This window comes from Tetragenococcus solitarius NBRC 100494, assembly GCF_001544195.1.
GTDB lineage: Bacteria > Bacillota > Bacilli > Lactobacillales > Enterococcaceae > Tetragenococcus > Tetragenococcus solitarius.
This window is the reverse complement of the sequence record NZ_BCPY01000018.1, coordinates 1-45263: the sequence shown is the minus strand read 5'-3', so window position 1 is coordinate 45263 and position 45263 is coordinate 1. Positions and strand designations below refer to the sequence as shown.

Annotated in this window: 50 protein-coding genes and 1 other annotated feature; of the genes, 34 read left to right on the top strand and 16 right to left on the bottom strand. The window is 35.4% G+C overall.

Translation table 11 applies throughout. From position 1 onward, the window contains the following. Positions 1-397 precede the first annotated feature (397 nt). From TS1_RS06820 to TS1_RS06780, 10 genes are all read left to right on the top strand, one after another. Positions 398-1330: an ABC transporter ATP-binding protein gene (locus TS1_RS06820; RefSeq protein ID WP_068709130.1), complete on the top strand. Its 933-nt coding sequence runs from the start codon at positions 398-400 to the stop codon at positions 1328-1330. A gap of 15 nt (positions 1331-1345) precedes the next feature. Then, the gene (locus TS1_RS06815; protein ID WP_068709128.1) at positions 1346-2614 is read left to right on the top strand and encodes an ABC transporter permease; all 1269 of its coding nucleotides are present in this window, start codon (positions 1346-1348) and stop codon (positions 2612-2614) included. Next, a complete protein-coding gene (locus TS1_RS06810; RefSeq protein WP_068709126.1) occupies positions 2615-3697 on the top strand; it encodes an ABC transporter permease in 1083 nt (360 codons plus the stop codon). Positions 3698-4044: 347 nt separating this feature from the next. Beyond that, the gene (locus TS1_RS06805) at positions 4045-4701 is read left to right on the top strand and encodes a TetR/AcrR family transcriptional regulator (protein WP_083498259.1); all 657 of its coding nucleotides are present in this window, start codon (positions 4045-4047) and stop codon (positions 4699-4701) included. Between the two features lie 95 nt (positions 4702-4796). Further along, positions 4797-4919, top strand: a complete 123-nt coding sequence (locus TS1_RS12810) for a hypothetical protein (protein ID WP_281177364.1) — start codon at positions 4797-4799, stop codon at positions 4917-4919. Between the two features lie 33 nt (positions 4920-4952). Further along, positions 4953-5144, top strand: coding sequence for a hypothetical protein (locus TS1_RS06800; protein ID WP_068709123.1), 192 nt, complete (start codon positions 4953-4955; stop codon positions 5142-5144). 357 nt (positions 5145-5501) lie between these two features. Further along, entirely contained in the window at positions 5502-6122 is a 621-nt protein-coding gene (locus TS1_RS12390) for an aggregation-promoting factor C-terminal-like domain-containing protein (protein ID WP_083498258.1), read from the top strand. 192 nt (positions 6123-6314) lie between these two features. Beyond that, entirely contained in the window at positions 6315-6953 is a 639-nt protein-coding gene (locus TS1_RS06790) for a uracil-DNA glycosylase (protein ID WP_068709121.1), read from the top strand. 12 nt (positions 6954-6965) lie between these two features. Continuing rightward, entirely contained in the window at positions 6966-7394 is a 429-nt protein-coding gene (locus TS1_RS06785; RefSeq protein ID WP_068709119.1) for a GNAT family N-acetyltransferase, read from the top strand. A gap of 202 nt (positions 7395-7596) precedes the next feature. Next, on the top strand, positions 7597-8088 hold the full coding sequence (locus TS1_RS06780; protein ID WP_068709117.1) for a CvpA family protein: 492 nt from the start codon (positions 7597-7599) through the stop codon (positions 8086-8088). A 160-nt stretch (positions 8089-8248) separates the two neighbouring features. On the opposite strand, the gene TS1_RS06775 is transcribed toward TS1_RS06780, so the two are convergent. Next, a complete protein-coding gene (locus tag TS1_RS06775) occupies positions 8249-9184 on the bottom strand; it encodes a helix-turn-helix transcriptional regulator (RefSeq protein WP_068709115.1) in 936 nt (311 codons plus the stop codon). Between the two features lie 76 nt (positions 9185-9260). On the opposite strand from TS1_RS06775, the gene TS1_RS06770 reads away from it, so the two are divergent. Further along, positions 9261-9734, top strand: a complete 474-nt coding sequence (locus TS1_RS06770; protein WP_068709112.1) for a VOC family protein — start codon at positions 9261-9263, stop codon at positions 9732-9734. Then, positions 9731-10240 carry a ClbS/DfsB family four-helix bundle protein gene (locus TS1_RS06765; protein ID WP_068709110.1) on the top strand — a complete coding sequence of 170 codons (510 nt, stop codon included), beginning with the start codon at positions 9731-9733 and terminating at the stop codon, positions 10238-10240. Before TS1_RS06770 ends, TS1_RS06765 begins: the two co-directional genes overlap by 4 nt. A 54-nt stretch (positions 10241-10294) precedes the next feature. Here the strand turns inward: TS1_RS06765 and TS1_RS06760 are convergent, their stop codons facing one another. Continuing rightward, entirely contained in the window at positions 10295-11059 is a 765-nt protein-coding gene (locus TS1_RS06760) for a MerR family transcriptional regulator (RefSeq protein ID WP_068709108.1), read from the bottom strand. Between the two features lie 270 nt (positions 11060-11329). Here TS1_RS06760 and TS1_RS06755 point away from each other — a divergent pair, with 270 nt between their 5' ends. After that, complete coding sequence (locus TS1_RS06755; RefSeq protein ID WP_068709106.1) at positions 11330-11791, top strand: helix-turn-helix domain-containing protein; 462 nt, start codon at positions 11330-11332, stop codon at positions 11789-11791. Between the two features lie 61 nt (positions 11792-11852). Continuing rightward, the gene (locus tag TS1_RS06750; protein WP_245610111.1) at positions 11853-12953 is read left to right on the top strand and encodes an alpha/beta fold hydrolase; all 1101 of its coding nucleotides are present in this window, start codon (positions 11853-11855) and stop codon (positions 12951-12953) included. Positions 12954-12993: 40 nt separating this feature from the next. Here the strand turns inward: TS1_RS06750 and TS1_RS06745 are convergent, their stop codons facing one another. The 3 genes from TS1_RS06745 to TS1_RS06735 form a co-directional block, all read right to left on the bottom strand. Then, positions 12994-13536, bottom strand: coding sequence for a DUF2812 domain-containing protein (locus TS1_RS06745; protein ID WP_068709104.1), 543 nt, complete (start codon positions 13534-13536; stop codon positions 12994-12996). Then, a complete protein-coding gene (locus TS1_RS06740) occupies positions 13533-13853 on the bottom strand; it encodes a PadR family transcriptional regulator (protein ID WP_068709102.1) in 321 nt (106 codons plus the stop codon). The genes TS1_RS06745 and TS1_RS06740 overlap by 4 nt, the downstream gene beginning before the upstream one ends. A gap of 441 nt (positions 13854-14294) precedes the next feature. Then, positions 14295-14993: a MerR family transcriptional regulator gene (locus tag TS1_RS06735; protein WP_068709101.1), complete on the bottom strand. Its 699-nt coding sequence runs from the start codon at positions 14991-14993 to the stop codon at positions 14295-14297. 136 nt (positions 14994-15129) lie between these two features. Between TS1_RS06735 and TS1_RS06730 the strand changes: the two genes are divergently transcribed. Both TS1_RS06730 and TS1_RS06725 read left to right on the top strand, forming a co-directional pair. After that, positions 15130-16584 carry an excinuclease ABC subunit UvrA gene (locus tag TS1_RS06730; protein ID WP_068709099.1) on the top strand — a complete coding sequence of 485 codons (1455 nt, stop codon included), beginning with the start codon at positions 15130-15132 and terminating at the stop codon, positions 16582-16584. Positions 16585-16590: 6 nt separating this feature from the next. Further along, a complete protein-coding gene (locus TS1_RS06725; protein ID WP_068709097.1) occupies positions 16591-17562 on the top strand; it encodes an ATP-binding cassette domain-containing protein in 972 nt (323 codons plus the stop codon). Positions 17563-17769: 207 nt separating this feature from the next. On the opposite strand, the gene TS1_RS12660 is transcribed toward TS1_RS06725, so the two are convergent. The 4 genes from TS1_RS12660 to TS1_RS06705 form a co-directional block, all read right to left on the bottom strand. Then, positions 17770-18678: an IS3 family transposase gene (locus TS1_RS12660; RefSeq protein WP_217994585.1), complete on the bottom strand. Its 909-nt coding sequence runs from the start codon at positions 18676-18678 to the stop codon at positions 17770-17772. Then, positions 18669-19352, bottom strand: a complete 684-nt coding sequence (locus tag TS1_RS12655; RefSeq protein ID WP_217994584.1) for a helix-turn-helix domain-containing protein — start codon at positions 19350-19352, stop codon at positions 18669-18671. The genes TS1_RS12660 and TS1_RS12655 overlap by 10 nt, the downstream gene beginning before the upstream one ends. Before the next feature lie 103 nt (positions 19353-19455). Next, the gene (locus tag TS1_RS06710) at positions 19456-19986 is read right to left on the bottom strand and encodes a type 1 glutamine amidotransferase domain-containing protein (RefSeq protein ID WP_068709095.1); all 531 of its coding nucleotides are present in this window, start codon (positions 19984-19986) and stop codon (positions 19456-19458) included. 182 nt (positions 19987-20168) lie between these two features. Continuing rightward, complete coding sequence (locus tag TS1_RS06705; RefSeq protein WP_068709093.1) at positions 20169-21272, bottom strand: 5-methyltetrahydropteroyltriglutamate--homocysteine S-methyltransferase; 1104 nt, start codon at positions 21270-21272, stop codon at positions 20169-20171. A gap of 289 nt (positions 21273-21561) precedes the next feature. Between TS1_RS06705 and yghU the strand changes: the two genes are divergently transcribed. From yghU to TS1_RS06680, 4 genes are all read left to right on the top strand, one after another. After that, positions 21562-22350 (top strand): glutathione-dependent disulfide-bond oxidoreductase, encoded by a 789-nt coding sequence (gene yghU / locus TS1_RS06695; RefSeq protein WP_068709089.1) that lies wholly within the window; start codon positions 21562-21564, stop codon positions 22348-22350. A 198-nt stretch (positions 22351-22548) separates the two neighbouring features. After that, positions 22549-24054, top strand: a complete 1506-nt coding sequence (locus TS1_RS06690; RefSeq protein WP_068709087.1) for an ABC transporter substrate-binding protein/permease — start codon at positions 22549-22551, stop codon at positions 24052-24054. A 12-nt stretch (positions 24055-24066) separates the two neighbouring features. Continuing rightward, positions 24067-24801, top strand: a complete 735-nt coding sequence (locus TS1_RS06685; protein ID WP_157061646.1) for an amino acid ABC transporter ATP-binding protein — start codon at positions 24067-24069, stop codon at positions 24799-24801. Positions 24802-24825: 24 nt separating this feature from the next. After that, the gene (locus tag TS1_RS06680; RefSeq protein ID WP_068709085.1) at positions 24826-25959 is read left to right on the top strand and encodes an aminotransferase class I/II-fold pyridoxal phosphate-dependent enzyme; all 1134 of its coding nucleotides are present in this window, start codon (positions 24826-24828) and stop codon (positions 25957-25959) included. 254 nt (positions 25960-26213) lie between these two features. Here TS1_RS06680 and TS1_RS06675 read toward each other — a convergent pair whose 3' ends face one another. After that, positions 26214-27092 (bottom strand): AraC family transcriptional regulator, encoded by an 879-nt coding sequence (locus TS1_RS06675; protein WP_068709083.1) that lies wholly within the window; start codon positions 27090-27092, stop codon positions 26214-26216. 108 nt (positions 27093-27200) lie between these two features. Here TS1_RS06675 and TS1_RS06670 point away from each other — a divergent pair, with 108 nt between their 5' ends. From TS1_RS06670 to TS1_RS06655, 4 genes are all read left to right on the top strand, one after another. Next, positions 27201-28013: an HAD family hydrolase gene (locus tag TS1_RS06670; RefSeq protein WP_068709081.1), complete on the top strand. Its 813-nt coding sequence runs from the start codon at positions 27201-27203 to the stop codon at positions 28011-28013. Continuing rightward, positions 28003-28611, top strand: a complete 609-nt coding sequence (locus tag TS1_RS06665; protein ID WP_068709079.1) for a sugar O-acetyltransferase — start codon at positions 28003-28005, stop codon at positions 28609-28611. The genes TS1_RS06670 and TS1_RS06665 overlap by 11 nt, the downstream gene beginning before the upstream one ends. 163 nt (positions 28612-28774) lie before the next feature. After that, the gene (locus TS1_RS06660; RefSeq protein WP_068709077.1) at positions 28775-29455 is read left to right on the top strand and encodes an HXXEE domain-containing protein; all 681 of its coding nucleotides are present in this window, start codon (positions 28775-28777) and stop codon (positions 29453-29455) included. A 151-nt stretch (positions 29456-29606) separates the two neighbouring features. Next, entirely contained in the window at positions 29607-30443 is an 837-nt protein-coding gene (locus TS1_RS06655) for an HAD family hydrolase (RefSeq protein ID WP_068709075.1), read from the top strand. A 132-nt stretch (positions 30444-30575) separates the two neighbouring features. Here TS1_RS06655 and TS1_RS06650 read toward each other — a convergent pair whose 3' ends face one another. Next, positions 30576-31382, bottom strand: a complete 807-nt coding sequence (locus TS1_RS06650; RefSeq protein WP_068709073.1) for a DUF1129 domain-containing protein — start codon at positions 31380-31382, stop codon at positions 30576-30578. Next, the gene (locus TS1_RS06645) at positions 31369-31716 is read right to left on the bottom strand and encodes a PadR family transcriptional regulator (protein ID WP_068709071.1); all 348 of its coding nucleotides are present in this window, start codon (positions 31714-31716) and stop codon (positions 31369-31371) included. The genes TS1_RS06650 and TS1_RS06645 overlap by 14 nt, the downstream gene beginning before the upstream one ends. Before the next feature lie 177 nt (positions 31717-31893). Between TS1_RS06645 and TS1_RS06640 the strand changes: the two genes are divergently transcribed. From TS1_RS06640 to TS1_RS06630, 3 genes are all read left to right on the top strand, one after another. Further along, positions 31894-33609: an ABC-ATPase domain-containing protein gene (locus TS1_RS06640; protein ID WP_068709070.1), complete on the top strand. Its 1716-nt coding sequence runs from the start codon at positions 31894-31896 to the stop codon at positions 33607-33609. Positions 33610-33778: 169 nt separating this feature from the next. Next, entirely contained in the window at positions 33779-35029 is a 1251-nt protein-coding gene (locus TS1_RS06635; protein WP_068709068.1) for an AI-2E family transporter, read from the top strand. Between the two features lie 89 nt (positions 35030-35118). Beyond that, complete coding sequence (locus TS1_RS06630) at positions 35119-35946, top strand: exodeoxyribonuclease III (protein WP_068709066.1); 828 nt, start codon at positions 35119-35121, stop codon at positions 35944-35946. A gap of 157 nt (positions 35947-36103) precedes the next feature. On the opposite strand, the gene TS1_RS06625 is transcribed toward TS1_RS06630, so the two are convergent. Both TS1_RS06625 and TS1_RS06620 read right to left on the bottom strand, forming a co-directional pair. Continuing rightward, positions 36104-36424 (bottom strand): hypothetical protein, encoded by a 321-nt coding sequence (locus TS1_RS06625; RefSeq protein ID WP_157061645.1) that lies wholly within the window; start codon positions 36422-36424, stop codon positions 36104-36106. 111 nt (positions 36425-36535) lie between these two features. Then, positions 36536-37144, bottom strand: a complete 609-nt coding sequence (locus TS1_RS06620) for a TetR/AcrR family transcriptional regulator (protein ID WP_174519332.1) — start codon at positions 37142-37144, stop codon at positions 36536-36538. Between the two features lie 200 nt (positions 37145-37344). Continuing rightward, positions 37345-37577: a binding site (T-box leader), on the top strand. A gap of 104 nt (positions 37578-37681) precedes the next feature. Between TS1_RS06620 and TS1_RS06610 the strand changes: the two genes are divergently transcribed. From TS1_RS06610 to TS1_RS06590, 5 genes are all read left to right on the top strand, one after another. Next, the gene (locus tag TS1_RS06610; protein WP_068709058.1) at positions 37682-38545 is read left to right on the top strand and encodes a MetQ/NlpA family ABC transporter substrate-binding protein; all 864 of its coding nucleotides are present in this window, start codon (positions 37682-37684) and stop codon (positions 38543-38545) included. Between the two features lies 1 nt (position 38546). Further along, complete coding sequence (gene mtnN / locus TS1_RS06605; protein WP_068709056.1) at positions 38547-39233, top strand: 5'-methylthioadenosine/S-adenosylhomocysteine nucleosidase; 687 nt, start codon at positions 38547-38549, stop codon at positions 39231-39233. A gap of 72 nt (positions 39234-39305) precedes the next feature. Next, positions 39306-39743 carry a GNAT family N-acetyltransferase gene (locus tag TS1_RS06600; protein ID WP_068709054.1) on the top strand — a complete coding sequence of 146 codons (438 nt, stop codon included), beginning with the start codon at positions 39306-39308 and terminating at the stop codon, positions 39741-39743. Positions 39744-39868: 125 nt separating this feature from the next. Beyond that, positions 39869-40150 (top strand): autorepressor SdpR family transcription factor, encoded by a 282-nt coding sequence (locus TS1_RS06595; RefSeq protein ID WP_068709052.1) that lies wholly within the window; start codon positions 39869-39871, stop codon positions 40148-40150. Continuing rightward, positions 40134-40772: an SdpI family protein gene (locus TS1_RS06590; protein WP_068709050.1), complete on the top strand. Its 639-nt coding sequence runs from the start codon at positions 40134-40136 to the stop codon at positions 40770-40772. The genes TS1_RS06595 and TS1_RS06590 overlap by 17 nt, the downstream gene beginning before the upstream one ends. A gap of 156 nt (positions 40773-40928) precedes the next feature. Here the strand turns inward: TS1_RS06590 and TS1_RS06585 are convergent, their stop codons facing one another. Next, positions 40929-41960, bottom strand: a complete 1032-nt coding sequence (locus TS1_RS06585; RefSeq protein WP_083498255.1) for a D-alanine--D-alanine ligase family protein — start codon at positions 41958-41960, stop codon at positions 40929-40931. Positions 41961-42401: 441 nt separating this feature from the next. On the opposite strand from TS1_RS06585, the gene selD reads away from it, so the two are divergent. Together selD and mnmH are read left to right on the top strand one after the other, a co-directional pair. Then, positions 42402-43454, top strand: coding sequence for a selenide, water dikinase SelD (gene selD, locus TS1_RS06580; RefSeq protein ID WP_068709048.1), 1053 nt, complete (start codon positions 42402-42404; stop codon positions 43452-43454). A 23-nt stretch (positions 43455-43477) separates the two neighbouring features. After that, positions 43478-44515, top strand: coding sequence for a tRNA 2-selenouridine(34) synthase MnmH (gene mnmH, locus TS1_RS06575; RefSeq protein WP_068709046.1), 1038 nt, complete (start codon positions 43478-43480; stop codon positions 44513-44515). Positions 44516-44619: 104 nt separating this feature from the next. Here mnmH and TS1_RS06570 read toward each other — a convergent pair whose 3' ends face one another. After that, the gene (locus tag TS1_RS06570; RefSeq protein ID WP_068709044.1) at positions 44620-45174 is read right to left on the bottom strand and encodes a ClbS/DfsB family four-helix bundle protein; all 555 of its coding nucleotides are present in this window, start codon (positions 45172-45174) and stop codon (positions 44620-44622) included. Positions 45175-45263: the final 89 nt, after the last annotated feature.

Genomic DNA, 45263 nt, shown 5'->3' with positions numbered 1-45263 from the left:
ATTTAGATAAAACGACAGAAAGTAATAATATACGCCGTGCTTTGGATGTTGTATTAAGTAAGCCGGAAAACTTTACTCACGATTTGAAAGGAACAGCATCCACAAGTCAATTTACCCAAGCAGTCATCAAACAAGTGCAGCAACAATCGTTTCATTAAGTTTGATGTAAAAATCGAATAATGTGACAAAAGTCATGTTGATAAATGACCAGAGACAGTATTCAAGCTGTCTCTGTTTTTTTATAATAAAAATAGAATTTAAGAACAAGTAACTTGAGTATATATGATAATTTGGAAAATTTTTTTAGAAATGGTTCTGGTAGATTAAAAAAATGTTGCACCTATTCTTGCAAATAGTAGATACAGCTAAAGACAATAATTAGAAGGAGCACATGAAAATGATAGAAGTACAAAATTTGACAAAGAAATTTAAGAAAAAAGTGGCAGTAGAAGATATGAATTTCTATTTGGAAGACGGCGAATCAGTAGGTTTGCTCGGACCTAATGGGGCGGGTAAGTCGACCACTATTTCCATGATATCGACCTTGATGCCGCCTACCCAAGGGTCGATTAAGTACAATGGAAAAGATGTATTAAAAAAGCCGAATGAATTGCGGAAAGACTTAGGAGTTGTTCCACAAGAGATTGCCTTATACGAAGAACTATCTGCTTATGAAAATATGAAATTCTTTGGAAAAGTTTACGGGCTATCAGGAAAGATGTTAGAAAATAAAATTCAAGAAATCTTGGAGCTAGTCGGGCTGACAAATAGACAAAAAGAAGCGGTGGAAACTTACTCAGGGGGGATGAAACGACGCATCAATTTGGCGGTTGCATTGATGCATAACCCTAAAACATTGATCATGGATGAGCCGACAGTAGGCATCGACCCACAATCTAGAAACTATATATTAGATATGGTAAGGAAATTAAATCGTGAAGAAGGGCTTACTATTTTGTATACCAGTCATTATATGGAAGAAGTCGAAAAACTGTGTGACCGAGTATACATTATGGACGAGGGACATGTGATCGCTTCTGGGACGAAAAACGAGCTAAAAAGTATTCTATCTAATGAAGAAACGATCAATATTCAAGTGGAAGAAGCCAAAGTTGAGTTTGCGGATTTATTATCCTCTTTACAAGGAATAAATCAAGTAATGGAAGATGATTTAGGGTATAACTTGATTGCATCAAAAGGAGAACAGCTACTCGGAGAAATATTTGATTATGCTAGGCAAACTGAAGTTAAAATTTTAGGCGTTCATGTTCAGACACCTACGTTAGAAGATGTATTCCTACACCTAACGGGACGTAAACTGAGAGATTAGGAGGGATGGTAAACGATGTTTAATTTAATCAAAAAAGATTTTTTATCGCTTTCCAAAAGTAAAAGTGACCTTATTGAACTTTTGCTTATGCCTCTTATTTTGATTGTCATCTTAGGATTTACTTTGGGTGATATTCTAATGGGTGATTTTAACGTATCTACTTTTAATGTAGGAGTCGTAAACAACCAAAACTTTGCAGCAGATTTAAACCGTCTGGAAGACGACCTTTTAGAAGAGGGGATGTCAGAAGAGGCAGTTGGTGAACTTATAGCAAGCACTAAAGAAACTGATCCAGCCAGTATGCTAATAGACCTACTGACAGGTGAAGAATTTAAAGATCTTATGGTGGTTCAGGGATTTGAAGATGCTCAATCAGCTCAAAAAATGATGGAAGAAGATGAACTAGCTGGATACATCACTATTCCAGAAGAGTTCAGTTATGAAGTATGGCAGTCCATTTATTTTGATGAAGATCCATCAGCTACCTTAGAAGTAACAGGTCAAGGTGAAGGTGTGGTTTCTTCTAGTATTCTTCAAAGTGTAGTGCATAGTTTTAGCGACGAGTATAATTTAGAAGCTTCTATTGCTCTTGCAACTGATGGCGAAGCTGAAGTAGAAGAAGATGAAAGAGACTACGGAAAGATAACACAACTTTCTGTGGAAGAACCAGTAGATGCTTTCCAATATTACACAATTGGGATGGGCGTAATGTTTGCCCTTTCGACAGCTTCAGCGTTAGCGAGCAGAGCATTTAGAGAAAAAGAACAACATGTTTTTGGCCGAATCATGCTGTCTGGCACAAAACCATTGACTTATTTGAGTAGTAAAATGATATCTGGCACGTTAATTACGTTTGTTCAGCTAAGTGTTTTGTTTACTTTTTCAACTATATTTTTTGGAATATTTGATGGCAAGAGTACTGAGTTTTGGATGAATATAACTTATGTAACGGCTTTATATTCGCTAGTTATAGGAAGCATAACAAGCTTACTTACCTCTATCTCTTTATATGCAAATGATAACAGTACAGTAGGATTTTTTTCTTCCTTTGTTTCTGTGTTTGCTTTTATAGGTGGCAGTTTAACACCAGTCGACCAATTTTCGGAGACTTTACAGCGAATGGGAAATTGGTTGCCTAATGGCGCTGCAATGACGTCTTATTTGCAGATTTTTCAAGGATTTGATTTTCAAGACGTACTTCCTTTAATGATACGGGTTATTGGCGTTACGCTTGTTTGTCTGGTCATTGCCGTTATTATTTTTCCTAAAAGGAGGCTAGATTAAATGTTTAATGTATTTTTGCTCCAGTGGAAAAGGCTGATGAAGCGACCATTTTTAATCCTGATGTTTACAGGACTGACATTTTTATTTGTTTTTTTCATGGGTGGTATTCAAATTGCTACTTCTGTGGAGGTGCCAGTGTATAGTAATAACTTAACGAATGCTGGATTAACTGAATGGGTCGATCGTTTAAACAAAGAAGAAGCGATGGTTTTTGAAGAAACTGATTATGAAAATGCACAAGAAGATATTCGTATGAATAATATTCCCTTTGCTCTTGAAGTAGGCGAAGAAAATTATCGTTTTTTAGTAGGTCACGAAAGTGAAAATTTACGAGCTGTTGATCAACATGTTCGTCAAGTATTTAGTGAATATAATCGCTTAGAAGAAGTAAAAGAGGAGTTTCCGCACAATGACATTGAAGTTAAAGAGCTCATAACAGTTGAAGAATCTTTAGGCAGTGGATTCGATAGAGCTTATACAGAATTTCAATTAACTGTACTCATTGGAATGGTGTTTTACTTTTCCGTTTTCACTATTTTATTTTTACAAATAAAACTTTTAGAAGAAAAACGAACTGGGACATGGGACCGCTTGATCATGACTCCACTTAAGAAAACACAGATTTATTTAGGGAATTTATTCCATTATTTTTTAGTCGGACTACTGCAGATCATACTTTCTTTTTTCATTCTAACCAATATGTTAGGAATCGATGTGGGCACCAATTATCTGCCTATGATAGCTATTGTCTTGTCGTTCACGTTTGCGATTGTTTCATTGGGGATCTTTTTGATAAGTGTAGTACCATCACCACAATCGTTACAAGTGGTTATTCCACTTATAGCGACTTCTATGGCCATGTTGAGTGGCGCTTTTTGGTCAATTGATTTAGTAGAAAATCGATTTATATTATTTTTAGGCGAATTAATGCCTCTTAAACATGCAATTCAGAGTATGATCGATGTTATTATAAATGGTTATACTTTGTCAGATGTTATCCAACCTGTTGGCATTTTATTACTGATGGGTACTTTATTTATGGGCGTTGGTATCAACTTGATGGAACGCTCAACACATGCTTAGGTAAAAAGACATCTCTATTTGATAGAGGTGCTTTTTAATTTTAATTGGCGATCAATACAAACAGCTATAGTTTTTGAAGAGTTCAGGCTTAACTTTATGGGAAGAAAAGTATAAAATAGAACAAAATTAAATGGAATATTTATAAATGATCTTGTATTCATTGCTTACTAAAGAGGTGTTTATAATTAATAAGTTAATGAAGAAAGCGGACCATCAAGTATTGAATTATTTAACCGTGGCCGCTACTTTTTTGATGGGATTTATTGACGCGTACTTGTTGGTTTTGCTTTAGGTGCCTTTTTGGGTGAAGCGGTCATCCAAAAAATTAAACAACCAATACTTAAGCAATATCAAGCGTTCCTCTTAATACAAGGGATTATATTATTTTTCGTGGCTATTTTCCAAAGCAGTCTTTCAGATTCTCTGATGGTCTTTTTATTGGGGCTAGTTTTAGTGCTGCTCGAAGTCTTTTTCTAAAGAAAGGGTTTAAAAAGATCAATGTTGCAGCAATCACGAAGCAAGCAAACATAGCTGTGGGTACCTTTTATAAGTATTATTCTTCTAAGGAAGAAATTTTTTATGAAGTTTATCAAGCAGAAAATGAAGTAGCCAAGCGTAAAATTGTTACGCAGGTTGACACTAATCAATCACCTAAAGAAACAATTAAGCAATTTATCACAACGATCATTCAAACAAGTAAACAAAGTCCAATTTTAGCAGAATGGTATCAAAATACCGAAGTTAGCCAATTAATTAGAGATTACGATAAAAACGAAGATGACTGGCAAAATAGCTTTGTGTATAGCTTTTTGGTTAAAAATGTCCAACGCTGGCAAGAGATCGGTGAATTTCGTCAGGATATTGATATGGAAACAACCTTAGCCCTTTTCAATTCTTTGGTTGTTGTTGATAACCACAAAGAAGAAATGAGGGCCAATAATTACCCGCATGTATTAGAATTGTTAGCAGATATGATTGTGGACGGACTTAGCGTAAAAGAATAAACGCCACTAAATGTAGTGGCGAATTATTTTAAAATTTAATGAATGAATATTTTTTATATTCATTCAAAAAGAACTAGTTAAAGGAGGAACATAGGATGAATTTAAAAACGAAAGGAGCGAATACAATGGGGCTACAAATCTTGGGCTGGTCTATAGTGATTATTGGATTAATTCTGGTTGTTTGGGGATTTTTTGAACTTCCAGTAAGTAAGTCATGAACGCAAGACTTTTTGAGCCTGGCAGTGAGCGGTATGGTACTAGTAGCTGGCGGCTTAGCTATTCTTAAAGCTCCGGCATGGCTCATTATAGCAGCTATTATTATTGCAACTGTCCTATTGGCGATATATATTTGGAATTTCAACATGAGTCTAGCTAATACGCTGATTAGTTATGTTGTCACTCTAGCTTTTGTCGGCTGGTTGACTAGTTTGATGATAAAATAATATTTTGAAAAAATAATAAAAGGTGAGAACTCGCTAAACTGTTATTTCGTTTTAGCGAGTTCTCATCTGTCTATTTTTAGAGAAGAAAAAAACAAAATGTCCGTCTTTTTGGAAAAACAAAAAAGTTTTCCAGAAAAGCTTTCATTTTTTTGCTACTTAAAAAATTGACTAAATAAGTTAATAGCTAGTAAAAACTAGTGTAATAAGCTTTTGTCTATTGAATATTTCATTTTGTTTTCATTTCGTTATAAATGTAATGAAATGTTATATACGCTTAACATACAAAACACTATTTTATGGTAAATTAATGGGCGTGGAAAGACCACATAGTTAAAAAAATCTCGGAGGTACTTATTCATGAAACTTAAGAAATTATTACTAGGAACTGCACTAACAGCAGGAACGATTTTCGCGGTTAGCACGACTACTGCAAATGCAGATGAAATTTATACAATCCAATCGAATGATTCATTATCAAAGATTTCAACTAAATATGTTGGAGACAAGAGCTTGGTTGGTCCAATCGTTAAAGCCAATCATATTGAAGATGAAAATATGATTTATGTAGGTGAACAGTTAACGATCCCAACTGATGGAAAAGATACTAAAGCACAACAAGCTCCAGTACAAGAACAAACAGCATCTGCATCTGCTCCAAAACAACAAGTAGAACAACAACCAGCAGCTGAACAACAACCAGCACAAGAAACTTCGAGTTCTAATGGTGGTTCGACTAAGGCTCAGTTCTTAGCCGCAGGTGGTACTGAAGAAATGTGGAATACCATCGTTATGCCAGAGTCTGGCGGAAATCCTAACGCAGTGAATCCTCTAGGATACCGTGGCCTTGGACAAACAAAAGAGTCATGGGGAACTGGTAGTGTAGAAGAACAAACAAAAGGCATGATTAATTATGCGAATAGTCGTTATGGTTCTGTTGCAAATGCATTAAGCTTTAGAAGTGCAAACAACTGGTGGTAATTATTTACCTATAAATATATTGTAAAGTCCTTGTCTATATTAGATGGGGACTTTTTATTTTAACTACATAAATAGGCAAGAGAAAATATTATTCAGCGTGCTTAATGGATTTATTTTGTACAATAGAGGGAATTATGATAGCCTTTTCTTATAAAAAGCTTTGAATTGCATGGTAAAAAGGAGCGAACAAGAGTGGATTATCCAAACAATTTAAAAAAAGAAATTATAAATCAAAGCAAAAAATTTCAATTAGAGGGATTTTTGCCAGGCAGAGGAGCAGAGAATGCTATGGTGATGCTTGTAGCTGAAGCTCCTGGACAGACAGAAATTAAAACACAAATTCCTTTTAGTGGCCAAGCGGGAAAGGGGTTGGATGCAGCGCTTGAAAGAATTCGTCTCCAAAGAAAAGATATCTATATGACAAGTGTAGTTAAAAGTCGACCTTATAGCGTAAAGAAAAAGGGAGAAAAAAGAAGCTATCCTAATCGTACGCCTAATAAATCAGAAGTCCGTCTTTTTGCTCCACTTTTTGATTATGAAATAAAAACTGTTCAACCCCAAATTATTGTTGCTTTGGGAAATAGTGCTCTAAAACGAATATTGGGAAATCAGTACACGGTTTCTAAATATCATGGGAAAAAATTGGAACAGCCTATTTATCAGCTATCAAACGATAACAAAAATTATGAGGAAACCGAAAAGAAGTACTTTATTTATCCTATGTATCATCCTGCTGCAATTCTTTATAATCGTAATTTGAAAGAAACGATAAACAAAGACTGGGATCATTTGTCTACAGTCATTGAAAAGGTGACAAATACCAAAAAGTAAGGAGAGAATTGTATGATTCGGACAATGGAGTTAAAAGATGCTTCGGCTATTCAAAACATTAATAAGGAAAGTTTACGGTATGATTTCCCCATACAAGATACCTTAGAAAAACTAAAAATAATTCAAAATTTACCGAATAACCAAATCTATGTTTACGAAAAAGAGGAGCAAGTTATTGGCTACATTCATCTTGCAGATTATGAAAATACCTATCATAAAAGTCTAAAAAATATTTTGACATTAGCAGTGCTTCCAAAAAAACAAGGACAAGGGGTAGCTTCGCAATTATTAGAAGCAGGTCAAAATTGGGCCAAAAAACAAGGAAGCGCGGGAATCCGTTTAGTCTCAGGTTTTGAAAGAAAGTCAGCCCAAAAATTTTATGAAGCAAAAGGTTTTAGGAAACGCAAAGATCAAATAAACTACATTAAGTGGTGGGGATGAGTTTTTTGTAGCACGTAGAAGGTAACTGCAGATGTATAACAGTAACAACTGTATTAAATTATAAAAATTATAAAAATGAGAAAAGTTTAACATAAAGTCCACATTAATAGGTAGAATACAGTTAGTAGAAAAGACGTAGTTGGAATTTAACGGTTTTAGGTTTGTTACAGACAGAAAAAATAGACGAAAGGAAGAAATGACAATGTTACTTACATTGCTTATTGTACTTTTTCTAGCTGGTGGATTCTTTATGGGACTCAAAAGAGGCTTAGTTCTTCAAGTCGTTGGTTTAACCGGCTTTATTGTTGCACTTGCTGCTGCTTATCTTTATTCAGGTGCTTTGGCCTCTTATCTAAGATGGATCCCTTCACCAGATGCTGTGAGCGGTATAACAGAAGGTTTTTACTACCAAGCCATTGCTTTTGTACTTTTATTCATTGGCATAAGAATTTTGTGGAACATTTTAGGTTCTTCACTAGAATTTTTGGCTAGTTTGCCTTTATTAAACATTGCAAATCGTTGGCTTGGGGGAGCTTTTGGTGTTGTAAAAGTATATGTGGCGATTTTCTTGTTATTAAATCTTATTGCATTTGTACCACATGCTGCTGCACAACAAACGGTTTCGGATTCAACATTAGCTCAATCCATTGTAGAAGGTACCCCCGTTCTTTCGGAAAAAATGGCAGAATTATGAGTATGATAGATTTATAAAACGAAAAAAGACTTGATAACTTTCTATCAAGTCTTTTTTATTCTGGAAAACTTAAAAAAGAAAACCTGTTTTAACAATTGATTGGTAGCTTAATAAGTTGTTTTGACTGAAAAAACTTTGTTGTTAAATACGGTTGCTTCGTTTATTTGTTTTGATCGAACATACGCACAAGTAAACAAAGGTATTCTTCTTTTAATGCAATAGGTTTTAAAATTTGTATTTGATCGCCAAAAGCAAGTAGGTAATTTGCAAGAAAGTTCAATTCGCTTTTGTTGATTTTTCCTATGATATAAGTATCGGAAGTTGTTTTGGCTAACTGCATATTCGAGAATGGATGCTTTAAAAAATATTCTTTACCAAGCGAAGTGGTTTTTACTTTAAACTCGATATTTCTATAGCTTTCTTGTTGGGCTAAAAGCGAAGCTTGTATTTCTTCGTTAGTTAACTTAAGGGTATTATTTTTTGTTACCTCTAGGATTTCAATAAATTCGCAGCGATAGGTGCGCCATGCGTTTTTATCTAAATCTAACCCACTACAATACCAAAAGCCATCGATGATAACCAAGCGAATAGGTAAGATGTTTTTTTGGTCCTTTTCATAACGCGTATAATTAAATGTGACGATTTGGTTGTTTAAAATACTACTAAATAATGTTTCTAGATTGTTCGTTGCAGCAATTTGTTTAATACCCTCATAGCGAACGCTTTCCATTGCCTGGATGATTTGTTGTTGTTTTTTATCATTAAATGTTTGTAAAAGTTTTTTTCTAATCTGTTCGTAGGAATGTTCAAATGGAGAGTCAATAATTGAATGTAGCAATTGTAAAGAAAAAAAGATGGCAAAAATTTCGTTTTCTTTAAAGTAAACCGGGGGTAAAAGGGAGTTATCCAACACTTTATACCCGCCATAACGACCATTATCTACGTATAGAGGGACTCCTAAACGTTCAAGTTCTTCAATGTCACGGAGCGCTGTACTTTTAGAAATATGAAACGTATTTATTAGGTCTGCTAGATTAAATTTTTTATGTTCTTTAAAAAAGAAAAGTTCTTGATTGATTCGTTCAGATTTTTTCATTATATCCTCCAACGGTTTCAAGTATTGACATCTTTAAATGCTACAATCATTGTAACAAAAAGAGAGGATGAATAGCATGAAAGAATTAGAATTTGCGATATTTTTATCGTTGAATGGTCAAGCAGAAGAAGCGATCTCGTTTTATCAAAGGGTTTTTGAGGGGAGAGTGTTATTTAAAATCAGTAATAAAGAATTTAAAGAACAATTGAACTCGGCAATGAAGCTGCCAAAAGGTCAGGAAAATTTTATTTCTCATTCGATTGTACAAATTGGAGCATTACAGTTACAAATTGCAGATAATCCGATTTATGAGCAAATGAACTTTACGCAGGGAAACCAGGTTTCCTTTAGTATTTTGCCACAAGATTTAACGACGGCTAAAAGACTTTATGAAAAAGCCGTACAAGAAGAGAAAGTCAAAGTCATTCAAGCACCTTTGGAAAACGAATTTGCTGACTTTTATGCGATTATTCAAGATCCGTTTGGTACAATAATTCAGCTTACCAAAGAAAAAGAAGTTGATCCAAGTAAGAAGGGAGAACCTAGATGAAACAATATAAGAATAAGCAAGAATTGATAGACACGATTTGTGACAAATATAAAAAATATATTGCCGAATTTGAAGATATACCAGAAGAGTTACGAAACAAACGAATTAAGGAGGTTGATAAAACACCATCGGAAAATTTGTCTTATCAATTAGGTTGGATTAATTTGTTATTAAATTGGGATAAAAAAGAACAAGCAGGATTAGATGTGCAGACACCTGCGGAAGGGTACAAATGGAATAATCTAGGAGGACTGTACCAATCTTTTTATATTACCTATGGAAAGTATACTTTAAAAGAGCAGCTTGAACAGTTAAGTGTGGCTGTTAACAAACTAGATACGTGGCTGAATACACTGACCAACCAAGAATTATTTGATCCCAGACAAAGAAATTGGGCAATGAACAAGTCTGAGTGGCCGGTATGGAAATGGGTTCATATCAATACAGTAGCTCCATTTACAAACTTTCGAACGAAAATTCGTAAATGGAAAAAAATAACGCTTTAAAATAAACCATCATAAACAACCTTGTTCTGTAGTTGTTTGTGATGGTTTTATTTTTTATTCGTCTTCAGCATATTTCATAACCACGTCATGCAAAAGTGAAACGACCTCTTTTTCTGCACGTTCATTATAGTATTTGGCAAAACGGTCGTCTGCTAGATACATTTGTACTAATCCTCGGTGTGCTTTAGCTGAATAGTTTGGCCAAGTATAGGACAACCATTGTTTATGAAGTCTATAAACTTCTTTTGCCGCCTGACTTTCTAGATCCTTGCTTTGGGCTAATTGGTCTAGACGAACAAATAATTCGTTTTCTGCTTCTTGCATCTTTTGAAAATCTTCCTGGCTAAGATTCATAAATTTTTTGTTTGATTTCTCGATGGTTTCTTTGCCATATTTTTCTCGAATCTCTTTACCGTATAGTTTTTCATTTTCATTTAAACGTTCTTTTTTAAATCCTTCAAATTTTTCTTCGGCACTCATTTTAATTTCTCCTTTCTTCGATTGGATGGTCTTTTTCACGGTGATTAACAATTGCTCAATTTTTTCTTTTTCTGCTTCTAGATTTTGCTGATGTTCTTCTAAAGCGGTCAATGCATGAAATCTTGGATTGTCCAGTATAGATTGAATTTGTTTTAACTGCATTCCTAACGAACGATAAAGTAGAATTTGCTGCAATCGATCGATTTCATCATCACTATAAATACGGTAACCTGCCTCAGAAATAGACGCGGGCTTTAGTAAAGCAATTTGGTCATAATAACGCAGAGTGCGTGTACTAATGCCAGCGATATCAGCGACTTGTTTGATCGTATATTCCATTGGGTTTCCTCCTTTCATTTTTTACTATAAAGGTTTACCCAACGTAAAGGTCAAGTCATTATTTAATAAATAATATGAAAATAATTTTACAGATAGAAGAGAAGGGATTAAATAACAAAAATCCGATGATTTGCGAACGTTTCACGGAGATTTTTTATTAAGATGCTAAAAGTATTCACTGGTAACCATCTTTAACATTATTTGTTAAAAGCGGTTGGTTGCTTTGTACCTATTATAGGGTAAACTGAACGTATGAAAGAAGTGAAAAATATGACTGAACAGACAAATAAATCAATAACGATGCATAAAAACCTAGCCTTTTTGCGGAAAAGCCATCATTTAACGATTGAAGAAGTTGCAGAAAAAATAGGTGTATCAAGACAAGCAGTAGCAAAATGGGAAAAGGGCGAAACAATGCCAGATGTTATCAAATGCGATGCTCTTGCTACTTTTTATAATGTAAAAGTGGATGATTTATTGCATTATGATGGAGCAACTTCAGTAATGCCGATAGCGCCAAAAGGCAAACACTTCTTTGGCACAGTGATGATAGGCGAAAGAGGACAAATCGTTATTCCGAAAGAAGCAAGAGAATTGTTTCAATTAAAAGCAGGTAGTCGCTTAATTGTCTTAGGTGACGAAAACCCTGGGTATCAAGGTTTGGCCTTTATATCAGCAGATACTTTTTTAGATTCTATGCAAGAAATTTTAGATCATTTTTATCCAAAATAAGTATCCAATGAGTCATTAACTAATGATGGAAAATTTACGAAAAAATAGGAGGTGTCACGTGATGTTTTGGTTGCTACTTTTGACAGTTATTATCTTGCTTATTCTTTTTTATGCTTATCAGAATATGCATTACGACAGAAAGATTACTCAGCTTATTAAAAAAGCAAATATGAGTGAAAAACAAGTTGTATTACCGGATGGCTCGGTTTTAAATTATGGGGAAAATCCGAGTAAAAAGACTCCCTTATTATTATTGCATGGACAAATTGTTTCTTGGGAAGATTACGCAAAGGTCCTCCCCCTTTTAACAAAAGAGTACCATATTTATGCCGTGGATTATTATGGTCATGGCGGTTCCAGTAAAGATCCTGACAAATATTCAGCCCATGTGATTGGTAAAGATCTTATTTGGTTTATTGAAAATGTTATTAAAGAACCGGTTATTGTTTCCGGTCATTCTTCCGGCGGGCTGTTAACGGCATGGTTGGCGGCGAACTCTCCTGACAATATACGAGGGATTGTCATTGAAGATGCTCCCTTTTTCTCTACTGAAGCGAACCGAGCAGAACATACCTATGCAGGTAAAGGATTTAAAAATAGTTATAATTTTTTGCAAAAAGAAACAGAAAATAATTATACAAAATACAGCTTAGAGCATGATTATATGCAAACATTTTTCAATAAAAATGGGAAAGATAATTGGGCAAAGATTGTTAAAAATCCTGCTTTATCTTATATGAAAAAGCATCCAGGGCAAGTTCCTCGTATTTGGTATTATCCATCGATATTAGGCGTGAATCGCATTTACGACTTAACCGCTAACCTACAAGATGGCACGGGAGAATATGATTTACGCTTTGGCGCCAGCTTTTATGATTATTCATGGTTTGACAACTTTGACCAAACCGAAACTTTAGTAAATATCACAGTGCCGACGATTTTACTTCACGTGGCTCCTAGCAATGAAACTGCGCCGAGTTACTATGATAGTCATGGAACTTTACTTTCAGCTATGGACGAAAAAGATGCTGCCCGGGTCATTGATCTTGTTGAAGGCGCAGAATTAATAGAGGGTTTTCAATCAGCACATGATATTCACCAAGATCAGCCCAAGCAATTTGCGAAGATTCTTATTGATTTTAAAGAGAAGATAAAGAGTTAATTCTCCATTGAGCCTTACGAAAGAAAAAATCCTGCGTTTCTTATCCATATTCTTGTAATTTTTGAATTTTTTTCGCTAAATTTACAATCATTTTACCGTATAAAACAGCAATGCCTCCGCTAATCAATATAAGAAAGAGAAATAAAAACGGACTCTTAAATATAAGACTGCCGACAATTAAAGGCAAAAAGGCACAAATAAACAGTAGTAGGGCAAAACGAGCCCATCGCTTTTTTATCTTACGAAAAAGTTGAATTTTTGATGAAGCGTCGGTAAATATTTCTGTGCTTCCAGTTTGGCTGTTATTTTTTTTAAAATAAACCCATTCGCCATCAAGTATAGGAAGAGAAAAAATAGGTTCCCAACCGCTATCTCTGAAAAGTTGGAGGTATTCACTTTTATCGCCATCATCTGAAGCGTGGTAGTCGATCCGATAATAAGTATCTTGCGGTTTGTCTTTTTCAAAATAATATCGGAAACCTCGATAATTTTTAAATTGCCAGCCTTTTTGTGCCATTTTACGTAAGTAAAGTTCTTCTTTTTCAAAGTTATCTACGGTGAAAAATTTAAAAACTTTTTTCATTGATCGTCAGTCCCTTCCGCATTTCTATAAAGTTCTCTGATCCTTGCCTTTTCAATATTTAATAGTTCATTCCCCAATTCAGTTATTTGATAAATTTTACGTTTATCTTCTACTTTTACAATCTCGATTAGTCCATCTTTTTGCATTTTAGACAACCCTCCATATAAGGTGCCAGCGCCCATTTTAATCCGCCCTTTAGTCAATTTTTCAATATATTGCATGATAAGATAGCCGTATCGTGGTGTTTTTAAAGATAATAAAATATAAAAAGCTGTTTCAGTCATGGGGACATAAATTTTTTTGATTTTTTTGTCCATTAGTATATCGCACCTCGATATATAAGTTTTGTTTAGTATATCGTAGTACGATACATATGTCAAAAAATAAATTGATCAGAAAAAGAGAAAGCAAATTCTTTTGGAGCAAAAATTATGCAGTTTGTATAATAAACATTCAATAGAATTAGCAAAAGAATTAATTAATATTGTATAAGGAAGAAAAATGAGTGAGACGATTCATGATTTGTTAGCTAACAGTTTCTATGTATTGAGCAGGCAGAGTTTTTCTACGATGGGTGGGGAGCTTTTACAATGTCTTGATTTTTCTTTGTGTACTTTATTCTACTTAAAGATGAAGGAAGATTAGGAAGGCTGTTATTAGTATTGTTCTAAGGAGAAGCCGCTTTAATTGGGATTTGGAACTGAGTTTGGAAAGATAAAAGTAGAAATAGAAAAAAGGAAGAAAAAATTTCAAAGAAATCATTCATCCTTTTTAGACATCATTTTTTCGCAATAAGTCATGTAAGAAGAAATTCCTCGCAATTGCATTGCCAACTGTTTATCCAATTCATTGTTAACAGTCGTGTAATGCTTTTTAATACTTGTCAGATTTTTATCATCGATTTCGTCAACGATTCCTTTTATCACTTCGAGATTATAGATACTTTTACGCAATAAAGAGATAATAATTGTTTTACGAACTTCGCTTTTTTCATAAAAGCGATACCCACTACTTTTATCTCGAGTTGCTTCAATAAGTCCTCTTTTTTCCCAATAACGAATGGTTGAAGATTGAATATCCGCAAATTTTGCTAATTCACCTATGCGCATGGTTTGTTTTTTTAATGATTTTTGCGGAACTGAAAGAATAAATTCTTTATGCATCTGCAAAGTTTCTTTTTTCTTTACTAAATCTTTTTGAGATTGTGCAATGATCCAATTGGCTTTTATAAATTCCCTTTCTTTGGCTAATTTCATCAATTGGTAGGCAACTGCAATATCAAATCCTTTTAAAAGGATCCGAATAGTTTTAAAAGTAATAAAATGAATCTCTTCGTACCGTCTATGTTTTCCTTTGGTATAGAAAACAGGAGGTATCAGTCCATTACTTTCATATCTTTTTAAAGTCGTATTGCTAACGCCTATGTACTCAATCATTTCTTTCATTGTATATTCCATATATTCACAACCTTTAAATAAAACCTTAAACCCCATAGTTCATTTTAGTATAACATTTATCGCTTAGTTTCAGTATTTTTTTGTAGAGAAATAGAATATTGCTTCAATCTGATAGGATGAATAGTGAGGTGATGATATGGATATAAAAATAAGAAATGCTTATGAGAAAAATTTAAGAAATGTTAATTTAGAGATTCCTAGAAATAAATTTACGGTTATCACAGGTTTGTCTGGTTCTGGAAAAACAACACTGCTCAAAGATACTCTCTACATTGAAGCGCAAAGGCAGTATTTAGAAGCGATGAGCTATCAAGGAATACCTAAACCGAAAGTAGATGAAATTAAAAATTTGTCACCTGCAATTATCATTGATCAAGAAGATCGAAATGATAACTCTCGTTCAACTCTAGGGACACAAACAGATCTTTATACAGACTTACGCATGATTTTTGAGAAATTGCATCAACGCAGTTGTCCTAACTGTCATAAAATCATTTCAGCAAGTGATGCTAGAGAAGAAACTGTAAAAATTGACGGGGAGTTTAAAGTTTATATGTACTGTCCTAACTGTCATTATCGAATGGAAAAGTTAGCAAGGACTCATTTTTCCTTCAATACAAAAGCAGGGGCTTGTCCAACTTGTAAGGGAATGGGAAAAAACTTAGTTATTAAAGATAGCCTTTATCAAAAAGATAAAACGATACTTGGCGGAGGTGTTGCCCCTTGGCCTAAAGGTTATGCTGAATACCAGTTTAAATCGTATGTTGCTTTATTGAAACATCTCGAAATCCCCATTCCAGAAGCTGTTCCATTAAAAGAACTTACTTCAGAACAATTTGACTTATTAAAAAATGGGATCTATTCAACGGAGATTTCGGAGAAGAAAAAAGAAACGTTACCGAAAAAAGTAGCAGAGGGAAGATACGAGGGGGTTGAACCAAAAATTTGGCAAAAAATTGCTGAGAAAAAAACTATCCCCAAAAATCTTAAAGGATACATTCAAGAAGATGTATGCCCGGCTTGTCAGGGGGAAAAATTAAATCCATTAAGCCGCTCTGTAACAGTTTATAATCAACGATTGCCTGAGATTGTAAAAGGAGATTTAAAATATGTATTGGATTGGACAGAACAAATCAAAGAGCAAAATGACGATCAGATGAATGATTTAGTAAAAGATTACCTTTTAGATATAGAAATTAAAATTAAGCGAATTTCGAAATTGGGCCTTGATTATTTATCGCTAGATCGACAATATTCTACTCTTTCCGGTGGAGAGGCGCAACGGCTTAAACTAGCGGCTGTTTTAGATTCTCAGATGACGGAGTTAATCGTTATCCTTGATGAGCCAACAATCGGACTGCATCCTTCCGATACAGAAGGTCTAATTGCCATGATAGAAGAGGTTAAGAAGCGTAACAATACAGTTTTAGTTATTGAACATGATGAAGAAATGATGAAACAAGCCGATTATATTGTTGAAATGGGTCCTAAATCTGGGAAAAAAGGCGGAAAAGTTGCAACTACAGGTACCTATGAGGAACTGATAAATAATACACAATCGTTGCTTTCTCAATCAAAAGGGTCAAACTAGCAGCAAATGAGTTATAAACGTGATACAAAACAAATTGCTGTAAAAGTGAAAAATACAAAAATGCATAATCTCAAAAATATATCCCTTAGTCTTCCGGCAAATTGCCTATCTATTATTACGGGCGTTTCAGGTTCTGGCAAATCAAGTTTACTTTTGCAGGAAATTGCAGAAAGCCAGTTGCAAGATAGTAAAGTCATTGAGTGGGAAAAGTCATTTAAAGATATGATAATCATTACACAAAAACGACCGACACGGAATAAACGCTCGCTCATTGCTACCTATTTAGATGTCTTTGATGAGATTCGTAGTCTTTTTGCTAGAGAATCAAAAAAAGAAAATTTTTCTTTTTCCGCCTCAGATTTTTCCTTTAATGCTGGCAATGGGCGATGTCCGAACTGTCAGGGATTAGGAGTGATCGAAAGTCATCAATTATTCTTTGAAAATATGGAACTGACTTGTCCAGTTTGCCATGGAAGCCGGTATAAAGATAAGATTTTAAAAGTCAAAATTGATGGATATTCGATTTCAGATGTATTAGGTTTTTCCATTCAAGAAGCGATTGGTTTTTTTGCAAGAAATGGATTGAACTATAAGCCTTTAACGCTTTTAACCAAAACAAATCTTGGGTATATCTCATTAGGACAAGGGACGAATTCGTTATCAGGCGGTGAAATGCAACGATTACGTCTTACCAGAACAATTTCTCAGCAAAAAGGTAACCATCATCTTTTTATTTTAGATGAACCTACAATAGGGATGCATAAAATCGATGTATTTCATTTTATGGAATTGATTCAAAATTTAATCGAAGACGGCAATACCTTTTTCTTTATTGAACATAACTTAGATGTGATAAAACAAGCGGACTATGTCGTGGAATTAGGTCCTAGTGGCGGTAATGATGGTGGGGAAATTATATATTCAGGAGAGATTGGACCATTTACCCAATTGAATACTAAAACATCCATTTATTTATAGTAAACAAAAAGCCGAATCTAATTCAAATTGATGGGCGCCCCGTCAAGTGGACACGGAAATATAATAAAATTTTTAGAGAACGATTGGCTGATTTTTGGCCAATCGTTCTTTTGTTTTTATGATGATTAAACCTTGACTACGATTGACTGAAGTATACTTTTGACGAGCGAAACCCCAAATATTTCACGCATGAAAAGTATACGACGATTATGCGGCCATCAAAAGTTGCTGGTGGACTTGTAATGGTGTTTTTGTTTTCAAACAACGTTGATAGCGGCCGTTGTTGTAATAGTGAATATAGTTTTCAATCATGGAAACCAGATGTTCGCGACTTGTAAATTTCCGACGATAGTACTTTTCCCGTTTTAATGTTCCCCAGAATCCTTCCATGGGACCATTGTCAATACAACGCCCCACGCGAGACATGCTTTGTTTCATGCCCTGTTGCTTTAAACGAGTGTTCATCGGTTGACTCGTATATTGAAACCCACGGTCACTATGAAATAACGGGTGGGCATCTGGCTCACGACGTACTGCCTCATCGAAGGTGTCAAACACTAAACGATTGTCATTTCTGTCGCTGAGGACAAACGAGACAATCCGACGATCCGCCAAGTCCAGAATGGCACTAAGGTAAACTTTCTTTACTTGATCGCCTTCATAATACTTAAACGCACTGACATCGGTTAACCATTTTTCATTGGGTTTATCCGCATGGAAATTCCGATTTAAGTAGTTCTTGGCAATATGATAAGGATTTTTGGCAGCCTGGGTACTTCCGTTAGAATGATGTTTGACTGTGGATTGAATTTGAAGGCTACGACAAATGCGCAATACTCTTTTGTCATTGACGTGTAAGCCATAATCTTGCACCAAGTCATCCCGAATTCTCCGATATCCCTTGTCGTTATCTGCCTCATAGATATATCTGATTAAATCTGCCAAGTGTTCGTTAAAAATCGTTTGCGCGGATTTTGGTTGCTTTAACCAGCGATAATAGGCGGATCTTGAGACATGGAGAAACGCACACATGGGTTGAATCGGATAATTTTTGACCTCGTGGAGCGCTTTGATTGCTTCATATTCAAAAACATGGCGGATAAGGTCTAGTCCCACTTCCTTTCTAACGCCCTGACTTTTTTTAAGAGGTCATTTTCCATTTCTAATTGTTGGATACGACGTTCTTTTTCAGCTAAGCGATCCCGCATTTCTTCTTCTGGGGTTCGACTAGGTTTTGTTCCCGCACGATGTCCTCGTCGGTCTTTTAACCCTTGTTCACCCATCTTGTCATATTTCAGTACCCAGTGACGAACTTGTTGGTAGGACACTTGATATTTGAGGGCTGTTTCTCCATAGTTCCGATCGTGCAAAATACAGTAATGGACGATCTCTATACGCTCTTTAAAGGTTGTTTTTCTAGATTGACTCATTTGACTTCCACCGCTTCCTGATTTGAAGTTTCCATGAGTATTATATCCCTTAATCCAGTCTCGTAGTTGTTTATCACTTCTAAGTTTATATTTTTTTGTAATATCCTTAAGGCTTCCTGTGCCACTTAAATAATCATTAACTGCTTGGAGCTTTGTTTCAATACTGTAATGAGCATTCTTCTTTTTTGGTAGTAGACCCGTCGGACCTTCATTTTCATAAATCGTCAACCAATGTCTTAAAGTATCATTACTGATCCCCAATGTACTAGCGATATGATTCAAGCTATCTTTACCCCTCAGATAGCTTTCTACTGCCTCTACCCGTTTTTCTAGGACAAGCTTCATCTTCCTTTTTGACACACAAAATCCCCCCTATATAGGACTTTTATATTTCAGTGTCCTATATAGGGGGAGCATATCAAATTAGGCTCGGCTTTTCATCTATATAATTATTGTAAAAATTTTAACGATGATATTTTTCCATCACTTGAATCAGCTCAGGCAAATAGGCCGGCAAATCAGGGGGCCTTCTACTTGAAACAAGCTGTCCGTCGGTAACAACAGCTTCATTGACCCAAGTTGCACCCGCATTTGTCATATCATCTTTAATGCCCGGCGTGCTGGTTACTGTTTTTCCTTCCAAAATACCGGCTGAAATTAATACCCAACCAGCATGGCAAATTTCACCAATGGCTTTATTGTTCTCTTTCATATGTCTTACAATCTCTTTAACTTCAGGGAAGCGACGTAGTTTATCCGGAGCCCATCCACCAGGTACAATAACTGCATCATATTCTTCAGGGTTAATATCGGCAAAAGCATAATCAGATTCAGCTGGAACACCGTTTTTTCCAATATAAGTTTGTTTAGCTTCTTGTCCAACTAAATCTACTTGAGCACCTTCTTCGCGCAAGCGGAGAACCGGGTACCACAGTTCTAAATCGTCAAAATCATGATCGACTAGCGAGATAACTTTATGATTTTCTAAACGCAATCTAATCCCTCCATTTTGTTTAAACAGTTGGCATTACAACTCTAATACCAACCCTATTAAAATCAGTCTAACAGACGATAGATAGAACAACAATTGAAAAGACTTCAAAGAAAAAGAGAGGAGATACATATGTAAGTAAAGTTTTTTACTTACAACGAGCTTTAGTAATAGAACGACTTTTTTTATAGAAAATCTTGACAGGAAACGAGAAGATCAATTTTTTTCCACTGAACTTCTTCGTTAATCGAATTTCCTTCTTCTACTGAGGCGAATCCACATTGTGGCGATAGAGCAATGTTATCTCCCACTACAGCTTTTGCTTCTAAAAAGCGTTCTTTGATTTCATCATGGGTTTCTAACCGAGGGTTCTTGGTAGAGATTAAACCTGCAACAAAAGTTGCATTACTTCCCTTTAATACAGCCCATGGTTCAAAAGACCCTGAACGTTCATCATCATATTCAACAAAAAAGCCATCGTAGGGAATCGTACTGATAATGGCAGCTACGGAATCGTAAGAACCTGCAAATAATGGATTTCCTTTGAAATTCCCTTTGCAAAAGTGAGTAGCAACCGTCATATCGCTAGGTTTATTTTCCAATGCCTTTGTGGAAACTTTTTTAAACCACCCTAGAACTTCTTCTTTTGTATAACCAAGAGCCTCTACTTTAGTGACGAATTCATCGTCAATCAAATAAGTCCATGAGGTATCATCAATCTGTAAATAGCGGCAGCCATGTTCATATAAATCTTGAATGGCTGTTTGATAAGCTGTTGCAATATCTTCGATCACTGCATCGATATTGTTTCCGTAGTAAGGTGTATCTTTTATCCCTAATTGTAAATAGTGGTCTACTAAAATCATATTCGGACCAGAAATTGATTTTTTAGCTTCTATATCTTCATATTGGTCAGCTAACTGATGGAGATAATCCCAAGCGGCAACTTCTGGATGATGTTTGTTTTTGTCATAGAAGATTTTTCCTTTGATGTAACCTAATTCAATATGATTATTCACCCCATTGATTACTTTATCAAAGTGTTTGGTAGAAAATCCGTCAAATTCTTTTAGCCAATCAAGATGCCACCATCTGCGACGGAACTCGCCATCGGTAACGAATTTTAAGCCGTGGGTGACTTGTTTTTCCACTAAATCTGCAATTGCTTGGTCTTCAACTTTTCTCAATTCTTCTAAACTAATTTCATCGTTGAAGTAACGAGCGCGAGCTATTTTAATTTCTTCAGGTCGTAAAAAAGAACCCACCACGTCGTACTTTATATTTAACATTGCGCCAACTCCCTTTAATTTTATTTTCTAGCCAATACCCAAAAGGTAGGATTTATCGTGATAGCCGAAATTACAATCATTATAGATGAATCAAGGAAGTATGTAAAATCTGTCACTAGAATCTTTAAGAAGCCTTCTTATTTTAAATTTTATTTTGTATTGGATATACTAAAGATATCGATCAGTGATAAAAATAGATACATAGAAAAAGATAAAGTCGGAGAGAAAAGATGGATAATGAATCGATAAAGTCTTTCTATGTGGAAAAAAATAGATAAGGTGGGATTGTATGTCAGATTATAGAATTCCTAAAGTATGGGAATGGAAACAAGATGAAAAAGGAAAAAAATCAGGAAACCAACCCGTTGCAGGAAGTCGGTTTGAACAAAAACTTCCAGTAGGGCAACAGCCACTACAAGTTTACTCATTAGGCACGCCTAATGGACTAAAGGTGGCTATGATGTTAGAAGAGTTAAAGGAAGCTGGTGTTAAGGATGCCCAATATGATTTATACAAAATCAACATCGGTGAAGGGGATCAATTCGGTAGTGATTTCGTTAAAATTAATCCCAATTCTAAAATTCCAGCAATGGTGGATTATTCTTATGATGAGCCGGTGCGTGTCTTTGAATCAGCGTCCATTTTATTGTATTTAGCAGAAAAATTTGGTCAGTTTATCCCGGATTCATTTGTTGAAAAAACGGAACTTATGAACTGGTTATTCTGGCAAACTGGGGCTGCACCCTTTGTAGGTGGCGGCTTTGCTCATTTTTACTATTATGCTCCATTTGCTCAGGAATATCCAATCGATCGTTACACTATGGAAACCAAACGCCAACTTGATTTGCTCGATAAACATTTAGCAGACAAAGATTTTATTGTTGGTGATGAGTATACGATTGCAGACATGGTTATATGGCCTTGGTATGGTCGTCTTATTCAAGGTGAGCTATATGGCAATGCTGCTGAATTTTTAAATGCAAAAGAGTATACAAATTTAAAAGCATGGACAGATAAAATAGCAGAAAGACCGGCTGTAAAACGTGCGTTAAACATAGAGTATAAGAGTATAAAATAAAATAATATATAAATAAGATAATAAAAGTAGATCAAACGGGAGCCTATTAGGGTGTTCTCATTTGATCTTTTTTAATATATATATGCATAAAAATTCAAAATATTACGGTTTTTTGTTGTTTTTTAAAAGAAAGATGGTAGAATAAATCCTAAGTAGTTTGTATAATTATGCAAAAGGTGATCGACTAGGGGGAAAGCGATGAAAAAGAAGAAGAGGGTTATTATTGGTACATGCTTGCTTTTATTATCGATACTTTTTAGCTTTACGACGTTAGTGCAAGCGCAAGAAGACGATTCCTTACAAAAGGTACTAGATAGTGGGACTTTAACAGTAGGGACATCTGCGGATAACCCACCCAAAGAATATATCCGGATGAACAATGGACAAGAAGAGATTGTCGGTTTTGATATTGATATTGCTGAAAGAATAGCTGAAGAGTTAGGCGTCGATTTGGAAATTACCAATATGAAATTTGATGGGTTGATTCCAAGCGTACAAGAAGGCGAGTTTGATATGGCTTTGGCAGGTTTTAATCCAACGCCGGAAAGAGAAAAAGTGGTCAGCTTTTCTGATAGTTACCATGATCTGCCTTTTGTCATTTTAACGACGAAAGACAAGGAAGATACTTTTACCTCCATTGATTCTCTCGCAGATAAAGAAGTAGCGGCCCAAAAGGGTTCAACGCAAGAAACAATTTTAAACGACTATATAGGTCATGCAAGGCCCGTTGCTTTAGGAAAGTTACCTGAAGTGATTGCCGAAATCAATGCGGGAACAGTGGATGCAGGTGTCGTGGGTTACTTGTCCGCTCGTAATTATTTAGATACCTATCCTAATTTAGTCGTTGCAGGTATTGATATCGAGGTTCCTGAAGAAGAGACGGCACAAACCATTGCTTTTCCAAAAGAAAGTCAAGCGTTGATTACAAAGGTGAATCAAATTATTGCTGAGATGCAAGAAAACGGTGAAATTGAAGATCTTCTTGAAAAGAACATTAAAGAAGCAAAGGCCGGAGATATTGATTCGCGTAACACTCTAGAAATTTATGGACCCTTATTTTTAAAAGGGGCTGCTACGACTATTGGCGTTGCTTTCGTCTGTGTGATTGTAGGTACTCTACTGGGGATTTTTGTTGCGATGTTACGACTTTCTCCAAATAAAATTATCAATACGATCGCGTTTTTTTATATTCAAGTATTACGAGGAACGCCAGCCTTGCTACAAGTTTTTATTTTTTATTTTGGATTATCGGCTATTTTAACAATCCCTGCCATTCATGTTTGGGACATTAATCTTGCACGTTTAATTCCAGGATGTATCGCGCTTGCTATTAATTCAAGCGCTTATGTTGCTGAAATTATTCGCTCGGGAATTAATGCCGTGGATAAGGGTCAGACAGAAGCTGGGTACTCTTTGGGGTTAAATCGACGAACGACAATGAAAGAAATTATTTTACCTCAAGCGATTCGCAATATATTACCAGCTTTGGGAAATGAATTTGTCTCTATGATTAAAGAAACTTCCTTACTTTCAGTGATTGCCGTATCAGAGTTGATGTTTGTGGCAGATACAGTGAAAGCTGCAACTTATAAAACAATGGAATCTTTATTTATTGCAGCAGTTATTTACTTTATGATTACTTGGTTTGTCTCTTGGCTGGTTTCGCTGCTTGAAAAAAGACTTGAAAGATCGGCGAAAGTTTAAGGAGGGAAGATTGTGACAGAATTAATGAAAGTAGTGAACTTGCACAAAGCCTTTGGGGAAAACCAAGTGTTAAACGGAATCGATACAATCATTCAAAATGGTGAAGTGGTCGTAGTTATTGGACCTTCCGGCTCAGGGAAAAGTACTTTTTTACGATGTTTAAATTTACTAGAAGTACCAACAGCAGGTTCCATTATATTTGAAGGAATTGATTTAACCGATCCCAAAATTGATATTTTTAAAGTAAGAGAAAACTTAGGGATGGTGTTTCAATCGTTTAATCTGTTTCCACATAAAACAGTAATGGAAAATATCTGTCTTGCCCCTATTAAATCTGGATTAAAAACAGAAGCCAAAGCAAAAGAAAATGGGATGCGTTTACTGCAACAAGTGGGATTAGAGGATAAAGCAGAAGCTTATCCCAATTCTTTGTCAGGCGGACAAAAACAGCGGATTGCTATTGCACGTGCTTTGGCGATGGAACCCGATGTAATGCTGTTTGACGAACCAACTTCAGCGCTTGATCCTGAAATGATAGGCGATGTGCTAAAGGTGATGAAAGACTTAGCCCAAGAAGGAATGACTATGGTCATTGTGACCCATGAAATGGGATTTGCTAAAGAAGTTGGGGATCGCGTTTTATTTATGGATGAAGGAAAAATTGTAGAAGAAGGGACGCCAACAGCACTTTTTGATTCACCGAAACATCCTTGTACCATCGATTTCTTGAGTAAAGTATTGCGTTAATATTAAAATGAAAGAAGGAAAAGAATGTATATCAAACCTTTTGGCGTTGAACGTTGGTTATCTAAATATGAAACCACAGTGGACTATAATTTAACCAGTACCTCCATTATGCCGCTTTCCATTAATGAATTATTGGAAATAACCGGCGAAGATAACGAAGAGGTCAAAGACGACCTATTTTCTTTAAAACTAAACTACGGAGATATTGAAGGACGTCCAGAATATCGCTCTGGTGTTGCCAGCTTATATCAAACAATACAAAAAGAACAAGTCATTTCAACCAATGGGGGTGTAGGCGCTTCTCATCTTACCATGATGACGGTCATCGAATCAGGCGATCATGTAGTGGCAATATTACCTGCTTATCAGCAAATTTATTCTGTACCAGAATCAATTGGCGCAAAGATAGATTACCTGTTTTTAGAAAAAACAGAAAACGGGTATGCGCTTGATTTAAATAAATTAGCTACTTTGGTAACACCCCAAACCAAGGCGATTGTCTTTAACAACCCGAATAATCCAACAGGGGACGTTATGCCAGACGAAATGTTGGAAAAAATGGTTGAAATCGCCAGAATGAATGATTCCTATTTAATTTGCGATGAAGCCTATCGAGGCTTGACCCATAATGTGGGCTTTTCAGCCTCTGTTGCTGATTTATACGAAAAAGGAATCAGTCTAGGCAGTATGTCCAAAGCCTTTGCAATGGCAGGGGTGCGCTTAGGCTGGATTGCTTGTCGTGATGCCAAATTTATGCAAGAGGTGCATATTCACCGTGACTATACCATGATTAGTAATGGGGGCCTTGATGAATATGTGGCAGCTCTTGCTTTAAAACACAAGGAGGCTGTTCAACAACGAAATATGGGAATTACAGAATCAAGAGCGATTTTATTTAAAAAATGGTTAGATAACGAGCCTAAATTAAGTTATGTTCCTTTTAAAGGTGGAACGGTTGCCTTACCTTACTTCGAAAGTACGTTATCCTCAGAAGAATTCTGTGCCAAAGTGATTGAAGAAAAAAGCGTACTACTCATGCCAGGCTTTGTATTTGATTTAGAAAAATGCTTTCGGATGGGTTACGCTCGTGAACCAGAAGAAAAAATGACCGCAGGATTGGAGCGCCTTTCTGATTTTTTGGCGAAGTTAGATCGGTAAGTTAGAGGTCTATTTCAAAAGCTATGGACTACATGTCTAAATGGATGGAGTTATGTACTGAGATTGATTTCAATACATAAGTGTAGCGACCTTATGTATTGAGTTTCAATGCAGTATAAAAGCTTTATTATTTCATCCTTGGCATAATTACGTTAAGTTATGATGTTCATTTTCTATGATGTTTCACCAATAATTTAGTAGCCCAATGTATTTCAAAACTGGTATGTCAATCATGGCTAACTGCGACTTTATTATCAATTAAATTTAGATCTGTAAATACTAGGCGTTTGCCCAAATTTTCTTTTGAACACTAAAGTAAAGTAGCTTGAACTGTAGAAACCACAAGTGAAAGCTATTTCGGAAATCGTCATAGCGGTGTTGCGTAATAATTCACTTGCTTTAAAGATTCGATACAAAATAAGATAATTATTGGGTGACTGTGAAAGATACTCTTTGAACAATTCACAGCATTTACTTCGGCTAACAGTGCCTGATTTTGCGATTTCGTCAATCGTTATTTTTTTGTAATAATTGCGATGAATATAATCTACCATTTTCCACACGATATTTTGTAAGATATCCTCTGCCTTTTTTGGTTTGCTAGTTTCTAGATGATCCCCTATTTCAGCACAAATATTAGTAGTTAACGATAAAATACGCAGAGCATTAGGCTCTTTTTGCACTGTAAAAGAATGAGCTTGTTCGATATTAGTTAAGAGTTTTTTCTGCCATTTCATTGTCTGATTCAAGTAGATGAAATCTTGCGTATTTGATGCAAATTTTTGATTAAAATAATTTCTAGTAATTAATGAATGTTTAAAAAATAGATCTGGACTGATAATTAAAACAATAAAGCTGCATTCATTGTGATTTTCAGAAAAACCATAATGTAATCTTTTACTATTAATAAATAGACCATTCCCACTGGTTAAATGGTTAACTTTTCCATTTACAAAAAAGTCCATCTCCCCTTTTAGAATGAGTATAAACTCCAAATCAATATGCCAATGCGCTGTTGCACAAAATTCAAAACGATGCAATTCATCTTTTCTAGTATATATGGGAAAGTCCGGAATGTTATAGTTTAGAAGCTCCGAATCATCAGATGCTACGTTAATAATATTTTCTTCCAATTTACTCACACCTTAAATACAATTTTTATATAATTATACACTATTTTAATAGCAGCAAATAAGTTCTTTTCCTACAATAATTATAATTTGAAACTGGAGGTTAAGTAAATGAGAAATATTCGTTTAATAGCAGCAGATATGGATCATACCTTGCTAACAGAAAGTGGGGAGTTACCGCCGAATTTTGCTACATACATTCGTGCATTGGACAAACTAGGCATTCACTTTGTTATAGCTAGTGGGAGACCGATGTACTCGTTAACGGAATTTTTTTCCGATTTAGCAGAACAGTTAATTTTTATCAGTGATAATGGCGGTGCAGTCAGTTATAAAAATAATTTAATTTTTACTAGCTTACTTAAGCCCGAAGATTATAAAAAAATGCGCAACTTTACTAAAGAAAAGACACCTGGAATTCCTGTGTTATGTGGTTTGAAATCAGCATTTATTGAACAAAGTGACAAAAAACATCTGGCTTTTTTAAAAAGGTTTTATGCCAAAATTACGGTTGTGAGCGACATCAGGGCACTTAATGTTGATGCTAACAAGTTTACTGCCTATTTTCCAAGTCAGGTGAGTGAGAAATATTTTGTCGAAGAATTTAACCCTGCGTTTGGTGCAGATTTTTCTGTGGCAGTTGGGGATACTGTATGGGTCGACCTAATGAACAAAGGAGTGGATAAAGGGCAGGCAATGTGTATTCTTAGTAAAAAACTAGCAATTGAATCTGATCAAATGATGGCGTTTGGGGATACGTATAATGACATAGAAATGCTTCGTTTTGTTAAATATAGCTATATTGTAGCAAACGCGAATGATGATATGAGACAGTACGCTAGCTATGTCACAAAATCAAACAATGAGTATGGTGTTACTCATGTCATAAAAAAACTTTTAGAGGAGAAAGACAATGAACAATAAAGAAAGAAAAGCAAATGGACTACCTTATCATTACGATGACCCTGAGGTAATGGATGAGCAATTAAGTTACTTAGAGTTACTATACGATTACAATATGACTCGTCCCACAGATGCGAAGCTTAAATCGAAATTACTTAAGAGAATGTTTGCAGAGATTGGTTCTGACTGTCATATAGAGACGCCTATTCATGCTAATTGGGGAGGCAAAAACGTGCACTTTGGCAGTGGTATCTATTGTAATTCAAATCTTACTTTAGTTGATGATACGGATATATACATTGGTGATAATTGTATGTTTGGTCCTAATGTAGTTGTTGCTACTTCAGGACATCCTATACTGCCTATATTAAGAGAACATCATTATGTTTATAATTTCCCGGTAGCTATTGAAGAAAATGTTTGGATTGGTTCCAGCGTTCAAATACTGCCTGGTGTCACGATCGGAAAAAATTCAGTTATCGGTGCTGGGAGTATTGTAACTAACAGTATCCCCGCTAACGTGGTAGCATATGGGAATCCTTGTAAAGTGGTGCGGGAAATAGGCGAGAAAGATTCCGAATTTTATTTTAAAAATAAAAAGCTAGATGTTTGGGAATAAGAGCAAGAAGAAAGTTCAACTGATTAAATTTACGAAACCAACCAATTTTCTTGATATGTCCATTAAGCTTTCTTTCCACTTTCAATTTTTAATTAACTCATTCATAATAATAGCAGACTGTATTTTACAGGGGTTATCTAATCATTTTAGAGGTGTGTTTGTTATGAGAAAAGAAGAAACTTTATTATCAAAATGGTGCGACCGTATCTGGCTTCAAATGCTCTATATCATTGGCGTTGCGATGTGTGTTGTATTGTTTATTTATTGGAACGAATGGGAAATACCACAAAGAGTGATGGGCTTGTTGACTGTTTTTATCCCTCTTCATGTTTTTGAAGAAAATACTTTTCCAGGCGGATTTTATTTTATGAATAATCTTGGCCAGCATTCAGATGAACCGACAGTATATCCCCAAAATCGCCTAACGAACATGATAACTAATTTAGGCGCAGAAATTTATTTTATTGTATTATTATCTTTTACACGTGACTTAGCTACTATTGCTGTTCTTACAGTAGTTTTTTTCGGAATTGCTGAAACTTTTGTGCATACTAAAGAAGGCTTGGCGATGTATGATCGTTACAAAAACAAAGGAAAACGTACTATATATGCACCCGGGAGCGTTACAGCTTCGACGATATTATTTGGTCTCAGTGTATATGGAATTGACTGGTTAATTAAAAATGGGTTGACCATTGGGCAATTTTTCGCTGGTGTTGGCTTTGTTGCAGTAGTTATTGTCGGTCTAATCTTAATTCCCTTTGCCTTTTCCCGAAAAATAAAAAGTAAAACATTTGCCTTTACTGATTTAGGTTATTGGGCGAAATATGAAGAAAAGAGATAATGCTTTCTTTAAAAATATGGTGTGGACCAATCGATGTAATATACTTAATTTTTTATTTTTTTGCTTCAAACCTTTTCTGCTTTTTTAAACGTGTTACAGTAGTAATCAAAGAAAACAAAAACTTGATTTTAAAAAGAAAGGTTTATTAGCTATGAATTCTCCTGAAATTCAACTGGTGATGAGTGATATTGATGGCACAATTTTAAATGATCAACATTTTGTTGATGAAAAATTAAGCAAAAATATACAACGATTGAAAGAAAGAAAAATCCCATTTGTTTTAGCTTCCGCAAGATCTCCTCTTGGTATGTTCCCTCTAGCAGAAAAACTCGTCTTAGGTAGTAATCCTATTGTTTGTTATAATGGCGCACTTATTTTAGAAGGCACTAAAAATAGCCATCGAATAATCAAAGAACACTTAGTAGAGCAAGAAGAAGCAAAATGGGTATTAGAAGAGATTAAGAAATATTTTCCGCAGGTATCGATTAATTTATATTCTGGCAAGCAGTGGCTTGTCGATAAACGAGATAAATGGGTTGATATTGAAGCAGCAATTACTAACGAAACTCCAAGAGAACAAAACTTACAAACACTTTTATTAGAAGAATATATACCCGTTCATAAATTATTATTAGTGGAAGAGACAGAAGTCATTCAAGCGTTATATAAATTTTTACAAAAGTTGGAACTCAAAAATAGTTCCTTTTATTTATCTAAAGATAACTATTTAGAACTTACATCAAAAAAAGTATCTAAAGAAAGAGCGTTGAATGAAATTGCTAAGCATTATGGCGTTTCTTTAGCTCATACTATGGCTATTGGCGATAATTTTAACGATATCCCGATGTTAGCCTTGGCTGGACTCGGCGTGGCGATGAGCAACGCTCCGCAAAAAGTCAAAGAAAGCGCCAATGCTGTTACTTATAGCAATAATGAACATGGCGTTTCACAAGCGATAGAAAATTATGTATTTAAAGATACTTATTGAATGGATTGAAAATGGATGGAATCGTTATATTTTCATGAATAACTATAAAATAGATCAAAGAAAAAAGAGCGAACCTATCGCTCTTTAAAAATTTCATTTCTTTACGTTGCTATGAATTTTTAGTGCTGCATGTTATTTTTTTGAATTAAAAATGACTAATATTCCTTGTAATAGTAAGCCGCATATTATAGCTATTGCAATAGTAATTTCTATTTGTTCTACAGAAAACAGCGTGTACAGACGACTTGTTCTAGAAAGTAAACCGCTTGTTGCTGAGATTAAAACGACTGGAATCAATGGAAGCCAGAGCTTTTTGTTTTTTTCTTTGTAAAAGAGGTAGGACAAACAGATGACAATAAGCAAAATAATAAAAACCCCAAGTTTACCACTTAAATCCAGTTTCCATGGTGTAGATAGGAGAGCGAATAAACCGACACCTATTGCAATTCCCAAAATCCATAAGCCAAGCAAAAGGACTTTTGTTAGCTTTGATTGATAGTGGTAAGTAGAACGTCCTAAGAGATATAAAGAGAACAAAGCAAATAAAGCCGCATAAATACTAGTAACGATAAAACTTCCTATATCAACCCCTTGAGCAGGAAAAGTCAATTCGGGAAGCATAGCAAACAACCAAAAAGCTCCTATGCCGTAGAGTATTATTTTTAAGGTGTCGCTTAATTTTATTGGTAAATTGTGGATGATTTCATTCGCAGTTTGCTTGGGATTTTTTCCAAAATACTCTTCTGCTAAAAGGCCATCTTCTTGTCCTTCTAGAATATCCTGTAATATTTCTAGCAATAATAATTCAGATTCCTTCTCGTCACGAAATAAAGACACGGCACGTACGTAAATAACTAAATTCTCATAGTACTTTTCGTTAACTTTTGTAAGAAAATGTTGTAAACGGGTATTTTCTTCAATCAGCTCACTTGTTTTCATCAGCATCTGTCCTTTCTATTAGCTTAGCCATATTATTTTTTAGCGTTTTCCATTGCTTTAAAAAAGCTTCCTTTTCTTTACATCCTTCTTTTGTAAGAGAGTAATATTTTCTTTTTGGACCATTGTCAGAAGGACGCATATTTCCGACAATTAGCCCCTTTTTTTCTAATGATAATAATAAAGGATAAATAGTCCCCTTAGATATTTCAGCAAAACCGAATTGCTCTAACTGCTCACTTAACTTATATCCGTATAATTCTTCTCTAGAAAGCAAAAGCAGTATGCTGCCAGTTAGTGTACCTTTAAGCATTTGAGAACTTATTTTGTCAGCCATGTTTTATCTCCATATCACTAGCTTGTTTTACAAGCTAATTGTATTTTATTTTTAGTCATATGTAAAGCCTATTAGTTAGTATAGTCATCATTTAAACTTCACTTCGTTTTTATGTTAATGTGGAATAGATGACGATAAGTTTATTAAAGAGAAATTTTTAGTAGAAAGGACGTTTTTATGAAAAACGCAACAACATTTGACCAAATGTTAAACTCTTTAGACGGTCAAAAATATGGTGCCTACAAACGCATCAAAGGCAGATATCAATTTGAAAATTATCAACTGTCTGTTGATCATATTCAAGTGGATCCTTATGCGCCTCCTTCTAAAATGCGTATTATTATGGACCGAAAAACAGCAGGTATTCCTCACAAATGGTTAGACACGCAAGATAAACGTATTGCTGTGGCGGATTTTCTAACCAGAACTTTTGAAAAAGCGATTCAAGCAATAAGTAAAAAGACAAAGTCTGAGATTAATCGCATGATTTTTATCGACCATTGTGGACAAGAAATTTTGCAGCGGACGTCTGTAGTGATTAATGATAACGAGTTAGAAGTTCGTTTTGAAGTTGGTTTACCTGCAGCAGGTAGAAAAATTAAAGGGAGAACCGCTAGTTATCTATTTAAAAAGATTCTTCCAGAAATTGTTGAACAATCATTACTTTATCAAAATTTAGACCAAGAAGTACTGAAAAAACAGCTGACTTTGATGTTGGATCAGTCATTTATTCGTGCGGAATTAGCAAAAAGAAACTTAGTTGCTTTTGTGGCGAATGGTTCAATTTTGCCTCGACAAAGTGGTGTTTCTGATAAGCCCTTAAAAAAGGCGATTCCTTTTGAGAGCCCAGCTAATTTTGAAATCCAATTCACTTTGCCAAGTGGACGCACCGTCACAGGTATGGGGCTTCCAGCTGGCATTACCTTAATTGTGGGTGGTGGTTTCCATGGGAAGTCTACATTATTACAAGCGTTAGAACGTGGTGTTTATCACCATATTCCCGAAGATGGTAGAGAACTGGTTGTGACACGCCCAGATGCCGCAAAGATTCGAGCTGAAGATGGGCGAAATATTGAAAAGGTAAATATCAGCTCCTTTATTAATCATTTGCCCGGAGGAAAAGATACTCGTACGTTTTCTACCGAGGACGCCAGTGGAAGTACTTCACAAGCAGCTAATGTCATGGAAGCCTTAGAAGCAAAGTCTTCTTTATTGTTAATCGATGAAGATACCTCAGCCACTAATTTTATGATTCGTGATGGTCGGATGCAAAAGTTAATCGCACCGGATAAAGAACCTATTACACCCTTTACAAATAAGATACGACCTTTATATGAAACGTTGGGTGTTTCTACAATTCTGATTGTTGGCGGTTCAGGAGACTATTTTGATGTGGCAGACCAAGTATTGATGATGGATGAGTATCGGCTAAAAGATGTGACCGAAGCTGCCAAAACGATTGCAAATTCTGAAGGTTATCGTAGGGAAAAGGTATCATCGGAACAATTTGGCGACTTACCTGCAAGAATTCCTTTAAAAAAGAGTTTTGATAAATCAGGCAAAGAAGGTCGTTTGAAAGTGAAAGGAAAAAACACGATTTTATATGGCAGGGAACCGATTGATATCTCTGGTCTTGAACAGCTGGTTGATAATAGTCAGACAAACTGTATTGCAGAGATGATTGGATTTTTACAAAAACAAATAATAGATGAAAAAGTGACATTGCTTCAAGCGGTAGATAAACTATATGCCTATATTGAAAAAAAGGGAATAGATGCTATCTCACCCTATTCTGGGCACCCAGGTAATTTAGCACTGCCTAGAAAGCAAGAACTTTGTGCCGCGATTAACCGGTATAGAGGCTTAAAAGTAAAAAACGAAACGATGGATTAGCACTGTCTCTTCTTTTTACTAGGAAAAATATCTTTGCAAGTCTGGAGTTAAAGCATAAGCTTTGTTAAGGTGTTGTAAATTGTGATGAAATAATATACGTTTAAAACTATGGGTTTCTTTTTAATAATATGGAAAGAACGCATAGTTTTTTACTACGAGAGGTGAAAAGATGAAAAATACGCGTTGGACTAAGTTTCTCGGTGGAAGTAATGCTCTTTATACACTTACGGTTGGGCTTTTGTTAGGTATTTTTATTATTACAATGACGAAACTGGACTTTATTTTTAAAACATTAGCTGTCATTGTTTCTAATATTCTTATGCCGCTTATTATTGCCTTGTTATTGTATTATTTATTTAACCCAGCGATTGATTTTATGGAAAGGCATAAAATCAAAAGAGTTTGGGGTATAGTGATTTTGTATACAAGTGTATTGTTATTGCTTGCAGGGGGAATTGTCCTTGTTATTCCTTTATTAGAAAATCAAATATCGAATTTAGCAGAAACTTTCCCTATCTTTATGGACAACTTCGTCCATTCTGTTATTGCCCTGGTTGATGATTTTTCTGGCAATGAAATCGCGGATAATGTTATTTCTCAAGTAGAAAACTTTGTAGACAGTTTTAGTTCAGATATTGGAAATTACGTTTCAAAAGGATTGACGCGATTCACATCCGTTGTGACAGGAATTACAAGTGTAGTTATGACGATTGTGATTGCTCCTATTATACTATTTTTCTTATTAAAAGATGCTGAAAAATTTGCAAATGGTGTACTAGCGGTAACGCCGCCTAAATGGCGAGCTGATTTGATACGTATCGCGACTGAAATCGACGTTAAGGTAGGCTCATATATCAAAGGACAATTAGCTATCGCAGTGGCTAATGGTGTCATGATTTTTATCGGCTTTACAATTATCGACTTGGATTATAGTGGTGTCTTAGGGCTTGCCGGCGGGATACTGTCTCTTGTGCCTTATATTGGTCCTACGTTAACATTTATTCCGGCACTTATCATTGCTTTACTTACTTCGTGGACGGAAGTATTTTTGTTGATTGTTGTCTGGATTGTGGTCCAATTTATTGAAGGAAACTTCGTTGAACCCAATATTATGGGAAGACAGTTAAATATTCACCCTCTGACAATTATTATTGTTTTGTTAATTATGGGAGATTTGTTGGGATTGTTTGGACTTGTTTTTGGTGTTCCTATTTATGCTATCTTACGTGTCATCGTAAATTACATTTTTCAAAAATTCAAATTACGTTATAATAGATATTATGGCGATATAGCGGGAAGATACCATACGAATACATCTGAAGTTACAGACTTCGGAGATGATAACATATATAAAGCAAAAAATGAATTAATTACAGAGTTAACTGAAAAACGAAAAAACGAACTAAAAAAGAAACATTAGTATCTGTCAATGCATGATGGATTATTAAGCTGTTTTAGTGTTATAGTTAATAAGAAGTGATTTAAATTTATATACAGGAGAGAAAAATCGTGAAATTAATTTCGTGGAATATTGATTCTTTAAATGCTGCTTTAACAAGTGATTCGAGCCGCGCACTATTATCAAGAGATGTATTAGACACCATTAGCGAATATGATGTAGACGTCATTGCCATTCAGGAAACGAAGTTAACCATCAAAGGCCCAACTCAAAAACATCTGGATATTTTAGCAAAATGGTTCCCCGGTTATGAAATTGCTTGGCGAAGTTCAGAAGAGCCTGCTCGCAAGTCTTATGCTGGAACGATGTTTTTATACAAAAATAATCTGCAGCCAACCGTTACTTTTCCAGAGATCGGGGCACCAGATACAATGGATCAAGAAGGCCGTATTATTACATTAGAGTTTGAACATTGTTTTGTCACACAAGTTTATACACCTAATGCCGGTAATAACTTGGACCGTTTAGAAAAACGACAAATTTGGGATGAAAAATATCGAGAATATTTAATTTCATTAGATAAGCAAAAACCGGTAATTGCTTCGGGCGACTATAATGTTGCTCATACAGAAATCGATTTAGCCCATCCTGATCGGAATCATTTTTCAGCTGGTTTTACGGATGAAGAACGTGCTGGCTTTACAGAACTGTTAAATAGTGGTTTTGCAGATACTTTCCGCTATCTTCACGGAGATGTTGAAGGCTATTATTCTTGGTGGGCCCAACGAGTAAAAACAAGTAAGATCAACAACTCAGGTTGGAGAATTGATTACTTTATCGTAAGCGATCGTATAGCTGATCAAGTTGATACTTCAAATATGGTCGATTCAGGAAAAAGACAGGATCATACACCGCTTTTTTTGGAAGTGAACATATAAGAATAAATTAATTTTATTTATGGGTTAGAGTCTAAATGAAAAATAAAACCGAGTCTTTTTAAACAAATCCGATTGTTTTTTGTTTATTCTCTTTAACTTAAATTAAAAAGGAAGTACATTTTCTTAATTGTCAACGTACTTCCTTTTTCTTATAAACTTACTTCAAAAACTTAGTAGTCAGCCAAATAACTAAGCCAATGATAGGGACAAAACTAATCAGCTTGACAATTAAATCCATTTCAAAACCGTAAATATAGACAAGCGTTAAGATAGCAGTAACCCAGATTATACTTATTTTAAGTATTGGAGAAACCCCTGACATTAAGGCCACACCGATGCTTATCAATACAAGTCCTCCCACAAAAAGAGACATAAATTCGGAATCTAGTAAATTTATCGGATATAAAGTTGTTCCCCAAAAAATTGTGCCAGTTCCAATTAACGCAATACATATGCCAAATATTGTGATTCCGTTCATTTTAAAAACCCCTTTCTTTATCATAATAATATTTTTGAATGAATTTATTTTTAAATTCATTCATTTTTTTCTGAAAAGAAGAAGGGAATTGTATTCCCATACCTTACTTTTCTATGAAAAAAGACCTCTGACAAAATATTTTACTAAAACGCCTAATGTTTCATTATAACCATCAAAATCGCGCTCTGACAAATGTGTGTCAATATAATAGATGAGACTATATACTTTTAGGACCTTCTTTTTTTCCTCCTCACTGAAATTTCCTTTATTTAACCATTCTTCAAATTTTTTTAAGAGAAAATGATGAAAATTGTAACTCTTTACTCCTGCTCCAGAATAATAGTCATGTAATGTTTTTGATATATTAGATTTGTTCCATTCGTTTAGAATTTTATTGTTCGAAATAGCCTGTAATGTATAGTCAAATAATTGATCAATAACTGTTGCTGGTTCACTCTTCCAATCAATTTGTTCAATCAGTTGATTTCTAACGCGATCATTTTCTTTCACGTATACATTTAAAAATATCTCTTCTTTTGACTGGTAAAAGTTATAGAAAGAACCTACGGCAATACCTGCTCTTTTGACAATCGCTGAGATATTTGTATTTTTATAGCCATTCTCAGAAAAGACCTCGTAGGCTGCTTGATCGAGATCATTTTTTTTGTCCCTCATAAAGTTCCTCCTTTTTTGAATGAATAGAATTTTTTGTTCATTCAAATAATACTTCTTTATTTTACTTTTGTCAACTAATGTTTTACTCTTATTTAATTTTTTTGAAAAATATCTGGTAGTGGTCAAAGATGCTTTTTCAAGAAAATTAGAATTTCGTTACACTAAATAGTTTTTGTTAAGTTGTCTGAAAATTGAAAAACTATTGACAAAACGATGGTACTTCTTTATACTAAACGCTAATCATAGAAAAAGCGTTAATAGAGAAGAGTAGCTGTTGCATTTGTTAAAGAGAACCCGGTTGGTGAAAAAGGGTGCAGATAATATGGTGAAGATGAACTCTAAGCTTTTTATTCAGTTCACGCTGAATAAACGGAGATGCAGCCGATATACTGCCGGATATCTTGTAGGTATTGTTGAGGTATCAGCTGTAAAGCGGATACGAATAAGGGTGGTAACACGAAAAGTCTTCGTCCCTTTGTTTATCATAGATGGTAAGCAAAGGGAGGGAGATTTTTTTATTTATAAAAGGAGAATTGTTTGTTGGAGTGTCGCTTATACTGCAATGATTAAGGAGAATGTTCAATGAAAAAAATTAGTTTATGGATGGGTGCTGCAAGTTTGTTGCTGTTTTTAGGCGCTTGTGGAAATAATGAGACAGAAGAACAAAACTCTGAAGCACAGGACGATGGAATGGTTAGTGTTAGCTCGGTAGGATCTGATGCAGAAATTTGGAACTACATTGCAGATTCGGATGCTGCTAAGGATGCAGGTCTTAAAATCGAAGTAACAGAAATCACAGGAGGAACAGCCTCCAATAACGCTGTGGCAGATGGTGATGCAGATGCTAATGCCTTTCAGTCGTTGGAGTATTTAAAAAGTTATAATGAAGAAAGTGCAGATAAGTTAGTCCCTATTGCAACCACTTATATGGAGCCGATGGGACTATATTCAGAAAAGTATGATTCTCTGGATGAACTTCCTAAAGGTGCACAAATTGCTTTAGCGGATAATCCTGCTAATACAGCGCGTGGATTACGTTTGTTAGAATCCGCTGGGCTAATTAAATTAAAAGATGATTTTGACGATGGAATAGGAACGCCTGATGATATTGCTGAAAATCCAAAAGATTTTGAATTTACACTTATTGATGATCTGACAGGTCCGCGTGTTTTATCAGATGTGGATTTAATTCCTATCGGCAATACGATTGCACTGGAAGGTGGGTTGAATGTATTGGAAGATGCGATTTATTATGAGAAAGTTGACGATTCAAATAAAGGCAATTTCAACATTATAGCGGTGCAAAAAGGTCGCGAGAATGAAGAAGACCTTAAAAAATTAGGAGAACTATATCATGATCCAGAGATACAAAATTATATAGATGAAAAATTTGAAGGCACTAAAGTAGAAGTTGATGAGCCAATCGATAAGATTTGGGAGGATTAGAATGAAAATTGCTATTATAGCCGCTATGCAAGAAGAAGTAGCGCCATTTCGTAAATACTATACCCAGCGTGAGACCATCTGGCAGAAGGGAAAAACTTCGATTGAAAAATTAACAGAAGAAATTTATTTAGTGGAATCAGGAATTGGCAAAGTGAATGCTGCTGCCAGCACAGCGTGGTTATATAATTATATTGTTCCAGATTTAATTATCAATACGGGAACAACTGGAACATTTGCCCCAGATTCTGATTTGGGTGAAATTCTTCTTAGTGATCGCTTTGTTTATAGCGATGTTGATGCTACTGGTTTTGACTATCAATTTGGACAGGTACCTCAAATGCCAGCAGATTATCCGATTGCCGAAAAATTATTAGAAAAGGTTATGCAATTACTTGCAGAAGATGAAATTATCTATCATTTGGGTACGATTGTGACGTCGGATTCTTTTATGAGTAATGTCGGAACGATTCAAAAGATTCGGGAAAATTTTCCTGCACTCATCGGCTCAGACATGGAAAGTTGCGCGATTGCTCAAGTGGCTAGCTTTTATCAAACGCCTGTGCTTAATGTTCGGGCAATTTCAGATAAAGTAGGAGATAAAGCCTCACAGATGTTTGATGATTCAGTCGATGATGTGAGTGTTAAAGCGTTCGAAGCGGTTCAAGTATTGTTAAGAGGTATGATTTAGAATATTTGATGTCATATAGAAAGAACATAAAAAAATAAAGGCGTTCTTACATCAAAAGAATAGGTGAACAAAATGGAAGAAGTCAAGATTATTATTGGAAAACAAGCTTGGCAAAGAGCAGCCAGCATTTTTATTCGTATGCAGGTATTTGTATTGGAAAAACAAATTTCTCTACAAGATGAATTTGACGAAAATGATACTGAAAATGCGATTTATGCTGTCGCTTATAAAGGGAACCTACCTGTCGCTACAGCACGTTGGCTGAAAATAGATGAAGAAAGGGTACGTATTACTCGTGTCGCAACTTTAAAGGAATATAGAGGAAAACACCTTTCTTCTGAAATTCTCAAACAATTAGAGGAATACTCGCGAGTTTCAGCTTATAAAAAAGTTGATATCCACTCTGAAGTGACCGCGTTGCCGTTTTATTTAAAATGCGGGTATCAAATTTCTTCTGATGTTTATTATGAAGATGATGTGCCCTGCCAATCAGTTGAAAAATATTTATAAAAGTGAAGAGGCTAACCTCTTCACTTTTTTATTATAGAAAGAAGTTGACAAAAGTAGAAAATAAAGCTACTATTTAGAAAAGAATCTAATTAGATATTTTTCTAAATAGCAATGGAGATGAACAAATGAGTTTTGAAGCTAGTTTTAAAGCACTTTCAGATCCAGTCAGACGAGAAATTTTACAAATACTGAAGAATGGACGATTATCAGCTGGAGAAATTGGACGTCATTTTGAAATGACAGGCGCTACCATTTCCTATCATTTGAATATTTTAAAAAAAGCGGGTCTTATTTGGGAAGAAAAAGAAAAAAACTTTATTTACTATGATTTGAATACTTCGGTTTTAGAAGAAATCATGTCTTGGTTGATTAATTTGGAGGGAAATCGCAATGATAAAGAAGAATGAATACAAAATAACGTTGCTTATTACAAGCCTAATCATTTTACTTCCGGTGGTTATAGGGTTTCTGCTTTGGGAAGATTTACCGGCACAAATAGCGACCCACTTTAGTACAAATAATGAACCTGATGGCTGGAGTAGTAAGTGGATGACTGTTGTAGGTTTGCCATTTTTTCTATTTGTTATTCAGTGGCTGGTCTTTTTACTGACAAAAAATGACCCCAAGAAAAAGAATATTAGTCCTAAAATATTTAGAGTCGTCTTATGGTTGATTCCGATGATTTCGGTGCTGGTTTATATTTCGACATATATGACTGCTTTAGGTTATCAAGTAAATATTGGTTTACTAATAAATCTTCTGGTAGGGATTGTTTTTATTGTGTTGGGAAATTATTTGCATAAGATAAAACAGAACTACACAATTGGAATCCGGATTCCTTGGACTTTAAATAGTAAAGAGAATTGGAATCGTACAAATCGCTTAGCCAGTTGGTTATTTATTGGGGGCGGCCTCTTATTTGTTTTAAATGCCTATTTACAACAAGGGTGGTTATTATTAGTTATCGTTGTTGCAATGATTGTTCTTCCGCTTGGTTATTCCTTCAGGTTATTTAAAAGAGGAGTTTAAGAGTGAGGTTTCTTTGAAAAGCTATTATTTTCCGGGGATTCGGAGGATCACTAAAGGAAAATGAAGCTTCAGAAACTTTGTAAAGTAAGAGTTTTAAAACTTCATTTTCTCGATAGGAATCAGAACATTAATTAGGTTGGTTTAACCAGAAGATTTTTAAGAGAGATAGTGATATTTAGCCAAAGATAAATGAACAATTGATTCACATAGAGCTGCAAAATTGATTCCTTTAGCTGCTGCTTCCTGTGGTAACAAACTGGTAGGAGTCATTCCAGGTAAGCTGTTAGCTTCAATGCAATAGATTTTAGCATCAGAGGTAACAATAAAATCGATTCGGGAATAAATTGTTAACTCTAAAACATTATGCACGTAAAGAGCTAAATCACTTAACTCTTTAGTTAACTGTTCAGAGATTTCAGCGGGTGCTATCTCAACGGTTGCACCTTGTTGGTATTTGTTTTCATAACTATAAAAACCATGTTTAGGTATGATTTCAATCACTGGTAAAACAGTATCGCCTAAAACGCCTACTGAAAATTCTCTTCCCGAAATTTTCTTTTCAATCATTATTTTACTTTGGTATTTTTCAACTTTTTTTATCGCTTTGTCTAAATCGGTGTTATTTTCGATAATTTCAACACCAATACTTGATCCGTTATCAATCGGTTTTACTACGCAAGGAGCAGAAATTTCACGTTGAGAAGTATCATCGATTATTTCCCAATCAGGCGTTAAAATATTATTTATTGTCATTAATTTCTTTGAAATGTCTTTATCCATCGCTAATAAGCTACCCTTATAATTACTTCCTGAATATTTGATATTATAAATATCAAAGAGCGCTTGTAATTTGCCGTTTTCGCCGATTCCTCCATGTAGCGCTAAAAAACAGAAATCAGCGCTTTTACAAATTGAAATGACGTTTCTTCCGACTAAATCGGTCTGGTTGAAGTCAGTTATTTCTTTTAGTGTGGGTTCTTGTTTACCAATAGCGTAATCGCGCTTCTCATTTTTTGCCGTCTGGTTTTGAAAAGCTTCTTCAAAGTTATTAGCGTTCATGCCTAGATAAATATCTAATAGTAAAACTTTGTGTCCTTTTTCTTCTAGAGCTGTTGCTATTTTTCCGCCTGAAGATAAAGACACGTCTCTTTCATGACTCAATCCACCTGCAAGTACAACGATATCCATTTAGTTTGTCTCCTCCTGTGGGTTTTGTAAATTGTATTTTATCCTTTTTTAGGTATAAGAGCAAACTCGTATATTTTTTTGATTATCCTTTTCAATGTGCTAAATCACGACTTCACTGGATACCATGACTTAGTCATCATTTCTTTAGGTATATAATTTATTTCGGACAGACTTTTTTACTTCAGCAATATTACGCCATTATTTTTAGTTTTTGGTGGCAACTTCTTTGATGTGCCACCAATTTGTTTAACGATTGGTGGTACATCGTTTAAACTCCCACCAATACTTTACAGATTGGAGCCTTCTTGTTCGGTTTCCCATCAATAGACTTGCTATTTAAGATGCAGCTACTATTTTTAAAGGATTTTAGCAACTTTTTATCACTTCTTGTCAAATGTGTTAAAATTAGAAGTGAAATTTCATTTAAAAGGATATGATGACATGAATAATAACGACACAGTAAAATTGACCTCTCTATCTTCTAAAGGGGGCTGTGGTTGTAAAATTGGCCCAGCAGATTTACGTCAAGTTTTACAATCGTTTTCTCCTGCTACGCCTAGTCCTAATTTATTAGTCGGTTTGGAAACCAACGATGATGCGGGCGTTTATAAGCTAAATGACAGTACTGCTTTGGTCCAAACACTTGATTTCTTTACGCCAATTGTGGATGATCCCTACTCTTTTGGACAGATTGCTGCTGCCAATGCGATCAGTGATGTCTATGCGATGGGCGGGACACCCATCACGGCTTTGAATATTGTGGCTTTTCCGATTGCCGATTTAGATAAACAAATTCTGGCTGCCATTTTAGAAGGTGCGGGCAATAAATTATCAGAAGCGGGCGTTGCACTCGTTGGCGGTCATTCTATTGATGATAAAGAACCTAAGTTTGGACTAGCTGTTACTGGAACGATTCATCCGGATAAAATTCGTACCAATAGCGGCGCACAAGCAGGAGATGTGCTGATTTTAACGAAGCCTATTGGTGTCGGGATTTTGACCACTTCAATCAAAAGAGGGTTATTAGAGGAATCAGAGATTAAACGAGTAACGGAAGTGATGGCTACGTTAAATAAAACAGCTGCTGAAACTTTGGGTAATTATGAAGTTCACGCTTGCACCGATGTGACTGGTTTTGGTTTACTCGGTCATGCCTCGGAAATGGCTCAAGGCAGTGAAGTGGGCATCCGCATTTCTGCGCAGCAAGTTCCTGTTTTGCCAAGAGTGAAACAACTGGCTGAAAATGGTGCTGTACCAGGAGGCACGAAGAATAATTTTAATTACTTAAAAGATGATGTTACCTTTGCAAGTTCACTAGATCAAACGGACCAATGGATTCTTTGCGATGCAGTTACTTCAGGAGGATTGTTGGCCGCTGTGAATGAATCGGATGCTGAAGAGGTACTTACAGAACTCAAAGATAAAAACATTGAGGCAGCAATTATTGGTCGGGTTGAAAATGAAAACAAGGGACACATCAATGTAGATGAGTAAAGGTTATAGTAGGATGTGAAAGTATGTTTCAAGATATAGAATTACTTGATTTATTAAAAAAACATAACGATGGAGCTATTACATTAGTCGATGTTCGCTCTCCCCAAGAGTTTGCTGAATTTCACATTCCTGGAAGTATTAATATCCCTCTTTTTAGTAATGAAGAAAGAGCAGAAGTAGGGACCATCTATACTCAGGTGGGACCTAAGGAAGCAAAGAAAAAAGGATTAGATCTTTTTTCGGTAAAATTACCAGCATTTATTGAACAGTTTCAATCATTGGATAAAGAACGAGTGGTCTATTGCTCACGCGGGGGTATGCGCAGCAAAACAGCCGCGACGGTGGTCGATTTAATGGGCATCAAAGTGTCAAAATTAGAGGGAGGCATCCGTTCTTATAGAAAATGGGTCATGCAACAATTAGAAAACTATGCTTTTACTCAACCAATGTATGTACTAAACGGCTATACCGGCAGTGGGAAAACTATACTATTGCGTCGTTTGAAAAAAGCCGGTTATCCTGTGCTTGATCTTGAAAAAATGGCCAACCATCGAGGGTCTATTTTTGGACAAGTCGGTTTAGAGCCTCATAAGCAGAAGACCTTTGATTCTTTATTGGTACAAGATTTAATTCGCTATGAAAATTCCCCATTTTTGTTGATGGAAGGAGAGAGCAAGCGGATTGGCAAAGCAACGCTTCCTGTAGCGTTACATGAGAAAAAAGAAAAAAGTCCGCAGTTGTTTATTCATCTTCCCTTAGAAAAACGGGTTGAAATTATCTTGCAGGAGTATTGTCCAGAAAAACATCAAGCAGAGATTATTGAAGCCTTTAATAGAATCCGTGAGCATGTTCATACCCCTGTCGCTAAGGAGATTGCCCAGCTGTTAGCTGAAGAAAACTTTTCATCGGCCGTTGCGTTGTTACTGCAATATTATTATGATCCGATATATGAAAAAACACTGCAACAATATGCTGAAAATGAGCAAACGCATATCTATGCAGATGATTTAGACGAAGCTCTAACAAAAGTTGTTCAATATATTGGACAAAAAGGAGCTTAAAATTACCGAGCTAGCTTAGAGAATCCTTCGGCAAATGATTTTATGACAAATAAATCATAAGAAATAAATGCCTCTCACAAATAATCTGTGGGAGGCATATTCGTCTAAGACGTTGCTTTGCGGTATTCTTTTACATGTTTTTTAATTTTCTTGATGGCCCAGTCGTAATGACTTGAGGTTGCAGAGACACAATTACCTCCTAAAGCACCGGTTCCTGTCCAAGAAAAATATTTTTTAGTAAATAACTCTTCGTCGGAAAAAGAGTGGATTAAAGCCATCACTTCCAAATGACTTTTTTCAAGCAGTTGTCTAGCTTTAACATAAGACGTCATTTGATGTTTTTTCCAAATTTCTACATTCATTTGAGGGTAGGTCCGCCAATTGTAAGGCTCGGGTAAAAAGGGTTTTGTTATCCCTTTTTGATTATTATCTACCCAGTTGAGTAATAACTGGTGCCACTCATATAAGTGGATAAGGACATCGCGTAGATTCTTATCACGCTTCCAATGAGTGGTTTTTTGTTTATTTAAAAATGCTTCACTAAAATTAAAATTCGCATGTTGCTCTTCTTCTGTCATGGCATCCATTAGTTCTAGCAATTCAGTAAACTTCATATCTGCTGCTTCCACTAAGGCTGTCTTTGTTGTAGGTCTTGCCACTATGAGTTGCCTCCTTTCACACTAAAATTATCGGCTGAAAACCAGTTTTTCTAACGATGTTTTGCATTAATTTGTATTATAGCATAAAC

What these genes read in the sequence shown, in the direction of transcription:
- TS1_RS06820 (WP_068709130.1), top strand. Translation starts at nt 398, where the DNA reads ATGATAGAAGTACAAAATTTGACAAAGAAATTTAAGAAAAAAGTGGCA.
- TS1_RS06815 (WP_068709128.1), top strand. Translation starts at nt 1,346, where the DNA reads ATGTTTAATTTAATCAAAAAAGATTTTTTATCGCTTTCCAAAAGTAAA.
- TS1_RS06810 (WP_068709126.1), top strand. Translation starts at nt 2,615, where the DNA reads ATGTTTAATGTATTTTTGCTCCAGTGGAAAAGGCTGATGAAGCGACCA.
- TS1_RS12810 (WP_281177364.1), top strand. Translation starts at nt 4,797, where the DNA reads ATGAATTTAAAAACGAAAGGAGCGAATACAATGGGGCTACAAATCTTG.
- TS1_RS06800 (WP_068709123.1), top strand. Translation starts at nt 4,953, where the DNA reads ATGGTACTAGTAGCTGGCGGCTTAGCTATTCTTAAAGCTCCGGCATGG.
- TS1_RS12390 (WP_083498258.1), top strand. Translation starts at nt 5,502, where the DNA reads ATGAAACTTAAGAAATTATTACTAGGAACTGCACTAACAGCAGGAACG.
- TS1_RS06785 (WP_068709119.1), top strand. Translation starts at nt 6,966, where the DNA reads ATGATTCGGACAATGGAGTTAAAAGATGCTTCGGCTATTCAAAACATT.
- TS1_RS06780 (WP_068709117.1), top strand. Translation starts at nt 7,597, where the DNA reads ATGTTACTTACATTGCTTATTGTACTTTTTCTAGCTGGTGGATTCTTT.
- TS1_RS06775 (WP_068709115.1), bottom strand. Translation starts at nt 9,184, where the DNA reads ATGAAAAAATCTGAACGAATCAATCAAGAACTTTTCTTTTTTAAAGAA.
- TS1_RS06770 (WP_068709112.1), top strand. Translation starts at nt 9,261, where the DNA reads ATGAAAGAATTAGAATTTGCGATATTTTTATCGTTGAATGGTCAAGCA.
- TS1_RS06765 (WP_068709110.1), top strand. Translation starts at nt 9,731, where the DNA reads ATGAAACAATATAAGAATAAGCAAGAATTGATAGACACGATTTGTGAC.
- TS1_RS06760 (WP_068709108.1), bottom strand. Translation starts at nt 11,059, where the DNA reads ATGGAATATACGATCAAACAAGTCGCTGATATCGCTGGCATTAGTACA.
- TS1_RS06755 (WP_068709106.1), top strand. Translation starts at nt 11,330, where the DNA reads ATGACTGAACAGACAAATAAATCAATAACGATGCATAAAAACCTAGCC.
- TS1_RS06750 (WP_245610111.1), top strand. Translation starts at nt 11,853, where the DNA reads ATGTTTTGGTTGCTACTTTTGACAGTTATTATCTTGCTTATTCTTTTT.
- TS1_RS06745 (WP_068709104.1), bottom strand. Translation starts at nt 13,536, where the DNA reads ATGAAAAAAGTTTTTAAATTTTTCACCGTAGATAACTTTGAAAAAGAA.
- TS1_RS06740 (WP_068709102.1), bottom strand. Translation starts at nt 13,853, where the DNA reads ATGGACAAAAAAATCAAAAAAATTTATGTCCCCATGACTGAAACAGCT.
- TS1_RS06735 (WP_068709101.1), bottom strand. Translation starts at nt 14,993, where the DNA reads ATGGAATATACAATGAAAGAAATGATTGAGTACATAGGCGTTAGCAAT.
- TS1_RS06730 (WP_068709099.1), top strand. Translation starts at nt 15,130, where the DNA reads ATGGATATAAAAATAAGAAATGCTTATGAGAAAAATTTAAGAAATGTT.
- TS1_RS06725 (WP_068709097.1), top strand. Translation starts at nt 16,591, where the DNA reads ATGAGTTATAAACGTGATACAAAACAAATTGCTGTAAAAGTGAAAAAT.
- TS1_RS06705 (WP_068709093.1), bottom strand. Translation starts at nt 21,272, where the DNA reads ATGTTAAATATAAAGTACGACGTGGTGGGTTCTTTTTTACGACCTGAA.
- yghU (WP_068709089.1), top strand. Translation starts at nt 21,562, where the DNA reads ATGTCAGATTATAGAATTCCTAAAGTATGGGAATGGAAACAAGATGAA.
- TS1_RS06690 (WP_068709087.1), top strand. Translation starts at nt 22,549, where the DNA reads ATGAAAAAGAAGAAGAGGGTTATTATTGGTACATGCTTGCTTTTATTA.
- TS1_RS06680 (WP_068709085.1), top strand. Translation starts at nt 24,826, where the DNA reads ATGTATATCAAACCTTTTGGCGTTGAACGTTGGTTATCTAAATATGAA.
- TS1_RS06670 (WP_068709081.1), top strand. Translation starts at nt 27,201, where the DNA reads ATGAGAAATATTCGTTTAATAGCAGCAGATATGGATCATACCTTGCTA.
- TS1_RS06665 (WP_068709079.1), top strand. Translation starts at nt 28,003, where the DNA reads ATGAACAATAAAGAAAGAAAAGCAAATGGACTACCTTATCATTACGAT.
- TS1_RS06660 (WP_068709077.1), top strand. Translation starts at nt 28,775, where the DNA reads ATGAGAAAAGAAGAAACTTTATTATCAAAATGGTGCGACCGTATCTGG.
- TS1_RS06655 (WP_068709075.1), top strand. Translation starts at nt 29,607, where the DNA reads ATGAATTCTCCTGAAATTCAACTGGTGATGAGTGATATTGATGGCACA.
- TS1_RS06650 (WP_068709073.1), bottom strand. Translation starts at nt 31,382, where the DNA reads ATGAAAACAAGTGAGCTGATTGAAGAAAATACCCGTTTACAACATTTT.
- TS1_RS06645 (WP_068709071.1), bottom strand. Translation starts at nt 31,716, where the DNA reads ATGGCTGACAAAATAAGTTCTCAAATGCTTAAAGGTACACTAACTGGC.
- TS1_RS06640 (WP_068709070.1), top strand. Translation starts at nt 31,894, where the DNA reads ATGAAAAACGCAACAACATTTGACCAAATGTTAAACTCTTTAGACGGT.
- TS1_RS06635 (WP_068709068.1), top strand. Translation starts at nt 33,779, where the DNA reads ATGAAAAATACGCGTTGGACTAAGTTTCTCGGTGGAAGTAATGCTCTT.
- TS1_RS06625 (WP_157061645.1), bottom strand. Translation starts at nt 36,424, where the DNA reads ATGAACGGAATCACAATATTTGGCATATGTATTGCGTTAATTGGAACT.
- TS1_RS06610 (WP_068709058.1), top strand. Translation starts at nt 37,682, where the DNA reads ATGAAAAAAATTAGTTTATGGATGGGTGCTGCAAGTTTGTTGCTGTTT.
- mtnN (WP_068709056.1), top strand. Translation starts at nt 38,547, where the DNA reads ATGAAAATTGCTATTATAGCCGCTATGCAAGAAGAAGTAGCGCCATTT.
- TS1_RS06600 (WP_068709054.1), top strand. Translation starts at nt 39,306, where the DNA reads ATGGAAGAAGTCAAGATTATTATTGGAAAACAAGCTTGGCAAAGAGCA.
- TS1_RS06595 (WP_068709052.1), top strand. Translation starts at nt 39,869, where the DNA reads ATGAGTTTTGAAGCTAGTTTTAAAGCACTTTCAGATCCAGTCAGACGA.
- TS1_RS06590 (WP_068709050.1), top strand. Translation starts at nt 40,134, where the DNA reads ATGATAAAGAAGAATGAATACAAAATAACGTTGCTTATTACAAGCCTA.
- TS1_RS06585 (WP_083498255.1), bottom strand. Translation starts at nt 41,960, where the DNA reads ATGGATATCGTTGTACTTGCAGGTGGATTGAGTCATGAAAGAGACGTG.
- selD (WP_068709048.1), top strand. Translation starts at nt 42,402, where the DNA reads ATGAATAATAACGACACAGTAAAATTGACCTCTCTATCTTCTAAAGGG.
- mnmH (WP_068709046.1), top strand. Translation starts at nt 43,478, where the DNA reads ATGTTTCAAGATATAGAATTACTTGATTTATTAAAAAAACATAACGAT.